Origin of the sequence: Cupriavidus basilensis, from assembly GCF_008801925.2 — a bacterium.
Classification (GTDB): Bacteria; Pseudomonadota; Gammaproteobacteria; order Burkholderiales; family Burkholderiaceae; genus Cupriavidus; species Cupriavidus basilensis.
Window position 1 is genome coordinate 227,977 of record NZ_CP062806.1, and the last position, 57,303, is coordinate 285,279.

Consider the following 57,303-nt stretch of genomic DNA (forward strand, 5'->3'; position numbering starts at 1 on the left):
GGCGGCATAGCGCAGGCTTTCGATGAACGCGGCATGCTGCAGGGCGATCGGAACCTGATTTCTGGCGCCGCCAAGCACAGCGAGCCTGCGTGTGCCCAACCGTTTGGTGGCCGCAATGGCTTCCGCAAGCTCATTTTCAATCCATCTCCTGGCGTCGGCGCTTGACGTTGCCCAGCTTGTGTTGCGAAGCTGGTCGAAGGCTGTGTACAGCATACAACCTGCATCAAGTCTGTGCCGCGCAAGCGCGTTACCGACACGCTCCTGTTCGGGCGCGCTTCGCATCCGGGCCGCCGCATAGAGAACTCCTGCGAACTGCCTCTCTGTCGCGAACGAGACATGATCGAAGGGGTCATCGCTCCCAACCGATGCCGTGAACAGCGGCTGGTAGGGAGGGCGGTAACCGAGATGCGGTGCGTAGCGTAGATTCCAGGTCATGGGCTGGTCAGGTTCCTGGCTGGCACGTTCAGGTACCGGCTATCGCGTTTCGCAGCATGTCGGCGACCTGGCGTTGGGCCACCGCGGCGGCATCGAGTTTGCCGCGCATGCTGTAGAACGTATGAAGCATTCCTTGGTAGCGTACGCATGTGGTGGGCACGCCCGCCTCAGCAAGTTTCATCGCGTAGGCCTCGCCGTCGTCGCGTACGGCATCGCATTCGGCGGTGACCACGAGTGCGGGCGGCAGTCCGGCATGGCTTGTGGCCAGCAGGGGCGAGAGTTTCCACTCCGACGGCGGCACGCCATGATCGAGCGCATACGTGCGGAATGCGTGCAGCACGTCTTCCTTGCGTTGCATGAATCCTTCCGCATAGCGCGACAAGGCGTCCGCTTGCAGGCGCGCATCGGTGGCCGGATAGACGAGTGCCTGAGCCAGCAGGGCGGGGCCCGCGTTGTCTCTGGCCAGCAGGCAGACGACGGCGGCAAGGTTTCCGCCCGCCGATTCGCCGAATACTGCCATGCGGGAGGTATTCAACCCGTGCTCATGACCGTGACGGGCGACCCAGTAGCTCGCCGCCCATGCATCGGCGATGGCGGCCGGAAACGGATGCTCCGGTGCAAGACGGTAGTCGACGCTGACAACCGCCAGGCCGGAGTCCCTGGCTAGGTTCCGGCAAACAGCATCGAAGCTGTCGAGGTTGCCCATCAGCCAGCCACCACCGTGGAATGCAACTGTTACGCCTGGCGCGTCTTTGGGGATGTACAGCCGCAATGGAATGTCGCCGCCAGGGCCCGGGATCGAAAGATCAAGGACCGTGTCGATATGCGGGCCTGGCAGACGTGCGGCGGTACGCGCGGCCATTTCGGCGCGTGATTCGTGGTGACTAAGCTGGGCCATGCCAGGCTTCATCGACGCCGCGGCCGCCAGTGGCCGCAGCGAAGGATGGATCTGATCGCTGGGAGAGGAGATCATCGCACTCTAGATCAAGGCGTTGGGGTTGTTGATGGGCCGAATGTGACCTTCGGGAACTTGGCCATGACACCGACACCGCCATCCACCTCGATGATTTCACCGGCCATGTGGGAGCTCAGATCCGAAGCGAGGAACAGAAGTGGGCCGGCGATCTCCGCTGGCGTTGCTGGCCGCCCGAGCGGAATGACATCACTGATGGTTTGCCAGGCTGATTCGTCGAGTCGTTGGTTCAGCCGTGGTGTTCTCACGAATCCGGGTGATACGGCATTGATGCGCACATTGTAGGGTGCGTATTCGACGCCAGCGCATCGCACCAGGTGATGCAAGGCAGCTTTGGACGTGGCGTAGACGACTTCATTGGGCACGGCGCGATTGCCGGCCAGCGAGCCAACGAACACGAGGCTGCCGCCCCCGTCGGCCTTCATCATCTCCCCGCCGATCTGGATGGCCAGGTATGCGTGGCGAACGACGATGTCGAACTGGCGGTCCCACGCTTCGTCATCGAATTCCGCGAGCGGCTTGATGCCTGCAACACCGATGATGTCGATCACACCGTGAACACGTCCAAACTGCTTGCGTGCGGTATCGAAGACGCGTTGAACGTCTGATCGCTGCGTGGCGTCCGCTACGCACGGGATACCTCCCACCTTGTCGGCGATTGCATGGGCAAGCTGCTCGTCGCGGTCGACGCACAGCACTTTGGCACCCGCCTGTGCGAGTGCGTGAACGGTTTGCTCGCCGATTCCCTGCCCGGCGCCGAGCACGATGTATCCGCGGCCGTCGAGGCGCAAAAGAGAGAGGTAATCTGGGGTGGCATGAATGCTGTTTTCTATTGTCATGATTGTTTCCGCTACGCTACCGGGGTTTCACGATGGGATGGCAGCAGCTCTTGCCATCTGGAGCCTTCCTCGAGTTCCGAATCGCAGGCGCCTACGCCGCGCAAATCGAGACCGAGCGCGCGAAGCGGCCCACCTTCGCCGGCGCGTTTTACCGCTTCCAGCAATATACGGCGGACGCGCGTCACGGCCTGGTCAGCGGGCACAAGGTGTTCGCGCGAGCGGTCATAGAGTGGCCCTTGCGACAGCCCGATTGCGGCGTCTTCCACCTCCACGCCGCGCAATCCGGTCCAGTTCTCCTTCATCAGCGCCCGGTCCTGGCCGAACGAGTCCGCCCAACTGGCAGTGAAGGTGCAGGATTGCCGGTTGTAGTAGTTCGGGTTGTCGAGGCCAAGCAGTTCGATGATGCGGTCCTCATTCACGGGCTCGTTCCCATGGATAACGAGGAAGGTGCTGGTATGAGTATCGTCCGCAGGAACCTCCAGAACAGTGAACTGGAACGCTGGCGCGGGAATGATGCGGCCATACGGGACGATGAACGGGACCACGCGGGCGTTCTGGACCCGTGGCGTGTTGGTCTTGCGGAGCGCGACATAGTGGAAGCCGAACGCCGTATCCTCGATCTTCAGCGTCGGCTCCAGATCGTTGGACGCAAGTGCTGCCGGGTTGGTTACATCAGGATTTCGTGTAAACGAGTCGTCCTTCCACCCCGGGCGCGCCATGTTGGTGTGCAGCACACCCACGTGCGAGCTGTCTTCACCACCTTCGACGAGTTGCAGGTAGTTGCAGCCCACGTTGATGCGGAGGACAACACGGTGGCTCGGCTCCACATCCATGAACGCATAGCGGGAGAACGCCGGTTCCAGGTGCTTGGGGCCGACGTAGGCCCAGACGACCCCGCCTTCTTCGCGGACCGGGAATGCAGGCGCTTTCAGGCGTGCAGCGTACTTTGTATCGGCGTGGTTCGGTGTCTCTAGTACAGCGCCGGCAGCGCTGAATTTCCAGCCATGATAGAGACAGCGAATGCCGCCCTCCTCTACGCGTCCCAGCGCCAGCGATGCGCCGCGGTGCATGCACAGTTCCTCCAGGAAGCCGACCTGGCCACTCGAGTCCCGGAAGGCGACATAGTTCTCGCCCAGGAGCCGGACGCGAAGGGGGGGGCAATCTGGCTCCGGCAACTGGGCTGAGGTGCACGCCGGGTGCCAGAAGCGTCTCATCATCTCTCCACCCGGCGTACCTGGGCCGACGCGGCAAAGCAGTTCATTGTCTTCGTGATTCAACATGCGGTACTCCTTTGTTCTAGAAATCTGTGCTTATTGGGCACGCCCCGCACGCGTGCGGGGCGAGGATGTGATTCGGTGGTGCGGCACCAGCCCGCGCCAGTCTTCATCGGGGCCAATCTCGCCTGACACGCCGACGGCTTGATCGATCTGTGCCCGCAGCGCGGGAATATCCTGTTGATCGCGTACGGCGCGCGCCGCTCCCAGCAGACATCGATGCAGGCGACCAATCGCGACGTCGGCGCTGCACAGCAGTTCCTGCGAGCGGTCTCGGATCTTGCCGCTGGAGACGCTGCATGCCGCATCCTCTTGCGTGATGCTGTCGAAGCCGGTGAAGTGCCCATCGCGCTGACACTGGCGATCCTGGCCGAATCCGTTGGCCAGGGACATCGCGTTTGGCGTGTCCCAGGTGTCGTCGGTCATGCCGTACTTGCGCAGCGTCGGTTCGTCGAGGCCGACGAACTTCAGTTGCTCGGAGCGTAGCGGTTCTTCTCCGATGGGCTTTTCGGCATCCCACCAGATATGGAAGAAGCTGCAACGCTCGTCGTTGATCGGTACGATAACCAGCAACAGGTCGCCATTGGCGTTGGCGATGAAGCAGGGCGTGATGAACGAAGTCACGCGCGCAATGCGATGTGCTTCGCCTTGGCGGATCGCCACATAGTGGAAGCCGAAATCGGTCTCGTCCGCTTCGATAATCGGCGCCGAGTCGAACTGCATGTGCGTAGTCTTCTTGGCGTAGTCGAGATCCGAGTCATTGGTCTTGGCCAACGCGGAGCTGTGCAGTACCGTGAGGTGCGAGGAGTCCACGAGGCCCTCGATGACCTGAACGTAGTTGCAGTTGACGATCGCGCGAGCATTGATGCGGTTGGTGTCCGGCAGATCCATGAACGGCCAATGGGGGAAAGGCGGCTCTTCTTCCTTGGGGCCCAGATACGCCCAGACGACGCCGCCAGCTTCACGTACCGGATAGGTCCTGCCCTTGATGCGGTCCTTGAATTTCGGGTCCGCGACGTTTGGCGTTTCCAGTACCGTTCCATCGACCGCGAACTTCCAGCCGTGATAGATGCAGCGCAGGCCGTCGCCATCGGCGCGAGCGAGCTGCATCGACGCGCCGCGATGCAGGCAACCCTCCGCATACATGCCAGCGCGACCGTTCTGGTCGCGCCAGACGACGAACCGCTCGCCCAGAACTTCAATGGTTTGCGGGTCGCCGTTCGGTGCCGGCATATCGGACGATTGTGCAACCGGCAGCCAGAATCGACGCATGGCGTTGCCCATCGCGGTATCCGGCCCGGTCCGGCAGATCAGCTCGTTATCTTGCCTGGTCAACATATTGAGTTCCTCTTCTTTAGTAGTAATTGCGCGTGGACTCAAAGGTCCAGCAGAAGTCGTGGCGACTTTGCGCGCGAGCAGCAAGGCATGAAGCAGTCATTGCGTTCGTGTTCGTCACTCGTGAGGTACAGATCGCGATGGTCGGGGGTGCCGGACAAGACCCGCGTCATGCAGGTGCCGCAGACACCCTGCTCGCACGAAAGCTGCAGATCGAACCCGGCATCGAGCAACGCGTGGGCGGCACTCTCGTCTGCTGCAACCTTGATGATTTGCCCGCTGCTTTTGATCTCTATCTCGAAAGGAGAATCGCCGGAGTTGTCAACGGGTTCGGCGGCGAAGTACTCGCGGTGTAGGTGTGGCTCATCCCATCCTAGTCCTCTCGCCGTGTCCAGGATGTGGTTCATGAAACCGGAGGGGCCGCACACATAGAGATGCCTGTCAGGACCTGGTGCACCAATCGCAGCGGCTGCGTCGAGTTGCTGGTCGAGAGGGCCATCGTCCACATGCACGTGGACACGGTCGCTGAAGCGCTCCACCTGCAGACGGTCGACGAACGCCATCCGGGCCGGCGTTCGTCCGCAGTAGTGCATCTCGAAGGCGCGTCCGTCATGCTCAAGTTGCTGCGCCATGCAGAGGATCGGGGTGATGCCGATACCGCCAGCGAAGAGAAGGGACGTTGCGTCGTCGCTGTGCAGTGCGAAATGATTGCGCGGTGCGCTGATCGAAAGCACATCGCCTTCAGATAGCGTGTCGACGAGCATGGCGGAGCCGCCGCGCGAATCCGGTTCTCGCAGCACGCCAATCCGGTATCGCGACTCCGCGGAGGGCAGGTCATACAGCGAATACTGCCTGATCAGGCCGCCCGGCAAATGCACTTCGATATGCGAGCCCGCCTCGAATTCCGGCAGTCCGGCTTCTGTTGTAGGGGTGAACTCGAGGCCGGCGATTCCTTCGGCAAGGAGAGTCTTCGCGGCAACCTTGACTTTGATTAACGTATCCATCGCAATTCCAAATATCTTCCATGGAAGATTAAAGGGCAAAAAAAATTAGCTGGCAGCAGTAGGGCGGCGCTGCAGGACGACCGGAGAACCGCCGAGCTGCTGCTGGATCAGCCAGCGCGCCAGCCCTTGATCCATGACGCGAACATGCTCGGGAAACCAGTCTGCCAACGCATGGGCAAACGATCGCACCACGTGGGTCTTTCCTGATTTCAGGATTGCGCGCACTTCCAACGCCGAATTGAGAACGGCGGTGTGCTCGTCGATATGGCATCCGGACGACCCGTAGGCCGACTCGCGCATCGCATCATCTTCTTCACCAAAGTGGCGACGCGCGTGTTCGATGAAGCTGTACAGTGCTTGCTCCAGTTCGGCGTCGTCAACTGTCAGCAGGGCGTGTACACAGTCGACGAACTCCCGATGCGTCTGGTCCATCGAGTGATGGTCGAGCGAAAAGTCGTCATGCCACTTAAATCCGGGGGACTGATTCATATGCTTCCTCGATCACTGCTGCATCCGGGCCAGGGTGCGTCACTGTCTGCGCCGCAGATGCGATACGACATACATCAATGCTGAGTGGCCTTCCACGAATGACGTCGCGTGCAGTCGCGCATGATGCTTCGTGAGAATGGCTTCCACGGAAGAATACAAAGCAATACTTTGTATGTCGAGGTAGGGGAAACGCGGAGAAATCCATGCCGATAGATCGATATGGTCTCGATGACTAACATTCTTCCATGGAAGGTGTAGTTGGCGTGAGACAGATCAGGGAAACTATCTAACGATGGTCGATTGACTTTCTTCACTCCGTAAATCAATCTTCCGCGGAAGACAAAAGATTACCCACAAACGGAGGAGACGAGGAAATGAAACGAGAGTCGAACCGGCTCGTTGGTCGGATTCAACGATGGGCCGCTCGCTGTGGATGGGCGCTTGCGGCGGCAGTCGCCAGCAGTGCTGCACATGCCTACGATGGATCGGGGGCGCTGGCGCCCGGTCTCTTGCTGTATGGCCTCATCGATACAGGCATCGAATATGTGAACAATGTGGGGCCCCAGAAGTCGAGCGTCGTGCGCGTCCCTTCGCTGACCGGCTCGTACCCGTCACGCTGGGGGCTGCGCGGGATCGAGGATCTGGGCGCAGGGTACAAGTCAATCTTTGTGCTCGAATCCGGATTCGCGCCAGATACAGGCGGCTCGAACCAGAGTGGACGACTGTTCGGCAGGCAGGCTTACGTAGGGCTGCTCGGGCCTTGGGGCGCTGTTTCGGTGGGTCGCCTGTACTCGCAGATCTACTGGTCGATGATCGGTGACACGATGGGGCCGAATATCTTCGCGGCAGGGCTGCTCGATACCTATCTGGCGCAGGCGCGCGTCGACAACGCCATCGACTACACATTGACGATCGGCGGTTTCACGGCGGCGGCCACCTATTCCCTAGGACGTGATTCGGTAGCGCCGGCAGTGGCAGGTGGCTGTGCAGGAGAATCTCCTACCGACTACCGCGCTTGCAAGGCAATCTCGGCGATGCTCAAGTACGATGCGCAAACCTGGGGAGTGGCCGGTGCTTACGATCGGAACTACGGGGGTGCCGGCACGGGTTCCCCGCTGCCAAGCAGTTCGCAGACCGATACGCGCGAGCTTATCAACGGTTACGTGAAGTATGGCACTGCCACTATCGGCGCAGGCTACCTTCATCGGATCAATCACGGGCTCGTCGCGCCCGGTGTCGTCAGCAAGACCAGCGACTATTGGTGGATCGGCGGCACCTATCTGCCCACCGTACATATTTCGCTCGATTTGCAGTATGGACACCTGTCGGTCAGTGGCACCCAGCTTGGCGCATCCGTCATCGCTGCACGCGCGCAGTACCTGTTCTCCCAACGCTCTGCCTTGTACATCACGGCCGGTCGGGTGTTCAACCAGCGTGATTCGACCATTACGGTGGACGGTGGCGCGCTTCCTGGGTCTTCGAATCCCTTGCCCGGGGTGGATCAGAGCGGCGTCATGATCGGCATTCGACACAAGTTCTGACCTGAACATCAATCGCCCGCATTTCCATATGAGAAGTGCTGAACCTGGAGAAAACATGCTCACACAACCTGTCAATCGATGGTGGAACGTGGTTGCCGGAGCGCTCTGTGCTGCTGTGGGTGCGGGCGTCGTTGGTGTCTACATGTTTGGCGTGTTTGCCAAATCGATTGGCGCCGAATTTGGGTGGTCGCGAGTATCGGTATCTTTGGGATTAACCGCCTTTGCGTTGGCGTCTGGCGTTGGATCCCTGACACTGGGGCTTGCCATCGACCGGTTCGGCCTGCGCAAGGTGACGTCGATCTACGTCCTTCTCTTCGGGGGATCCATAGCGCTGGTCCCGCTGTTGCCCGCGCGGCTCGACTACTTCGTGATGGCATTCGCCGTGATGGGCTTCTTTGGCTCGGCCGCCACGGTGCTGCCCTATGCGGCGGCAATCTGCAACTGGTTCGACCGCGAGCGTGGCCTGGCACTGGGGCTGGTGAATGCCGGAACCGGTATCGGCGCGGCACTGATGCCGCTATACGCCAACTTTCTGCTGTCGCGATATGGATGGCGCGGCGGTTACTGGGGCGTAGCGGTGGTGGTCACCCTTATTCCAATCGTGGCCCTTGCGCTTTGGGTGCGACTCCCAACCGCACAGCGCGGCGCACGTAACCCGAAAGGCGACACCGTTCCGTTGTCGGCGATCGTGAAATCGAGCAGGGCCTTCTGGCTGATTGCGATTGCCATCTTTACCGTTTCGGTTGCAACGTTCGGAATCATCTCCCAGCTCGTGCCGATTGCGACGGATCGTGGCAATTCACCGCTGGTGGCGGCGAGAATCCTTTCGACGGTGGGGATCGGATCACTGTTCGGCAGATTGGCAGCAGGCTATGTCATGGACAGGGTCTTTGCCCCCTACGTGGCGGCCGGCGTTTTCGTCCTGGCCATGATTGGCATGGGTATCCTGACTGCCGCAAACTCGGTGTTCGTGATGACGATCGCAGCAGTCATGGTTGGTGTCGCCGCGGGAGCGGAGGGCGACATCCTGACGTTTCTGGTCAGCCGCTATTTCCCGATGAACGCTTTCGGCAGCGTCACTGGGGCAATTTGGGTGACGTGGGCGTGGGGCGGGGCGCTGGGAACCTATCTGCTGGGATTCTCGTATGACGCGACGCATTCCTACGGCATCGCCATTGCTGGATTTATTGCTGCATTGGCGCTGGGCACCGCGGCGATCCTGAGTGTTGGTCCCTATGCCTTCGCGCTGCCTCGTACTGTAGCTGGCGAAGCAGAATCCGACGCAAAGGTGACCGCTTCGGTCCAGGATGCGTCGGTGTCGTGAATCGCTTTTGGATTGAACCGGACGGAGGTGGCCCACGCTGCGTATGCAGCGCGACTGCCATCACATATCGTGCGTCCTCAGCCAGTCGGCATACTCGGCAATGGATTGCTCGATCGAGTATCTGGGCACGTAGCCAAGTTCGTCGCCGATGCGCGAAATGTCCATGTGGAAGTTGCCCATGTTGACTTCACGTCCAGGGCTTGTCGCTTGCGTGGCATGTGTGGCGGAGCGCAACTCGACCTTGAAGCCGGGAATGGCTTTTTCCACTGCGCGCGCAATCTCGCCGTAGGTTGTCGAGCGCCCGCTCCCAAGGTTGTAGACGCTGTGGTTCAGTTTCGGCGCGCGTACCACGAGCCCCATGCCGTGTGCGATGTCTTTGACATAGGTCTGGTCATAACCATCGTCCGCCGAAGGTACGCCGCCCTTTGAAAAATCGGGCGCCGTTCCTGCCAACCCGGCGCGGATGAGCCGGCTGGGAAGGTTCAGGAACGTGCGATAGCCGGGGCCGAACATGCCGCTGCATCGGACCGTGACGATGTTCAGGCCTTCCTGGCGGCGGTACAGGTTGGCGACGATCTCAAGCGTCTTCTTGGCCCACGACTGCACAATGAAGTTGTCGTCGTCCTCCTGCAGAGGAACGGGCATGTCCTCTCTCAGCGGCAGGAATTCTGGCCCAAGCCCCCAGTACGCGTCCGACGAGCTGGTCAGCACGACGCGGTCGACGCCATATAGCTTGGCCGCCTCGAGCAGGTTCAACTGTGCCGTCACCCGTGCCCGCACTTCCGCGGCAGGTCGCAGAAGCTTCGGGGCGTAACCGGCGGTGTCAATTATGACATCCGGTTTGTACCTGGCCACGAGACCCATGACAGCATGAGGGTCTGTCAGGTCGAGGTACTCGACGAAGACCTGATTGCGCCTGATGGCGTCTGTCAACAAGGACGGCGTCTGCCGGCGCACACCGGTTACGACAACGGTCTGACCCTTGTCGACCAGTTCACGGGCGGTATGCTGTCCAAGCATGCCCGTACCGCCGAAGATGATGATCATGGCTGTATTCCCAAATGGTTAGGCGGAGACGCCGAGCAGGCGGTCGATCAGCGGTTGATTGCCGAGCAGTGCATGGCTTGGCCCACTATGTACTACGCTGCCATGGTCGATCACGACGCAGCGATCGGAATGGGCAAGGGCCAGGTCGTACTTCTGTTCGACGAGGATGATCGTCATGTCGCTGTTTCGCCGCATGCGATCGATGGCATAGAGCATTTCCTGCACGATCAGTGGCGCAAGTCCTTCAATGGGCTCGTCAAGCAGAAGCAGGGAAGGGTTGGTCATTAGTGCCCTGCAGAGTGCGAGCATCTGCTGCTCGCCGCCTGATAGCTGGTCCGCGTAGTTGCGACGCCGCTCCTTCAGACGCGGAAACAGGCCATAGGCGCGCTCGACGTCCCATGGCCCCGGACGGCGTACCACGTCAAGATTCTCCTCGACGCTCAGCGATGGAAAGATTTCGCGCTCCTGAGGTACCCACGCAACGCCAAGCCGATTGCGCTGGTACGCGCGCAGGGTGTCGATGCGCTTGCCGTCGAACCAGATCTCTCCGGCGTGATGGCTCGTCAGTCCGATGATGGTTTCGATCAGGGTTGTCTTGCCGACACCATTCCGGCCGATCACGACGAGAGTTTCCCCGCGTTGCACCGACAGCGTCAGATCATGCAGGACACGAGCGGACTTGTAGCCCGCACAGAGTCCGCGTATGTCTAGGAGCGTGCGGGTCGACGCTGAAGCCGCACGCGATTCGATGGATTGCGGGCTCATGCCGCCATTTGTCACGGCGAGCGGAGGTTCCGCCTCAAGCTTGGCTTCCAAGGTATGCCTTCCTCACGTGCTCGTTGGAACGGACTTCATCAGGCGTGCCTTGAGCGATGACGTCGCCGCCTGCGAATACAGAGACCCGGTCTGCATAGCGAAAGACAAGGTGCATGTCATGTTCGATAAAGAGCACCGATGTTTCGCCGGCCAGATTCGACAACTGCTCGAACAGCGCCACGCCCTGGGCGGTGGACAGGCCGGCGGCGGGCTCATCGAGGAGCAGGATGCGCGGGCGCATGGCGAGTGCGAGCACCACCTCCAGCACACGTTGCTCGCCGTACGGCAGTTTGTGAGTGGGAAGTCGAGCGGCACCAAGGAGACCAAAGCGTTCAAGCAGGTCGGTTGCCTCGTCGATCTGCCTCGTCATGCGGCGCACTGCTCGCCATGTAGGGCGCGTCAGGCCATCGCGTTCGCACAGCGCCAGAACCACGGACTCCAGCGGGTTAAGTGTGGGAAACAGCGTATTGGTCTGGAAGGTACGCACCAGGCCATGGCGCACGCGTTGCTGAGGCGTGGACGCCGTTATGTCGCGACCATCGACCAGCAGTCGGCCGCCAGTAGGTTTGAGCAGGCCCGTCACAAGGTTCACGAAAGTGCTCTTGCCCGCGCCATTCGGGCCGATGATCGCGTGCCGTTCGCCGCAGCGCAGCGAGAAATTGAGCCGCTCGAAAATCTGGAGGCCGCCAAATGACATCCTGAGTTCGCTGGTTTGCAGTACGAGGTCCGTGTTCATGCACGCATCTCCTTCCATGCGTTCAGACGTTCGAGCAGGGTTGGCAGGATTCCCTTGCGGAAAGTCGCCACGATGAGTACTAGCAGGAGGCCAATCCAGAAGTACCAGTAGATTGGATTGAACGTCGAGAGAAGGTCGCGGAGCAGGATAAATACGGCGGCACCGATGAATCCTCCGTACAGCACGCCCGTACCTCCAATTACTAGCATCACGAGTACGTCCGCCGAGCGCGTGAATGCCAACGCTTCGGGCGACACGAACTCGGTGGTCTGCGTGAGCAGGGCGCCCGCAATACCCGCCAGCGCGGCGGACATTCCGAAGACGACGGTGAGATCACGGTCCAGGGGCGCGCCCAGCATGATCATGCGCCGAGGGTTGTCCCGTGCCCCAAGCATCGACAGCCCGAACGACGATTTGACCAGTGCACGCACCGCCAGAAAGCAGACCAGGACGACAACGAACGTGTAGACGTAGGCGGTCCGCCCGGCCATGTCGAAGCGGAATTGGCCAAGGAGGGGCGCGATCTCGATGCCTGGCAGCCCGTCGTCGCCGCCAGTGACGTCAGTTGCGCGGTGAACGGCATCGAAGAGGATCATGTTGAGGCCGAGAGTGACCATCAGCAGACCGACGCCATGCATGTTGCGCAAAATGCGCCCGGCGACCAGGCCGGCGAGACCCGCCAGCGCGCCTGCCATCAGCAGGCCGCTGATGGGCTCCGTCCAGCCGTACTTGCCGAGGAATGCGGCCGCGTAGGCACCGATGCCGAAGAACGCCGCATGGCCGAGCGAAGGGATACCGCGATATCCGAGCAGCAGGTCCAGGGACAGCGCGAACAGGCCCCAGATCATGATTTGGGATACGAGTACAAGATCGCTGCCCGGGCAGAAGAACAGGCCCAGCAACGTCGCCCAGAAGAGGAGCTCCAGGCGCCCGATGCGGGCCAGGGATCGAAAATGTTCGACAAAATTGGGACGAGTCATGTCAGACCTTCCTGCCTGTCAGGCCCTGCGGTCGCCACATCATGATGAGCACCGTCAAGGCGTAGATGAACAGTCCACCGGCCTCTGGCAGGTAGTACTTGCCTACCACGTCAGCCACGCCGATCAGGGCAGCCGCGAGCAGGGTTCCGGGAATGTTGCCCATCCCGCCGACCGAGACGACGATCAGTACATAGACGAGATAACGCAACGGGAAGTTGGGATCCAGGCTCAGCAGGTTGGCCGACAACGCACCGCCAAGCCCAGCCATTCCGCCGCCGAGCGCAAAGGTCCATGCGAAGATGGCGCCGGTATTCATGCCGCTGCCCGATGCGGCGCGACGGTTGTCGACGCACGCGCGTACCATGGCGCCAAACCGCGTGTACTCGATGCCCAGTGTCAGGGCGGCGCAAAGTAGCCCGCCAGCGACGAGCACGAAGATGCGGTAGCACTCGAGGTCTAGCCCGAGCACCGAAACCTGGCCGCTGAGCCAGGCAGGGACCGAGACCGGGCGAAATGCGGGGCCCCAGATATAGGCGACCGACGAGATGGACATGAAGACCAGGCCCAATGTCAACAATACGTGGGTCAGTTCGTCGGCTTCATAGAAGTGACGGAGCACCAGGCGTTCCAGTGCCAGCGCCAGCGCGCCCGCGGCGATGAACGCGAGCGGCAGGCTAGCCAGGAATGGAATACCCGTGGCATCCATCGCGCTGACCATGACATAGCCGCCCAGCATGGAGAAGCTGACCTGCGCGAGGTTGACAAAGCGCATCATCCCCATGGAGATGGACAGGCCAACGGCGATGATGAACAACAGCACGCCGTAGGACAGGCCATTGAACAGAAGCGTTGCGATCGTAGTAAGAGTGGTCATGACTGTGCCCGCCCCCGGATTACTTGGCGAGTACCGCCTTGAAGGTCTCGAACTCGATGTTCTGCAACACCCCGTCACGCCGCTCCACGCGGCGGATGTAGACGTTCTGGGTCACATCGCCAGTGTTCTTGTCGATGGCCAGCGGCCCGCGTGGGCTTTCAAAGGAACGGCCCTTGGCGAAGGCCATGAACTTGTCCGGGTCAAACCGGCCCTGCCCCTGGGCAGCTAGGCCGTCGTAGATCAGCCGCATCGCATCCCACACGGCAATGCCTCCTGCCGCAACCCGAGGGGTCTTGCCGTACTGCGCGGCGTAGTCGGCGACGAACTGCTTGTTGAGTGCTGAATCGTGGGCGGAAGAGTAGACCCCCGCCGTTACGATCCCGAGGGCGGCGTCGCCTGCCGCGTCGATAAGGCTCTCGTCACTCATATCGCCAGTGCCGATGAGCCTGATCTTCCCGTTGTTGAGGCCCGCATCGGTGTAGGCCTTCAGGAATTGCGGTACCAGCTCGCCAATCGGAAAGAACGCGAATACCGCGTCGGGCTGCGTATCCTTGATGCGCTGCATGTAGCTCGAGAACTCGGGGCTGCGCACCGGCACCCGCGCCGTTCCAGCCACCTTGCCGCCCAGGTCCGAGAAGGTCTTGATAAAGGTGGCCTCAGTGTCGTGACCGGGCGCGAAGTCCGCAACTACGACGAACGGCTTCTTCATCCCGTTCTTGTACGCCCATTCCGCTAGCGGACGCACCGGCTGCGGGACAGAAAAGAACGTGCGTGCGTAGTACGGCGACCTCGCAACGATGCCCTGTGTGGCGGCTCCTGTGATGATCGTGGGGACTTTGGCTTCGGTGACGAGCGGCGCAATCGCCAGCACATTCGGCGTGAAATCGGGCCCGACAAGGATGCTGACCTTTTCACGCACGATCAATTCCTGCGCCAGCCGCTTGACCAGTTCCGGGTTGGGGCCAGTGGTGTCGCGCTTGACGAACTCGATTCTCCTGCCGGCGACCGTGTTGCCGTTCTTCAGTTGGAAAAGCTTGATGACGTTGTCGGATATCCCGAGATCGACAGGCTGATGCACGTGCATCACGCGGGAAACTCCTCCGGTATTGCAGACGGCGCTTCCGCGCTGTTGATAGGGGGGCGCCTGGCCGCCGAGCAGATGGACACGGCGCCCCGGGCAAGAATCCGGGCGATCGCGCAAGTAGGGATCGAGCCGTGCCTGATGCTGACGGGTCCCGTCGAAGCGAGTCGACGTGCCCTGGCCCGATGCGGGCTCGGACTCCAGGACGTTGATCTGTTTGAAGTCAACGAAGCCTTTGCATCCGTTGTCCTCTACTTCAACCGTCACGCCGGCGTTGATCCGGAGAAGGTCAATGTGAATGGCGGTGCCATCGCACTGGGCCATCCAATCGGCGCCACCGGGGGCATCCTGATCGGAACGCTGCTTGACGAACTTGAGCGCCGCAACGAACGCATCGGCGTTGCCACCATGTGCACGGGATTGGGCATGGCTGTCGCAACTGTGATTGAAAGAATCTGAGCATAGAGGCCGTCATGATCATTACTTCAACCGATTCGACCACCGGTATCGCGACGCTGACCTGGGACGTCCCGGGTTCACCGGTGAATGTCAAGAATAGGGCCGCAATCTTTTCTTTCATCGAAGCTGTAAATGATGTCGTTTCGGATTCGACAGTGAAAGGCATCATCGTCACTTCCGCAAAGCGCGACTTCATCTCTGGCGGCGATCTGTACGAACTGCGCGCCGCACGCACGCCGGAGGCAGCCGGCGCGCTGGTCGCCGATATCGGCGCATGCCTGAGGCGGCTGGAGACGTCAGGCAAGCCTGTGGTTGCCGCGATCAATGGTTCGGCAATTGGCGGCGGTCTCGAGGTTGCGCTCGCCTGTCATCACCGCATCGCGACGGATGACAATGCCACCCGAATCGGCATGCCGGAGGTGACATTGGGGCTGATGCCTGGATCTGGCGGCACGCAGCGGCTACCGCGCCTGATCGGAATCCCACGCGCGGCATCGCTGCTTCTGGATGGCAAGCTCCTGCCGGTGAAAGAAGCGCATGCGCTTGGAATCGTAGACAAGATCGTTCCCGCCGCGGAGCTTCTTGATGCGGCGCGCGCCTGGTTGCTCGATGGCCTTGTCGCGAGCCAACCTTGGGATCGCGAAGGATACGCCCTGCCTGGCGATGATCCGCAATCGATGAAAGGGCGCATGTTCTTCATGGGCGCTTGGCCGAAGGTGCGTCGCAAGACGTCACCGGAGGATCCCGCGGCGGCTGCGATTCTGCAAGCACTCCACCACGGCCTGGAGCGAGGCATCGATGCAGGTCTGAAGATCGAAGCACGATTGTTCGCAGGCGTTGCCAGCTCGGATGCCCCTGCTTGAAATCGTGCGTGGCGAAGCGACCTCCGATGAAGCCGTGGCGAAGGCGCTCGATCTGGCAAGGGTTCTTGGCAAGACGCCGATCGTCGTGCGTGACGGGCGCGGCTTCTATACCAGCCGGGTGGTCGGCGCGTACACGCGGGAGGCACTGCTGCTTCTCGCCGAAGGCGTCCCGCCGCAGATCGTCGACAACGCAGCCATCAATGCTGGCATGCCGATCGGCCCGCTGGCGATGGCGGACCAGACATCGCTCGATCTTCTCTTCGATATTCTCGGCAGCCTGGCAGGGGAGGGTAAGGAGCAGGAACCATTCACTCGGGCCCTTGCCGTGCTGAATCGCATGGCGTTGCAACTGGGGCGGCCCGGTCGCAAGGCGGGAAAAGGCATCTACGACTACGAAGAGAACGGCGACAAGACCGCCTGGAGTGGACTGTCATCGGAGTTTCCGCGTACGGCGCCGCTGCCGAGCCCTCAAGACATCGAAAGGCGCCTGATGCACATTCAGGCACTCGAAACGATTCGGGCGTTGGACGAGCACGTTATCAATGACCCAATGGCCGCTGACGTCGCATCGGTGCTGGGATGGTCGTTCCCGGCCTTCAAGGGCGGTGTTCTCTCTTACGTCGATGGTATCGGTGCCATCGAGTTTGTCAGCCAGTGCAAGGTTCTGGAAGAACGCTACGGAGAGCGGTTCGCCCCCCCCGAGAGCTTGTGCCGGATGGCCGTCGAGGCACGTACGTTTCGGGATCTTGCGGGGGAAAGTCATGTTTGAGCTTTCCTGTGCAGACCTGCAGGCAATATGCCGGCAAGTATTTCCACCGTTGGTTCAGTCCCTGGAGCTCGAGGTAACAAGCGCCAACGGCGGGGTTGTAGAGGTTCGGATGCCGATCACGAAGTATACCGCCAGGCCAGACGGGGTCATGTCCGGACAGGCGCTGTGCTCGCTGGCCGATACAGCGATGGTGCTCGCGCTGACCAGTGCAATTGGAGAATTCCGGCCGATCGCCACCGTTGATCTCCGCGTGACGTTCATGGGTGCGGTGCGTGACACGGATGCGATTGCGACAGCCACGGTGGAGCGAGTCGGCGCCAGCCTGGCCTTTGTTTCCATGGTCGTGACATCGCAGGAGGGACGCGTCGCGGTACGCGCCAGTGCCACGTTTGCAATGCCGCGCGAGAGCGGTGCCAAGGAGAAAGCAGCATGAGTACGCGTCCGATCAAGGTGGTAGTGGCAGGTGCGGGGATTGGAGGGCTCGCTGCTGCGATCGCCCTCCGTCAGCAGGGATGCGAGGTGGTAGTGGTGGAGCAAGCGGCGGAGCTTGGCGAAGTTGGCGCAGGCGTGCAAATGAGCCCCAACGCTGTCAAGGTACTGCGGGCGCTGGCCGTCGAGCCACTGGTTCGCGAAACCGCATGCGAGCCATTGGCGTTTACGGGGCGCGACTGGAAAAGTGGTCGTGTCCTGTACCGGACCCCAATAAAGGGTACGTTCGAGCGCTTGTACGGCGCGCACTATTACCACGTGCACCGGGCCGATTTGCATCATGCACTGTGCGAGCGGCTGGGCGACGCGGAACTGCGAGTTGGCCAGCGCGTGCTGGGCGTCGAACAGCATGGCGAGGTGGCAAGTCTGAAACTGGCCGATGGCAGTGCCGTGGAGGCGGATGTGGTCATCGGCGCGGATGGTATTCATTCGGCCGTGCGCCGCAGCATCGTGGGCGATGACAAGCCCCGCTTCACTGGCAACATCTGTTGGCGAGGGATGGTTCCAGTGGCGGCGCTGCCGAAGGGCCACGTGGAGCTTGCGTCGTCGAACTGGCTTGGTCCGAAGGGGCACGTCGTTCACTACTACGTCCGGGGCGGAGCCATGGTCAACTTCGTGGCGGTGTACGAGACTGACGAATGGAAGGAGGAATCGTGGTCCACGCCAAGCTCGGTCGATGAGCTACTTCAGACGTATTCGGGGTGGAACGAGGAGTTGTTGCGGACTTTCCGTGCGACGGAGCGCTGTTTCAAGTGGGCGCTCTATGACAGGGATCCTCTCCCGCACTGGTCCGAAGGGCGAGTGACGCTGCTCGGTGATGCCGCGCATCCGATGTTGCCATTCCTGGCGCAGGGCGCTGCCATGGCGATCGAGGATGGCTACGAGTTGGCGACGACGCTTGGCAAATTGCGCGACGGTGTGGGTGTCGAGGCGGCTCTGATCGCCTACGAGCAACGGCGCATTCCCCGAACGAGTCGAGTACAGCTCGGTGCGCGCGCTCGAGGCACGACGATGCATCTACGATCGCCGTGGGCCCGAATGAAGCGAAATCTCGGATTCATGCTCCGGAGTTTTCGGAAGCCCGAAACGACCACGCATCGTGCCGAGTGGATCTACGGCTATGACGCCACGCAGGCCTAGGCAATGCAAGCGGATCATGAGTTCGCTCGCCATGAAGCTTTGTGAGTTGCGAACGAGGGAGAAAGAATGAAAGCAGTCGCGTACTGCATGAAGGGTGGTGTCGAAGTGCTGACCGACATCGATTTGTACGATCCTGTTCCAGGAGCACGCGATCTGCTGGTAAGCGTTCGGGCGATCTCTGTCAATCCCGTGGACGTGAAGCGACGACATCGGGACGAACCTTCCGACGGCACATACCGCGTCCTCGGCTATGACGCGGCGGGCATCGTAAAGGCCGTCGGAAGTGATGTGACACGATTCAAGCCTGGCGATGCTGTTTACTACGCTGGCGCCAGGGACCGGCCCGGCACAAATGCGGAACTCCACCTCGTCGACGAACGGATCGTGGGCTGCAAGCCGAAATCAATCTCGTTTGCCGAGGCTGCCGCGTTGGCACTGACGTCAATCACGGCGTGGGAGATTCTCTTTGATCGCATGAAGTTGCCCTATGGACGTCGCGGTCCGGCGGGAACGTTGCTCGTGTTGAATGGTGCCGGCGGTGTGGGCTCGATGGTGATCCAGCTCGCCAGGCGGCTGACCGGATTGACTGTCGTCGCATCTGCGTCACGTGCGGAATCCGCCGCGTGGGTGCGCAGTCTTGGGGCGCACCACGTCGTGAATCACAATCGACCGATCGATGAAGAAATCAGGGCGATCGGCCTGACGGGCGTCGATTATATGGCCGCACTTACCACGACAGCCGGCTGCGGTCCTAGTCTCGCGCGTGCTATCAATCCCCAGGGCCAAATTACCCTGGTAGATGACTTCAATGAAAGCATTGCGCCATTCAAGCAAAAGAGCGTCACGATATCGTGGGAAATGATGTTCACGCGATCGATGTTCGAAACCCCAGACATCGCGGCGCAACATGAAGTACTCAACGAGATCTCGGCGCTAGTAGATGCGGGAGTGCTGAGGACGACCCTTGCGCAAACGCTTGGCCCCATCAATGCGGAGTCCCTTCGCAAAGCTCATGATATCGTCGGGTCGGTCCGTACGATGGGCAAAATAGTGCTGGAGGGCTTTCAGGGTAGTTGACCGCGGGACGGACGTTCCCAGGAATAGCCCGGGGTCGCCACGGGTAATCATCTTCCGGATACTGGATACCGGAATTGGGGAAGGCGAGTGCTCCTCTAGTTCAACGAGAAGATATCAACCCGAGCCTCTAAAAATCGCTGCCTTACGACGCCAGCAAGCCCATTGTGCCGGTGATGGAGGCGGTCACGACACCGCTCTTCATGGCAGTCAACGCATCGCTTCCCATTTCATTCAATAGTGGAACTGATTGCGTATGCGAAAACGCGCTCACTCTCGTATGGCAGCACGGGCATCGGGAGCGTGCCACCCAAGCGTCGAGTCCTTGGCTCAGCAGACCGGGATGAAGCTGACGCACATTCCTTACAAGGAGGCATCACTTGCTGCTGTTGCGGTGGCCGCAAATGAGGTCAACCTGGCGGCTGGATCTCTTTCGTCACTACGCCCTTATCTGGAGAACGGAAAGATTCGGCTGATCGCGGTGACAACGCGGAGTCGATCGCCAGTTGTACCAAACGTGCCCAGCGTGGCGGAATCAGGTGTCGCAGGATTTGATGCGGCGGTCGGCATTGGATTTGCGTTGCCGCCTGGCGCGTCACAGGACGTCGCTAGTCGCCTGCATGAGAGCCTCACAGAGGCCATGGCGGCTCCTGGTGGGTTCGCAGCAGCAATACGAGCAACAAATCAGGAGTGACACAGCGAAATACCGAAGGGTGATCGATACAGCCGGATTGCATGTTGATTGAGCAGGTGCATTGCTGACGGGACACAACCCTGGCATCGTTTGGCGCGACCTTGACAGCCTCGCGCTCGGCGCGTCCAACAGCGGTGCTTGCCATGGCACTGACCGCCACGCCGTGGCGGCCTTCACGCAACGTATTGGCCACGGGGCGTAGCTCACTGCCGGTCTTGCCCTGGCTTATTGGATGCTTAGTCGGGCGTAGATGGAGTTTTTTCGGGGCGTGCCGCCGGCGAATGGATCGAAAGTGCGATGACCCCGAAGCCAGGACGGCCTGACCAAGGGGATTGCTGCCCACCGGAACGGTCACCTGCGACTTCAGTTTGACCTGTTCCAGCAGGTTTCATCGTTGGATATTGCCGTCAGATCCTGACGAGGTTGACGCCGGCGAGCGAACCGAACGGCAGCCCGGACAGTGACCCGCCAACAGCCAGCGGACCCAGGTCCACCGGAAAGTAGCCGACCGCCTCGATCAGCTTGCGAACCTCGGCTTTTGCATCGACGTCGTCGCCGGAATAGAACAGCACGCGCTGTCCGCCGGACGCGGTCGGTTCAGGCAGGACTCGGACGTCGAGATGATTGAATGCCTTGACGACACGCGCGCCAGGCACCGCCTCACCGACCACCTGGCTGGAATGCTTGCCGGCGAGATCGATGGCCTTGATGCCATAGGCAGCCAGTGGATTGTTCGGGTCCTTCGCGTCGGGCGAGTCCGCATCGAGAAACGCGACCGGATTCGTGCCATCGATAACGATGCGCCGGTTCCAGGCGGGCAAGCCATTCAGCGCCTTTTCGATGTCGACCCAACGAACCGCCACCACAACGATGTCGGCGCTAGCCGCTTCTTGGACCGTGCCCGCCTTGATCAAGGGCTGGAGCTCTTCCGTGAGCGCTTTCAGCGACGCGGGGCCGCGGCTGTTTGCAATGGTCGCGGATAGTCCGTGCTTCGCAAGCAGTCGCGCAATATTTGAGCCGAGGGCGCCGGCGCCGATGATACCTATGGTCATTCTTTACTCCTCTTTGGTGATCTGGGGCAGAAACAGGTCCAGAGCCCCAACGCCCCAGTCGCTGGAAGTCCGGTTACTAATCATATGTGTGTCAGTGACATAGTTACATATATATTCAAATAAAAAGCTCACCACGCAGATGGGAGCGAAAACTTCCCGAGGCGTGCCACTTCTTCGGCGATATCGGCAATGGTGACCTTCGCCAGTTCTTCCTCAAGCGCTTTGCGCGCGAGTGCCAGCGCGGGTTGCATCGCGGCTACGATATTGCCGCCCACGGGACAGGTCTCGCTGGGCGGTGTCCGGTGCAGCGTAAAAAGCTCGGTGTCCTCGACAGCCTCGTAGACGTCCAGCAACCGAATCTTGTTCGCGGGCTTTGCGAGCAGGGCACCGCCGCCTGCGCCGAGCATCGACCGGGTCAAGCCAGCGTCATTCAGCCGCGACAGCAACCCCCGTATCACGACAGCGCTGGTATTGACGGAGTGCGCAAGGTCCTCGGATCGCAACGGCTTGCCGTCGCTGACGGCGATCGCAGCCAGCGCATGAATGGCAACGGCAAAGCGTGTACTGGTCGGCATGGCAATCTTAATGACTAAGTGTCACCAACACTATTACATATGGCACTCCATGTCAAGGTATGTTTGCCTGGGGCAGGGCGCAACGCGCTAGCGCGTCCGATTCAACGCTTCGAAGCCTGCGACGAGCGCATCGAGCAAATGACGAACAGCCGGAACCATGCCCCGCCGGGAGGGGAAGATTGCGTGTATGAGCCCCGGGGTCGTGGACAGGTCGGGCAGCAGATGCAGTAGCCGGCCTTCGTGGATATCGGCGACCACGAGTTCCCGGGGGAGTACCGCTACACCAATGCCTTGTAGCGCGGCCACCCGCAGACTTGCAAGGTCGTCTGTTGCCAGTCGCGGCTGATGCGCCAACGATGCCTCCTGCCCATCGGCGTTTACGAGGTTCCAGGCGAACTTCTCGTTTCTGCCCGCCATGGAAAGCGTTGGCCATGCTTTCAATGATTCGAGCGACGTCGGTGTTGGATAGCGCGCCGCCAACGCAGGACTGGCAACCAGGATCTGTGTCGACAGGCCCAGTTGGCGCAGCGCGAGGTCGGTATTTTCCAGAGGCGGGAACCGGACCCGGATCGCAAAGTCGAGTCCTTCCTCGACCACGTCCACGCGGCGATTGGTTGCGTCGACCAGCACTTGAACCTGCGGGTTGTCCGCCACGTAACGCGCAATGATTTCGGAGACGCCAGAGCCCAGCAGTCCCACCGGGCAACTGATTCGCACGGTGCCCTGCGGCTGGATCCGCGTCTGATCGACGATGTCCTTGGCGGCCCTGGACTCGGCCACAAGGGCAGCGCAGTGCTGATGGAATCGCCGGCCGGTCTCGGTCAGCGACAGGCTTCGGCTCGTTCGATTGAGCAGCCGAACGCCTAACTCCTCCTCCAACGCGCGCACGCGCCGGCTGAGCCTTGACGTCTGGGCGCCGAGGCTGCGTGCAGCCGCCGTGAAACTCCCATGCTCGACCACTTCTGCGAAGAGCCGAAGGTCGTTGAGATCGGTGATCTGCTTCATCGGTGCGCTTCCGTTGAGTTTTATCGTTCTACCAGAGGCAATGATAGTTCCTGAGAACGGATATATGCGCATCATCGTTGTTCGCCTAGCATGTTTCCGTGGCTGGGCACTTGGCCGACATCGCAGACGTGCCGGCCTGGCAGACGGCCCGCTTTCCGGGCAGCGGAGACAAGGACACAAACCATGCTGGCTCATCGGCGTTGGAACTCACTGGACGAAGCGAATGCGGGCTGGCTGCAGGCGAAATACCACTTCGCGGTCAGTGCCGACGGTAATCCCGAGCATGCGGCTCTGGGCCCCCTGATCGTCTGGAACGATGACGAGATTGCGGTCGGCAGCGGTTTCCCGATGCACGGGCACCGCGACATGGAGATCGTCACCTACGTGCGCCAGGGCGTTCTTGGGCACCGGGACACGTTGGGCTCCGAAGGAACGATGCGCGCCGGCGACGTGCAGGTTATGAGCGCCGGCACAGGCATCCGCCATGCCGAGTTCAACAAGGCAGATGTTCCGCTCAAGGTCTATCAGATCTGGCTGCAGCCGCGCGAAGCCGGCGGCGAGCCGCGTTGGGATACGAAACCGTTCCCCAAGAGCGATCGCTCCGGCCGCTTCGTCGTGCTAGCCAGTGGCTATGCGGGCGATGAAGGCGCGTTGCCGATTCGCGCCGATGCGCGACTGCTTGGCGCGACGCTCAAGGCGGGCGATTCCATACACCAGATGTTGGGCGTGGCACAGCACGCGTATCTCGTCGTTGCGTCGGGACGCATTGAAGTTAACGGTGAGCGCATGGATGCACTAGATGGTGTTGCGATCACGAACGTGGCGGCGGCGGAGATCGTCGCCGTCGAGGATTCTGAGCTGGTGATGGTGGACATCGGCTGAGGACTTTCATTGCGTAGTCCACCTAACCACATGTTTCAGGAGATCGTCATGGATCGCTATAAATTTCTTCCGTTGCTGGGCCGCATTCTGATTGGTGCGCCGTTCCTTATGAGTGGCCTGAACAAGCTGGCCGCATACTCCGCCACCGTTGGCTACATCTCGGCCGTTGGACTGCCGGCGCCATCGCTTGCGTACATCGTCGCGGTAGTGGTCGAGACGGGCGGTGGTCTGCTGCTGATGCTTGGCTACCGGGCCCACCTGGTGGCGCTGGCCATGGCGCTGTTCAGCCTGGCGACGGCGGTGTTCTTCCACCACAACTTTGCAGACCAGAACCAGATGATTCACTTCCTGAAGAACGTGATGATGGCCGGCGGCCTGTTGCAGATCACTTATTTTGGTGCCGGCGCGTTCAGCCTTGACGCGCGTGCCAGGCGCGTTGGCTCGCGCACAGCGCCTGCGAGCGCAAGCTGAGTTGAGCGTTGACTTGGATTCACATCCTTCGATACACAGCCGCGACGGCTGCGTGGCTACATAGGTGGCCATCGGCCGCGAACTGACATGGAAATGATGACGAACACTGTTTCTGCCAATGGCGCCCGTATCCCGTCGCTCGGGCTAGGCACTTACGGCATGCGCGGCGCCTCGCTTTCCGGCATCGTGGCTGGTGCCTTGCGCGCGGGCTTCCGCCATATTGATACCGCGCAGAGCTACGCCAACGAAGCCGACGTTGGGGTAGGCGTGTCCGAGTCCGGTGTGCCGCGCTCGAACATCTTCATCACCACCAAGGTCTGGGTCAGCAACTACGCGCCGGAGCAGTTCGCTACGTCGGTCGACGAGAGCCTGCGTAAGCTGCGAACCGACTACATCGACCTGCTGTTGCTGCACTGGCCCAGCAGTGCGGTACCGCTGGCTGACCAGATTGGCGCGCTCAATGCGTTAGTGCGCGCGGGCAAGGTGCGGCATATCGGGGTCAGCAACTTCAATCGGGCCCTGATGGCGCAGGCGATCGCGCTTTCCGAGCATCGCCTTGTCACAAACCAGTTCGAGTACCACCCTTATCTCGACCAACGGCGGCTGGTTTCTGCAACGCGCGACGCTGGTCTTGCCATTACTGCGTACTGCGGCATGGCGGTGGGGCGGGTGTTTTCCAGTCCGCTGCTCCAGGCGATTGCGAGTCGTCACCAGCGCGGCGTTGCGCAGATTGTGCTTCGCTGGCTCGTTCAACAAGATGGCGTAGTTGCATTGTCTCGGACGACAAATCCCGAACGGCTGCGCGAGAACGCGGCGATCTTTGATTTCGAGCTCTCGTACGACGAGATGCACGCCATCTTTGCGCTGGAGTTGCCTGGCAGTCGCATCGTCGATCCGCCTGGTCTGGCACCGGTCTGGGACTGACCTGCGAGAAGCGATGCCCGTAGACAACCATCAAGGAGAATGCCAATGAACGACCGTCTCCATAAACTGCTCTATCGCAACCTTCAGGAGGTCTTTGGCGAAGGTGACGCAGAGCGGCGCGGCCATCAAGGAACTCTATACCGAAGACTACGTGCTCTACGTACCTATGGGTACGTTCGTCGGGCACGACGCGCTCGATAAATTTGCAGGAGATCTTCGAGCGACGCACCCGCATTTTGCATATGCGCCGCACAAGCAAGCCCAGGCCCTCCACAATGCGGGTCGCCTGGCATGGGGTTCCGGTCCGCGTGGCGAAGCGCCCGAGTATACAGGCGTGGACATCATCATCGTTCGCGACGAGCGGATCGAAGCGCTTTACGTGTTTCTGGATGCGATGCCGTCATAGCTCAGTCATCACCTTTCTGGCTTTCCAGATCCTTCAGCATGGCAACCTGCCTCCAGTCCGGAAGGTCGCCTCCCCCCTGGAAGCCCGTGCGAATAGCGGCGAGGACACGGCGCGCATCGTCTGTCCTGCCTTGTCGCGTCCATAGGCCGGCCAGGCTCAGCGTGCCTTGCAGTTCCAGCGCTCTTGCTCGCTGCGCATGGGCTACCGCAATTGCCCTGTGAAAACACGCCTCGGCATCGCCTTGGGTCTGCGTGGACGAGCCGTCCTTCGATTGCTGCAACATCAGTTCGCCCTGCAAGCGATGCAATCGCGCCTTGTCGACCTGCTCGCCGGATTCGTCTGCGATCGAGAGTCCATCGGCGACGTGCTCGAGCGCGGCTTCGGTTCGTCCGGCCTGCCCATAGGCTTCGGCCAGCAAGCCGAGCAGACCCGGCCTTCCGAGCGCAGCGCCCGTCATCTCGCATGCATGGAGGCCGTGGAGTATCCGGGCAATCCCGTCCTCGTGACGGCCCGTGTGAGCCAGGGCCCAGCCTTGCAGGATGGCGCCGAGTCCGAGAAAGAAAGGCAGCCCTTGCTCGTCCGAGACCGCAATGGCCGCCTCGGCATAGTCGCGGGTCAGGTCGTACTCGCCCCTGCATTGATGGACCTCGGCCGCAAAGACCAGGCAGAGCGCAAGGTTGTACGCGTCAGGGCGTGCGCGGGCAAGTGCGACGGCATCATGGGTGTATGACCGCGCCTGATCCGGCATGCCGAGGTACCACAGCGTCCATCCCAGCGCTGCCGTGGCGTGCACGGCCGGGTCGCGCCCGTAGCCGAGAAGATAGTCGTACGCCGTTTCGGCCGGGCGCTGCAGGGCGAGCACTTCCGCCATATGTGTGCGGGCTTCGTCGAGCAGGCCAAGGCGGAACGCGGTAGCACCCAGCGTGCGATGGGCTTCCGCGAGATGCCCGGGCTTGCCGCTCTTCGACGCCAGATCTAGCAGGCGCTTGCCCAGCGATTGGGCTGTCTCGTACCGGGCGCGCAACTGATAGAACGTCCACAGGCCCACCAGGGCAGGGAAGACGTATTGGGTTTGCCCTTCCGCTTCACAGAGCGCCAGCGCGCACTTGTAATTCGATTCCACTTCCGGAGAGGCCTGACCGCGGGCCGACGTGAGGGCCGGGCCGAGCGTCAGCCGCAAGGTCAGTTCCTCGCGTGCGCTTTCCGGCGTGATGGACCCTTGCTTCTGCAATTCGATGGCGCTGGAGAGTTGGTGGATCGCTTCGGTCAGCGCGGAACGCTGCAGCGCTTGCTGGCCGGCGCAATGCAGATACTCCACGGCCTTCGGAAGGTTGCCGCTCTTGCTGTAATGATGGGCAAGCTGGCTGCAATAGTCTTTCAGGCGGCTCTGGAACAGCGTCTCGATTGCCTGGGCCGTGCGTTCGTGCAGCGCGCTGCGTTGCTCCGAGAGCAGGGAGTTGCCGGCGACTTCCTGCGTCAAGGCGTGCTTGAACGCATATTCGATGTCGGGATAGGCGAGGCGCTCGTAGATGAAGTCCGCTGCCTGCAGGTCGGCCAGAAGCGGGCGCAGCTTGTCTTCCGGGAGGGCCGTGACCTGCTGCACCAGTGTCAGCGGAAATTCCTTGCCGATGATGGCCAGTACCTGCAACAACTCCTTGTGGCCGAAGGCGAGCCGGTCGATACGGGCGGCCAGTACGCCCTGCACGGTCGTCGGTATGTGCAGGAGAGAAGGGGCCTTCCCGATACGGTAATTGCCGGGGTGACCGAGCAGCGCCCCTTCCTCGACAAGGGTCTGGATGACCTCCTCCATGAAAAAGGGATTGCCTTCGGTTTTCTCCAGGACGAGCCGCTTCAGGGACACGAGGCTGCCGTCATCGCCGAGCAACGCGGTAAGCAGGCCCTGGGCCTCGCCCGGCCCCAGTGGCTCCAGCCGAAGTTGGGTGTAGTAGGCCAGGGTGCTCCAGTCATGGCCATGCTCGGGCCGATAGTTGACCAGCAGGACGATCCTCGCCCCTGCAACGTAATCGAGAAAGAGATCGAGGAAGGCCCTGGTTTCGATATCCAGCCATTGCAGGTCCTCGAAGATCAGCAGCAGCGGCTGGTTGTCGCTCTCGCGAACGAGCAGGCTGGCGATGGCGTCGAACGTTCGCTTGCGCCGGACCGCGGTGTCCATGTTCGACAGCACGGAGTCGGATTCCGCGGTGCCGATCAGGTAGAGCAAATAGGGGAGATGGCTCTCCAGCGAACGGTCCAGTGCAAGCAGCTTCCCCATGACCTTTTCACGGCAGGCGCGGTCGCTGTCCTCGGGCGTAATCTGGAAATAGTTTTTCAGGAGTTCGATCAACGGCAGGTAGGCGTAGGCCTTGCCGTGGGAGACCGAGAACGTCTCCAGCAAGAGCCAACCCTGGCTGGAGCGGGCTTTGAACTCGTGGAACAGCCGGGACTTCCCGACCCCGGCTTCTCCCTGGACGCCGACGACCTGCCCATGTCCTTCCCCGGCGACTGCCAGTGCGGCCTGCAGTCGCTGCATCTCCTCCTGCCGGCCGACAAATCGTGCCAGTCCACGGTGTGCCGCGACCTGAAGGCGTGTTCGTAACGTGCCAAGGCCCTGTACCTCATACACATCGAACGGCTCGCGAACGCCCTTCACCTGCGTGGTGCCCAGGGCCCGGAACGCGAAGTATCCCTGCGCCAGCCTGTACGAAGAGGCACTCACGAGGATGGAGCCGGGGCGGGCCATGCTCTCCATCCGCGATGCAATGTGGATGGTGTGCCCCACAGGATCGTAGTCGGTGTGCAGGTCGTCCTTGCGAATGGAGCGCACCACGACTTCGCCGGAGTGAATGCCAACGCGGATCTCCAGCGGAACGCCATGGTCCAGCCGGACGATGTCGCTGTGACGGCGCATCGTTTCCTGCATGCGCAGGGCCGAGTAAAGCGCACGCAGCGCGTGGTCCTCGTGTGCAATCGGGGCGCCGAACAAGGCCAGGATGCCGTCTCCCAGCAACTTCACGACGTAGCCCTCGTAGTGGTGCACTGCGTCCATCATCAGCGTCACCACCGGGTCGATCAGGCGCCGTGCTTCCTCGGGATCGAGATCCTGGATCAAGGCCGTAGAACCGGCCATATCGGCAAACAGCGCGGTGATCGTCTTGCGTTCGCCGAACGTCCCGTCGCGGGCTTCCGTGGCGGTCCATTCCGCCAGGATGCGCTCCGCGAGATGGGGCGGCGTGTAGTGGACAGGAGACAGCGGCCTGGCGATGGAGGCACCGGATGTTCCGGGTGTTCCGGGTATTCCGGACACGCGATCGGTTAGTGGAATGCCACAGGCCTGGCAATACTTTGCGGACGGGCCGACCTCTTCGCCGCAGGCTGCGCACCGTCGCACGAGCCTGGACCCGCACCCCTCGCAGAAGACGGCATGTGCAGGATTCTCGAAACCACAGTTTGCGCAGAGCATGTCGCCCCCTCGCCGTATGTCGCACGCCCTGAACCATTAGAGACGTGTTCGGCCATTGGGGCAAGCAGGGTGGCAGCGGTGCAGGTGAGGAGGACCCGCATTTCGGGCGGGTCCCGCGAAGCGCGAGGTGGCAGCGGTCAGCCGCGCGCTGCGCGCTTGATCGGCTTGCCGGCTTGCTGGGACGGCTGGCGGGCAGGTGCCGGTTCCGTTACGGCCGGTACTCGGGGAACCGCGCGCAACGTGCCGTGCCCGGCCCCAAAAATCAGATCCTCGACCGTATTCCAGTAGGCGCCGACGACCGCCGGGTCGGATGCTGAGAGTTTGCTGGTCGCCATCATCTCCGCACCAAAGGTCGACAGTGCCGAAGTCAGGCTGATCATCAGATAGTGCAGGATGGCCGGTTCGACGCGAGGCAGGGCCCCGTCGTCCTGGGCTTGCCGGATCAGCGGCAACAGCCTGTCGATCATCGGCTTGAGTATCGTATCCGCCAGCCATTGAAGGCGTGGGCTGTACTCGAGAAACTCCTGAAGCATGAACCGGTGGAATGCCGGGAAATCGACCGTGAATTTGAACAGGGCACGATACAGCAGCCTGATTCCCTCCATTGCATTGGTGGGTGGTTCCACGGCCAGGTACCCCTCCCAATCATCGCGAATCTGATTGAACACATGTTCGGCAACCGCTTCCCACAGGATGTCCTTAGTCCGGTAGTGGTAAGTGATCAATGGATGCTGCAATCCAATCCGCTCGGCAATCCTGCGGATGCTTGCCGCCTCGAAACCCTTCGAAGCGAATTCGGCAAGCGCCGCATTCAGAATGGCGGTCCGGGTCTCCTGGGCACGCTGCTGTTCAGCGCGCTGGAGCTCGGGCGGCCGCCGGCCCCGTCTGGTCTCGGTCTGGCTGGAATCCGTCTTCTTCACCATCGGTCCTCCCGCGTTGTTAGTAGTCTGGCCACCTTTGGCCGGTCACTTTACGGTCGTATTATATAAGACCGATGGGAGAGGGCGCTCGCACGGCTGGCCACCTCCTGACACGGATGTAATTCCCTGCTTTCAGCCGCTGTCGGCCCTGCGCTAGTTAAGCGCTTACAGACAACCCTCGTCGGCTTTATGCCATTCCCAAGTGCACAAAACGCCCCTAGGGAATCTCCTACTGCCGACAAACTTTACGCTCGGAAAATTTAATACTACTCTGATTGCAGGTTTCGTGAATCCGGTCGCAAGGGAGGGGCAATGGGAAAAACAGACGTTCGGGTCGATATGCGGGAATTTCTCAACCGCATGCCGATGGGCAAGCAGCAATGGGCGGTGTTTTTCGTCTGCTTCGCTGCCACCGCGATCGAGGGTTTCGACACGATCGTGATCGGCTTCATCGCACCGGCCATCAGCCAGTCCTGGAAGCTATCGAGCGCTGCGGTCTCGCCACTGGTTGCGCTGGGACTGTTCGGCTTGTTGATCGGCTCGATCGTCGGCGGCACGCTGGCCGACCGTGTGGGACGCAAGGCGGTGAGCGTGGTGGCGATCGCATGGTTCGGCATAGCCGCCATCGCGTCGTGCGAGTCTCAATCGATTTCCCAGCTTATCGCCTGGCGCTTTGTGACTGGCCTGGGCATCGGGGCAGCGATGCCCGCCACATCGGCGCTAGTTGCGGAATTCACACCCGAACGCTCGCGCGCCGCCATGCTGGCCTCGATGTATTGCGGATTCCTGTTCGGAGCCGCCGCGGCCGGCTTCGTCACGTCGGTCGCCATCGGGCCGCTGGGCTGGAGAGGCATGCTTCTGTTGAGCGGCGCTTTGCCACTCGGCGTGGTCATCCTGCTGGTTTGGCAGGTGCCGGAGTCCCCGCTCTACCTGGTGGCAAAGAACAAGGCAGATGCCGCTGTGAAGCGGGTGATTGCAAGGCTCTTTCCCAGGGCTGAATTGTCTGGCGCGCGGTTCTTTCTTTCGATGCCCGCCACAAAGCAGTCCGGCCTACGCGCACTGCTGGGAACGGACTATCGATTCGGCACGCTCCTGACATGGTTCGCCGAGTTCGCCGGATACCTCGTCTTCTTCCTAATCGGCAGTTGGTTGCCGACGCATCTGAAAGTGATTGGACTATCGATGCACGACGCCTCGAAACTGGCCTCGATGTTCCAGTTCGGCGCGCTTGGCGGAGCCATTCTCTTTGCCATCCTGGTTCGCCGCTTCAACGTTGCCGCCGTGATATCGGCCGCATTCGGCGCGGGGTCGTTGCTAATCGTTGCGCTGGGGATGTCGGAGACCGCGCCGTGGTATGCGGGGGCGGTGTTCCTTGCGGGGCTCGCCATCGGCGGCCCGCTGATCTGCGTCAACACCATACCGGGAATCTTCTATCCCACCGCGTTTCGCGCGGCCGGTGGCGGCTGGACCGTCTCGATCGGCCGGCTGGGCTCGATCATCGGCTCCGCACTGATTGGCTGGATTGTCGTCTCGAACCTTCCCTACTTCGCCGTGTGCGTTGCACTGTCGGTGCCACTGCTGCTGGCTTGCGCAAGCATGGTCGCCATGGCCCGAGTGCTGGCGGGAAGGCACGGTGCGTCCGTCGAATCCATCAAAAGTATCCGCCCGGAGTCGTCAATCGCGGCCGACTGAAACCCTGATCCTATCCCCCGGTATTCCAAGGAAATCGACATGTCAACGAAGAAGATAGATACGCACCAACACTTTCTGCCCAAGCTGTATGTCGACGCCGTGGGGCTCGATATATTGCGCGCAGCGATGCCAGGTGGCGTCGCCCCAAGCTGGTCAGCCGAGGCTGCAATCGCCATGATGGACGAAAACGGCATTGACGAAGGCATCCTGTCAATTTCCTCGGGGCCAGCCATTCCGGACGCCGCCACGTTGCTGAGGAAGTGCAACGACCACGCCGCGGAACTCCGCAGCCGGTACAAGGGACGGTTTGGTTCGTTCGCCAGCCTGCCGCTCCCCGATGTCGACGCTTCATTGAAGGAGGTCAGTTATTGCCTGGACCAGTTGAAAGTAGATGGCTTCATTCTCTTTACCAACTACGGCGGAAAGTACCTGGGCGACGAGCATTTCGTTCCGTTGTTGGAGGAGTTCGACCGGCGCGGCACTGTGGTGTTCGTCCACCCGAACCAGCCGCCGCATGACGTACCGTCCGTCGCGCCCGCGTCGGTGCTCGAGTACCCGTTCGAAACGACGCGTACCGCCACGAGCCTGGTCATGTCGGGTGCGATGAGCCGTTACAGGAATGTGCGATTCATTCTGTCGCACGCGGGCGGCACATTGCCGTTTCTCGTGCCGCGACTCGCGTTGTCCATTTCCATGATGCCCGAAGTAGCCGAGCGCGTAGGCGACACATACGCGGCGATCCGGTCCTTCTACTTCGATATGGCGCTTTCGGGCGGTACTCCGCCGTTGGCCGCGCTTGCGCAGGTTGCGGACCCCGACCGCATCCTCTTCGGCACGGATTTCCCGTTCGCGCCGACATTCGCCATCCGAAATTTCGGATCGGCACTGGATGAAATCGACATTCCCGGGGTCGAGATGACAAAGGTGTACGGCCAGAACGCCTCACGCCTCCTTGCACGCTAGCTGTACGCAGGCGGGGAGGAAGGCCTGCGATAGAAGCCGCGAAGTCTGGAGCAACGCGGTGGAACGAAAAGCATTGGACGCCAATGAGCGCCGATCCAAGGTCTCGGTATAACAATTCAAGGGAGACGAAAGTGAAAAAATCAGTAATGCTGTTCGGACTGCTGGGCACAGTTGCTTCTGCCCAAGCACAGTCTAGCGTTACGCTATATGGCGTAGTCGATGCCGGCCTGGAGTTCGCAAACCATGTCGCGCCGTTATCTACAGCCGGCTTCGGCCCAAATCCTGGCCCCGGCAACAACGTCTTCCGCCTGAACTCGGGCGGTTTTTCCGCGTCGCGTTGGGGGATTCGCGGCACGGAAGATCTGGGCGGGGGTCTGAAGAGCATCTTCGTGCTGGAAAGCGGCTTCAGCGTCGACAACGGGACCTCACTGCAGGGCGGCCGCCTGTTTGGTCGCCAGGCGTTCGTTGGCGTAACACATAGCACCTTCGGGCAAATTACGTTCGGCCGTCAGTACACATCGCTGCTCACGGCCTTGGTGAACTTCCTGCCGATGGCGGCCGCTATACAGTACGAGCCGACACCATTGGCGGCCGGCAACAACTACCGTGAGGACAACATGGTGGCCTACACCGGCGTGTTCGGCCCGGTGACTGCATTGGCCCATTTCTCGTTCGGGACCGGTCTGCCGAACCTGCCGGCTGGCACGATTTCATTTGGCGGGAATGGTGAAGTTCCAGGTGCGTTCCGCCGCGACAGTGCCTTTGGCGCTGGTGGAATCTATTCGGCGGGTCCGATCGGCGTTGCCATTGCGTATGACCAGTGGAATCCGTCGATCAACAACGCCGCGGGTGTATTTCAGGGGGCCACGGCAACGCTCAAGAAGGCATCGGTCGCCGCCAGCTACTCCTTCGGGCCGGACGTCAAGATCATGGGTGGCTATCGCTGGGGAAGGGCCGACAACAATGGTACTGGCAGCCAGTTTGAGCGCGACGACTACTACTGGATCGGCGCTGACTACCAGGTGACGTCTGCCGTGCAACTGATGCTTGAGTATTCCTACGACAACCTCAAGCGGGACTACTTCAACAACACCCACGCCCCGAACCCGTGGCAAATCGCATTTCTCGTAGACTATAGCTTCTCCAAGCGAACCGACGTGTACTTCAGTACTGCCTATGCCAAAAACGCGGGCTTGACGCTGGACGGCGCCAACACGACCCAGCTTGCAACCACGTTCGCCTCCGGCAATAGTTACATCCTGGGTACTGGCCAAAGCAACATGCTGGGTGTGAGCGTGGGAATTCGTCACAAGTTCTGAGTGCGCAGGGAGACAGGCAAGGAAGACCCGCGGTGATCGTATGCGGGCGACGCTTAGGCAAAACAAGGAAGAACTACGGCGGCGCATGCACGAACCGATCCCTGCACAAGGGCAATGGCTAAGGCAGGTGGCGTGCGGATACTTCGCGTACCCTCAGTACCTGCGAACTCGCGAGCACTCGGTGCGTTCCAATACCACGTCGTTGACCTGCGGCGCCGCAGTCAAAAGGATCGCATGACGCGGACGCGAGTCGAGATGATCGCGGATGCCTGGCACCCGCAGTCTCGAATCCTTCATCCATGGCTCGAACGGCGTTTTGCCGTCAAACACCCAAGGTAGGACTCCGGTGCCCGAATCGGGCACGCCGAGATTTGTGCGCGGGGCAGTAATGGGCTTCCTACCGCGATATCCCATCCGGGTTCCCCTTGCGCTGGACTCAGCCAGCCCCCCCATTCCCCTTTGCCTTGGCCAGCGCATTCCTCCTGGGCGTAGCGGGTCCCCAGCTTCGACATAGCCCTGAAGACTCGGCGAACCGAAGGCATCGTCACGGCACAACGACTCAAACGCGTCGCCGAAGTTTACCTTGAAAACTTTACGTTTGTGAAATATAGTGGTTTCGACAACGGCAGACACCGGCGCGCCGCCGAAAGCAAGGCACCGGCTTCCCTGTCGGTGGAAGGCAGACATGAAAACGAATATGGAGCGAGACATGGTTGAGGAGCGCGACGTCACGGTCACGATGCGGGATGGCACTCGTCTGGCGGTCGACATCTATCGGCCGGATGGCGATGGCAGGTATCCGGTGCTATACGCCTCGGCGCTGCACAACAAGGACCTTCAAGGGCCCGACATTGCCGACGTGCTGCCCCCGCAGCCGGCCCATGCACCGCTCTGGTTCGGGCCGATCGAGGCGGGAGACACGCGCCGCTTCATCGCCAACGGCTACGTGCACGTCATCGCGCAGCCGCGCGGATCCGCCAAGTCGGAAGGGCACTACGGCGAGGAGAACACCGACCACTACGACATGATCGAATGGATCACGAAGCAGCCATGGTCGGACGGCAATGTCGGCATGGTGGGGATCTCAGGCTTCGCCGGAGAACAATGGCGCGCCGCTGCGCAGGGTCATCCCGCCCTGAAGGCCATCTTTCCATACGACGCGTGCAGCGCCTATGGCGGCATGTTCGGGTTTCGTGATTTCAATCCCGGCGGCGTGATTCACACGTTCCCGTACCTGCTAGACGTCTTCAGTACCGTGCATGAATCACGCAGCATGCCGGGCAAGCTTCCGGAGGAACAGGAAGTGCTCTGGCGTGCGGCGATGACGAATCCCGACTACAAGATGTACATCAATCTGTACAACATCCTGACCCAGAAGGGCCAGCGTACATGGGTGATGTATCACATCATGACGAACCCCTGGGAGGCCGAGGGTACGCTCCAACGCGCCGAGGAAACCTTCAGGTCGATCAAGATTCCCTTTTACACGGGATCGGGCGCTTACGCGTACACGTACAAGCTGCATTGGCTCGGCGCCCAGCATTACTTCAAGAATGTCGACCAGCCCCGCAAGCTGATCTTCACCGGGCCAGCCCACCTGGAGCGTCCATTCCACCAGTACCACGATGAGGTGATTCGCTGGTACGACTATTGGTTGAAGGGCATCGACACCGGCATCATGGATGAAGCGCCGGTCCGGTATTGGGTCATGGGCGCCAACGAATGGCGCACCGGTAGCGACTGGCCGCTACCTGAGACGCGATGGACTAAGTATCACCTGTCGAGTTGGGAAAAGCTCACTACTGACGCGCCCCGGCCCAGGGCCGATGTCGGCAATGCACAGCGCGAGCCAGATGTGTTCACGCAGATGCCGCTCAAGATGACCATGAAGGTCGAGCGACTGCGATACATGACGGACCCGTTGCCGCGCGACGTCCTGGTTGCCGGCCCGATTTCCCTCACGCTCTATGCGGAGATCGACCAGGCCGACACGAACTGGATCGTGGTGCTGAAGGATGTGGGGCCCGATGTATCGGTCGTCACGGCGCGCGTCGGCGAACGCAATGTGCCAGACACGCTGCCAGAACGCGAACTGACGCGGGGCTGGCTGAAGGCGTCATATCGCGAAACCGACCCTGACCGCTCCACGCCGGGCGAACCGTTTCACAAGCTCACGAAGGACGCGATCAAGCCGGTAACGCCGGGCGAGATCGTCAAATACGAAATCCAGATACTGGCGACGGCCAACCAGTTCAAGGCCGGCCATCGCATCTGCCTCGAGATCTGCAGCCTCGACGTACCGACCGGGACCGGCGCCATGACGGACGTCGAGTACATCCCCTACCACGTCTGTAGCAGCAACACCGTCACCCACAAGGTCTACCGGGACGCGGACCATCCGTCCCACTTGCTCCTGCCGTTGATTCCGCTGACGGCGCAGGCCTCCTGAATTGGCATTCGGCGGAATACGTGCATACCAAAGGACAAGATCATGAAAACCATTCGATTTGAACGCAAGGGGGCCGTCGGCATTATCGTACTGGCGAACCCGCCCTACAACCGCCTCGACACACGCTTCGCGGAATGCCTCGACGAGGCGGTCGTCGAAGCCAGCCAATCCGATATCCGGGTGCTGGTCGTCCGCGCCGAAGGTCCGAACTTCAGTCTGGGCGGCGAGGTTCGCGAATGGCCAGGAAAGGACCTTAACTGGTTCCGGACGTTCGTTGCACACGTGAACCGGTCCTATCGCGCGATCGAGGGGCTGAGCGTGCCCACTGTGGCGATCGTGCAGGGCGCCGCATTCGGTGGCGGATTCGAGCTGGCACTGAGTTGCGACTTCATCGTGGCGGCGAGCGACGCGCGCTTCCAGTGCGTCGAGGTCACCACGGCCATGCTGCCGATCGCGGGCGCGCTGCAACGGCTCGCCGAACGTGTGGGACGCAGCCGCGCTTCACGCTTCGCCATGCTCGGCGAACCCATCCCGGGGAACGTGGCGGGCGAACTTGGGATTGCGACTCACGTGGCGGAACCCGATTCGCTCGATCGAGTTGCGAACGAACTGGTTGCGCGCCTGGCCGATGGGCCGACGCTTTCCTACGCGGCAACCCGGACGCTGCTGAAGGCGTGGTCGAGCGGCGGCGCCGCCGCCGCCGATGTGGTCATGCTGGACGTGACCATGGGCCTATACAAGACCGAGGACGCCATTCGCGGTTTCGCCAACACCGCAAAGGCATTCGATGCCGACGAGGTGCCGCCGGATATGGTGTTTTACGGCAAGTGAATGCAAACGTTGCGGCCCGGCTTGTAGATGCAGCCCCGCAGGTCTTGCTCCGCGCAGCACATAGCGCAATGGACTCCTTCATATGTGCTGTGTCTTTTTCGTTTCAGGCCATAGGGGATCCGATTTCTGATGGCCGCCGAATCAGGTATTTCGCTGTCCGCTAGTCAGTGTGCGACGGCGCTTGGATGGTAGGAGATGAGTCATGCCCGAAATCAAGACAGATGTGCTGATCGTTGGAACCGGTCCTGCGGGTTCGGCGTGTGCCGCACTCCTTTCGACCTACGGGATCGAGAATCTGGTCGTCAACAATTATCGCTGGCTGGCCAATACGCCGCGCGCGCACATCACGAATCTGCGCACGATGGAGGTGCTGCGCGATCTGGGAAAGGAAGTGGAACAGGAGGCATATCTCCACGCGACCAATGAGGACCTGATGGGAGGGACCGTCTTCTGCGAGAGTCTCGTCGGCGAGGAGATCGGACGCGTCCCGAGTTGGGGGTCCCATCCGCGGTCGAGGGCCGAGCGCAGGCTGTCAAGTCCCTCAAAGATGAACGATCTTCCGCAAACGTTCATGGAACCGATTCTGTTCAAGACGGCTTGCGCGCGCGGCACGCAGGCCCGGATGAGCACGGAGTACCTGTCGCATACACAGACCGACGATGGGGTGGTTACGCAATGCCGCGACAAGCTGACGGGGGAGGAATTCACCGTCAGCTCCAAATATCTGGTCGGCGCCGATGGCGGAAACTCACGGGTCGCAAAGAACGCGGGCCTGCCGTTCGAAGGGCAGATGGCCGTGCGAGGTTCCATGAACATCTGGTTCCGGGCGGATCTTACCGAGCTGGTCGCGCATCGCCCTGCGGTCCTGTATCCGATCATGCAGCCGGGTGCAGAAGTTGGCGGAATCGGGATGGGCCTGATCCGCATGGTCCGGCCCTGGCACGAGTGGCTGATCGTCTGGGGCTATGACATCAACGAGCCGACACCGGTGGTTGACGAGGCAAGGGCGACCGAGATCGCACGCCAGTTGGTGGGAAAGCCGGACCTCGAGATCGAACTGCTCGGCGCGAATACCTGGACGGTAAACAATATGTACGCCACGCGCATGCAGGATGGACGCGTGTTCTGCATGGGCGATGCAACCCACCGGCACCCGCCATCGGGCGGACTTGGATCGAATACCTCGATCCAGGATGCCTTCAATCTGGCCTGGAAGCTGGCGGCAGTCATCAAGGGTCAGGCTGGCGAGGATCTGCTGCAGACGTACTCGGTGGAACGCGCGCCGATCGCGAAGCAGATAGTGACGCGCGCCAACCAGTCGATCGCCGAGTTTGCGCCGCTTTACGAGGCGCTCGGCATCGCGGAAACGACGGCTGCGGAAGTCATGCAGGCCAATATGCACGCCCGCAGCCAGGCGACCAAAGCGGCCGAGACGCAGCGCGCGGCCATTCGGGAAGCGCTGGCATTCAAGCGCTATGAACTGGATGCGCACGGCGTAGAGATGAACCAGCGCTACAAGTCCAGCGCCGTGGCCACCGATGGCAGCGACGAGCCGGCCTTCGAGCGAGATCCGGAACTGTATTACCAGGCGACGACATACCCGGGTGCGCGAATTCCGCATGCGTGGGTCTTCGATGCAAAGGGCCGCCAATTTTCCACGTTGGACCTGACGGGGCATGGCCGTTTCACCGTCCTGACCGGGGTGGGTGGCGAAGCCTGGCGCGAAGCCGCCGAAAAAGTCGGCAAGAAGCTCGGCCTGCAGATCGATGTACGGATCATCGGCCCGCGCCACCAGTATGCGGACCATACCGGCGACTGGGCGCGCGCCCGGGAGATCGGCGACACAGGATGCGTGCTGACGCGGCCGGACCATCACGTTGCCTGGCGCAGCTTTGCCCTGCCGGCGGACCCGGCCGCTGACCTGCTGCAGGTCATGTCGGGCTTGCTTTCACGGCAGTAAGGGAGAAACGTTCCGACACACAGCGATGAGTCGCGGGCTGGGCTCATCGTTCTGTGGTTCGGAGGGCAGGAATTATGCGAAACATCGACGAAGACACCATTACGCCGGCGGTACTCGCGGCGATGGCGAAGTGTGGGAACGACAGGCTACTGACCGTGATGAACAGTCTGGTCCGGCATTTGCACGCCTTTGCACGGGATGTCAGGCTAACCGAAGAGGAATGGCACCAGGCGATCGGCTTCCTCACCGACGTGGGCCATATCACCGACGATCGGCGGCAGGAGTTTGTGCTGCTGTCCGATGTGCTCGGACTCTCGATGCTCGTGACGGCGCAGAACAACCGCAAGCCGGCGACATGTACGGAGGCCACGGTGCTGGGGCCGTTCTTCGTCAACGGATCACCGGGGTATGAGAACGGCGAGGACCTGTCCAACGGCGCCAAGGGACGGCCGTGCCTTGTCTCGGGGCGGGTGATCGGCCTGCAAGGCGAACCCGTGGCGGGCGCGGAACTTGAAGTCTGGCAATCGGATGAAGATGGCTTCTACGACGTTCAGTATGGCGACCCACAGGAAGCGGGCTCCGGGCATCAGGCGCGTGGGCATCTGCGCACGCTGCCGGACGGACGCTTTCATTTCCGGTCCATTCTTCCGGAGGCGTATCCGATCCCGCATGACGGTCCGGTAGGGCGCCTGCTCGATGCTCTCGGGCGGCACCCGTGGCGGCCCGCGCACCTGCATTTCTGGATCAAGGCCCCTGGGTACGAACCACTGATCACGCATCTGTTCCGCAACGAGGACCAGTACTTGGACTCAGATGCCGTGTTTGGCGTGCGCTCGTCGCTTGTCGTGGACTGGGTCGAGCATCCTCCGGGGATCGCGCCGGATGGCACGGAAATGACCTCGGTGTTCCATACGCTCGACTACGAATTTGTTCTCAACCCAGTGAGGCAGGGCCAATAACCCGGTCGCGTCGAGACAGTGTCGATTTCTGAATTCATCTATAACGGCCGCGGCACCCGCGTCGTGTTTGGAAGCGGGGCGCTCGCCCATGTCGGGCGCGAGATGCGCGAGTTGAACGTGCGCCGCGCGTTGATCCTTTCCGGGCGGGACCAGGCCACGCTTGTCGAATCGGTGACGGCGGAATTGGGCGCGGCGGCCGCCGGCGTCTTCGATCGCGCCACCATGCACGTGCCGGCAGCCGTCGTCGCGGAAGCGTGCTCTACGGCGCCTGGTTCTGTGGTGCGGTGCTCGGCAGCGTCGGGATGGCGCCGCATCACAAGCTGTGCCACACGCTTGGCGGAAGCTTCAATCTTCCCCACGCCGAGACCCACACGGTGGTCCTGTCGCACGCGCTGGCGTACAACGCCGATGCCGCACCCGTCGCCATGCAGCGCATTGCGAAGGCAATGAATCACGAAAGCGCTGCCCAAGGCTTGTATGCGCTGGCGCGGGATAGCGGCGCGCCAGTGGCATTGAAAGCGTTGGGCATGGACGAAAGCCGACTCGATAGTGCAGCCGACCTTGCCTGCACCAACGTCTACTGGAATCCCCGGCCACTAGAGCGGCAAGCTATCCGTGCGTTGTCGCAGGATGCCTTCGAAGGAAGGGCGCCGACCCGCTAGAGCGGGCGCAGCCCATAAGCCACCTCACTGCAGTCTGGAGACACGTATGAAGAAGCAATTCGAGGCGCTCCGGCATGAGGCCGACGCGATCCTGCCCATCAATGGGTTTTCCCATGTAAAGGGCGACACCACCGTGCCGCTCAGCGAACAGACCATACCGGCTTTGCTGTCGGAAACGGTCCGGCAGCACGGCGAGCGTCCGGCTGTCGTTTTCCGCGAGCAGGGTATTCGCTGGAGTTGGCGGGAGTTCGCCGACGAGGTGGACGCCATGGCTGAAGGTCTTCATGCGCTCGGCCTGCGCCGAGGTGACCGCGTCGGTATCTGGTCGCCGAATCGCGTCGAGTGGACGTTGACGCAGTTCGCCACGGCGCGCCTGGGACTGGTGCTGGTCAATATCAATCCGGCCTATCGACTGGCTGAACTCGAGTATGCGCTGAACAAGGTCGGCTGCAAGGCGATCGTCGCCCCGGAGTCCTTCAAGATGTCCCGCTATCTGGAGATGCTGCAGACCATCGCACCGGAACTGCAGCGCTGCGAGCCGGGCGCATTGCACGCGGAAAGGGTGCCGGCGCTGCGCTGGGTAATCCGCATGGAAGACGTTGCCACGCCCGGCATGCTGACCTTCAGGGACGTGATTGCCCGGGGCAAAGGTGTCGGTATCGCCGAACTGGATGCCATCTCCGCAACGCTTGACTCGCACGATCCCATCAACGTCCAGTTCACAAGCGGCACGACCGGCGCGCCGAAGGGTGCGACGCTGACTCACCGGAACATCATCAACAATGCCCTCTTCGTAGGCGGGGCGATGAAACTGGCCGAGGAAGACCGGTTGTGCATCCCGGTACCGCTCTATCACTGCTTCGGCATGGTGATGTCCGTGCTGGTATGCACGATGACGGGTGCCTGCATGGTCTTTCCCGGAGAAGCGTTCGATCCCGCTGCAACGATGGCTGCCGTTAGCGACGAGCATTGCACAGCGCTGCACGGGGTGCCCACCATGTTCATCGCTCAGCTCGATCACCCGGACTTCGCACGGTACGACTTTTCGAGCCTGCGCACGGGCATTATGGCGGGCGCCCCCTGTCCCATCGAGATCATGAAGCGCGTGGTCGCGGACATGCATATGACGGAGATCACCATCGCATACGGCATGACGGAAACCAGCCCGGTCTCGTTCCAGAGCGCTACTGACGAGCCGCTCGACAAGCGCGTCTCCACGGTGGGCCGCGTGCTGCCGCATCTGGAGTGCAAGGTGGTGGATACGGATGGCCAGATCGTGCCAGTGGGCGCTACGGGCGAGCTGTGTACGCGGGGCTATTCGGTGATGCTTGGCTATTGGGACGACGACGCGCGCACGAATGAATCGATCCGTGATGGCTGGATGCACACCGGAGACCTCGCCACGATCGATGAGGACGGATACTGCAATATCGTCGGCCGGGTCAAGGACATGCTGATCCGCGGCGGTGAGAACGTCTACCCTCGCGAAATCGAGGAATTCTTGTTCCGGCACCCGAAAGTGCAGTCGGTGCAGGTGTTCGGCGTGCCTGACGCCCGGTATGGCGAGGAAATCTGTGCGTGGATCGTCCCCCGGAAGGGGCAGGGCGCTACCGAGGACGAGATCCGCGACTTCTGCCGGGGCCAGATCGCCCATTACAAGATCCCGCGCTATATCCGGTTCGTCGAGGAGATGCCGATGACGGTCACGGGCAAGGTACAGAAGTTCGCCATGCGCGAGACCATGATCCGTGAACTCAACCTCGCGGAAAGCAGGACGGCGTGATGCCGGCGGGTCGAAGGGCGCCGCGATGCCGATCGCCGAACGGCGGCATGGCAGCCGCCGGGAGAGCACCATGACAGGTAGCGCAAGTGCACCAGTGATCTCGACGATCGAAGATGGCGTGGGCATCGTCACACTGAACCGACCCGATAACCGCAATGCCATCGACCGCGATCTGGCGTCGGGATGGGCCCGCGAGATCGGTCGAGTGGTCGAGCATGCCGGTGTTCGCGCCATCGTGCTGCGCGCAGCAGGCCCGGCCTTCAGTGTGGGCGGCGATCTCGCGTTTTTCGGCGAGCACCTGGGCCCGGCCCTGGCGCCACTGCTGGGCGAAGTCATCGATCTCCTGAATGTGGCCGTCCAGCAATTGCGAGACTCGGAAAAACCGGTGATCAGTGCGGTGCAGGGTGCGCTGGCCGGCGGTGGTATCGGCATGGCGCTCTGTGCCGACGTGGTGATCGCGAGCAGCAGCCTCAAGCTTCGCGGTAGCTATGCCGCCATCGGCCTGTCACCGGATGCGGGGGCGTCATGCTTTCTGGCCGAGCGTGTCGGGGATGCGCAGACGTGTGCATTGTTCATGACCAATCGTACAGTGGGCGCAGACGAATGTGCGGCATTGGGCATCGTCGACCGCCTCGTTCCGACCGATGCCCTTCACCGCGAAGCACATGACCTTGCGCAGCAGCTCGCGCAAATGTCGGGCTCCTCCATCCGCACCATCAAGTCGCTCTGCAAGCCGCTACGCGGCTTTGCCCTTGCAGCCAGATTGCAAGCGGAGCGAGATGGAATGCTGCGTAGCGCCAGGCATGAAGACGCCGCAGAAGGGATCGGCGCATTCATGACGAAACGCAAGCCGGTCTTCGGCAAGACGTCATGACTGCTTGGGCCGGAAGCGCTTGGCGGGTCGTCCTCCCAATACACGAAAATCACACGCTCGTAGCCAACCGATGTATGTCCGTCGGCGTCAGGATGGCTCTCGGCGGCACACCACGACGCACGGTGTTGAGCATGGCGTCGCCGACGATTCCAGTGGTCAGCACACTGGCCGGTGAAATGCGGCGCGCTAGCACGAGAAGCGGCTTGAAGACCATGTACATCCAGCGATAGCTGGCGGTACGCGACTGGATGCCGTCCTCGGGAATAATCGCAGTGGGCCGGAAGATGGTCACCTGGCGGAACGCCAGGCGCTGCAAAGCGTTCTCGGTCTGTCCGCGGACCCGCGCCCACATGGTCTTGCCCTGTTCGCTGCTATCGGCGCCGGCTCCGGAGACGTACACCATGGTCATGTCGGGACTGCGTCGAAGCAGTTGCTCGGCAACGTGGAGCGTGAGGTCATGGGTCACTGCACGGTAGGCGGCCTCGGTCATGCCAAAAGACGAAACACCCGCGCAAAAAAAGCACGCATCGGCACTGGAGAACACGTCGTCTGCCGCTTCGAAGCCTGCGAGATCCGGCACGATGAAGAACTTGAGCCGCGGGTCAGCGTATCCGGGCAGCGCGCGCCGCCCGATCACGATGATTTCGGTGACATCATCAGCTTTCAGGCAGGCACGCAAGACACCCTGGCCAATCATGCCGGTCGCTCCGATCAGGACGATGCGCATGAGCATACTCCGATGGTGATTCTCATTGAACCTGCCCCGACGCCACCATCAAGGTCTTGGGCTCCAGGTACGCACCGATGCCCCATTTCCCCATCTCGCGCCCAAGGCCAGAATACTTGAAGCCACCAAATGGCGCACGCGGCTCGTGGGCGAGCGTGTTGACCAGCACGCGGCCTGCATCGATCTGCCGGGCCACGCGTTCGCAGCGCTTGATGTCCTTGCCGAGCACGATCGCACTCAGCCCGTAGTTCGTGTCGTTGGCGATGGCAATGGCCTCGGCGTCGTCGCTGTACGGAATGATGGTGAGAACAGGCCCAAAGATCTCTTCGCGCGCAATGCGCATCCGGTTATTTGCGTTGGTGAAAATGGTGGGCTTGACGAACCAGCCAGCTTGCAGTCCATCGGGCCTTCCTTCGCCACCGGCCAGCAGCGCGGCGCCTTCTTCGATGCCGATGCGGATGTAGTTCTGCACGCGCTCCCATTGCCTGTGGCTCACCATCGGGCCGATGTCGGTGTCGGCTTCGCGCGGATCGCCGGATTTGACGTGCGCAACCGCTTCCCTTGCAATCTGCTCGAACTCCGCAAGCCGATGGCGCGGCACCAGAATGCGGGTGCCGGCGATACAGGCCTGGCCGCTGTTGAGGAAGCCCGCGCCAAGCACGAGCGGCATGACGGCGCCAAAGTCCGCGTCATCGAGCACCACTGTAGGAGATTTGCCGCCCAGTTCCAGCGTCACACGCTTCATGGTGGCGGACCCCGCGCTCAGCAGATGCTGGCCCACTGCGGAAGAGCCTGTGAACGAGATCTTGGCAATTCCGGGGTTGCGCGCGATCTCTTCGCCGACCATGTCGCCACGGCCATTGACGATGTTGAACACGCCCGGGGGCAGGCCGGCCTCGTGCAGTGCCTCGGCCACGATCTGTGTCTGCATCGCGCTCATCTCGCTGGGCTTGATGACTGCGGTGCATCCTGCGGCCAGCGCCGTTGCCAACTTGTTGCAAATAAAGCCTGCGTTGCTATTCCAGGGCGTGATCAGGCCCGCGACGCCAACGGGCGTCATCACGACATGTGCGGCGCCTGCGCGCTCTTCGAACTCGAACGAATCCAACGCATCGATGGCCTGTGCAATAGTCTGGGCCGGATACTCCGTCATCCAGCGTGAGCGCACGGACGGCGCGCCATATTCGGTCACAATGGCCTCCATCAGGTCATCCTCACGCGCAACGATGGCCCGGTGCATGCGCCGGAGCGCCTCGATCCGTTCCTCGCGCGTGGTGCGTGACCAGGCAGGGAACACTGCCTGGGCCGCTGCGATGGCGCGCCGTGCATCCTGCTCATCGCCAAGGCGCACCTGGCCAATCACTGCTTCGGTGCTCGGGTTGTACAGATCAAACCATTCCTGGCCATGCGGCGTGACGAATTCGCCGTTGATATAGATGTGTTCAATGCGTTGCATGTCTATCCCTTTGGTATGACGGGTGGGGCGCAGGCGGAGCGGCAACTTCGTCTTGCGTTCCGGCTGCAATGCAGTTTAGGAATAGGTTATTGTTTTGATAAGTCGTCTTATTGAAGATGACGTATCCAGGAAATCAGGACAATCTATGCACCGCACAGGAATGACCGAGCTTGAAGTAGTTCTGGCCGTTGCGCGCCGCAGCAGTTTTCGTGGCGCGGCGTTGGAGCTTGGAATGTCGGCCACGGCGGTGAGCAGCGCCGTCGCTAGCCTGGAGGCACGGCTCAAGGTGCGCCTCTTCAACCGCTCGACACGTAGCGTTGCCCTGACCGATGCCGGCCAGCGCTACGTGGAACGCATCGCACCGGCACTTGCGGAAATCCAGCGGGCCAACGAGGAGGCTGCCACCGAGCCTGACGCGCCCAGCGGCACGCTGCGCATCAACGCACCGCAGGGGGTGGCCTCCTTGTTGCTGGAGCCGATTTTTCATCAGTACGCACTGCGTTACCCTCAGGTACGCATCGACATCGTCAGCGAGTCACGTCTGATCGATATCGTCGCCGAGGGCTTCGATGCGGGGATCCGTCTCGCCGAATCCGTACCGCAGGACATGATTGCCGTGCCGCTCTCCCGTGACCTCCGCATGCTAGTCGTGGCAACGCCCGATTACCTGAAGTGCAACGGCACGCCCAGGCATCCGCGCGATCTGCTCAAGCATCAGAGCATCGGCATGCGCATGTCGCACGGCGGCATCTATCACTGGGAACTGGAGCATAAGGGGCAGAAGGTGCGGATGGACCTGCCCGTGCGCATGACCCTCAACGAGATGCTGGCCATCAAGCAGGCAGTGCTGCTCGGGCTCGGCATCGGCTTCATCTCGGAATGGTTCGTTGAAGAAGAAGTCAAGTCTGGGGCGTTGGTACCTGTGCTCACTCCCTGGTGCCAACCGTTTGGCGGCCTCAGGCTTTACTACTCAGGCCACAGGTTCGTGCCCACGCGATTGCGCGCACTGGTCGAATTGGTTCGTGAGCTAGCGCTGGGGGAAGGCCACTTCGCCGGGATTCAAACGGGATAGTCGGTCAACCTGGCTTACTGTACGGCTGCCGGAATGCGCTCGGCGAGGAAATCAATGAAGGCACGAGCCGACTGCCGTCCCCGGAAGCGCCAAGGGCGCGCAGATTGCAGCAATGTTGGTCGTCAGCGGCTAGCTGACAACCGGCGGCTTCGGCCGATAAGGAGCCGATCGCCGACAAGGTGGCGGACGGTTCTTCCCAGCTGTGGGTTCAACCTGTCGGGCTGTGTGAGCGGGGGGCAAGCGCCGATGAGCAACGGCCTCCTTACGATGAGGCCTTTCGGGCATTCACGAAGATCCGCAGCCCCAAAACTGCAAAGCTAGCGGAGCAAGGTCAGGTCTTTGCACGCGGGCTGCTCGCCACCGATCCTGAAACCTGCCGCATGCGCAACGAGCGGGCCAAGGCGTCCGATCCTGTGCATGACGTGCAGGTCTTGGCCGCCGGATGGGGACAGGGCCTGCCAATGCCAAGCTGCACCGACAGCACGCCAGCGCAAGGGGGGGCTTCGGCAGCCTGTACCGTATTGAATGTGAAGGACGTGCGCTAGATGTCCTTCATCGGGCTTTATGCAAACGTTTCTTTCCATCCATCCAGTCAGCTCCCATGCAGGCATCTGCCGGTAAGCGCTGCATAGCAAACATTGGTCATTGGAACTCGAACGGCGGCAACGGGTCGGAAAGGCGTCTCCGGCCATTGGCTAACCCAGCGGCTGCTACGGGTCCGGTATCGACACAACCCGACGTTCTAATCACAGCACACCCACGATCGATCGGGCGTCGGCAAATTGACAACTTAGAGCACTCGCAGGGGATTCCGCCAATTCGTAGCGGCACGGTAGTCGCGCGGCCTGACGCCCACTTGGCGGCGAAACACTGTCGCGAAGTGGCTATGGCTGCTGAAGCCACATTGCAGGGCAATATCCACCAGCGGTGCCGACGTATCTCGCAGTAAGCTCTTGGCCCGCTCGATGCGCGCTCGCAGCACGAACTGGTGCGGTGGCACACCGAACGTGCGCTTGAAGCGGCGCGCAAAACCGTGCACATCCAGTTGTACCAGCCGCGCGAGGTCAGCCAGCCGCAAGTCCTCATCTAACTGGTCCAGCAGGTACGTGCGCACGCGTTCCTGCTCGATTTCTGACAGGCCTTCAGCGCGCGCTGGCGCGGCCGAGCGCGTCGCATAGTGGCGTGCCAGGTGCGCGTTGAGCGCCGCTTCGATGGCCTCGCCATACATGGGGCCAGCCGGATAGTTGTCGCGGACATCCTGCGCCAGCACTCTTGCCACGCTCGCGATGAATGGATCGTCCACTGAAAATTGCGGCACCAGTTCCACCTCTGCCTGCCCCGGCGACATCGTACGCAAGCTTTCGGGTGCCACAGCCATTACCAGGCCACGAAAGTACCCACGCCCATCCGCATCGTACGGTAGCCGCTCGGGATTGATCATCGTGGTCCCGGTACGGTAGAGCCCAGACAGCCGTCGCCGGCCGCTCCATCGCACCGTCGTGTGCGTCGTTTCGCCGATATTGACGATCACGCCGTGACGCGGCAGCACGACATCATTTACCTCGCCCGCGTTGCCCTCCCATTGCTCCAACCGCAACCCGGACCAGCGATTGTGGTCCTGCAACGTGACGGCATCTGGAGTGAATGCCGCGCTCTGTCCCGTACGGGCATCCACGTACTCGTAGGCAGTCTGCATCACACGCGATCTCCTCGTTGGCCCGCACGTTCCTGCAGTTTTCTGCAAGCCTGCGCTTTTATGGAAGCGTGCCAGCGTGGGAGTGCCTAGCATGCGTCCTGCGGCCCTCGAAGGCCGCCTGAAAAGCATAACAGGAGACAGAATGAACCGGATACTCGGGATTTGCACCACCGCTCTGCTTGCGGCCATGGCCCTTGGTGCCGCCGCGCTGGTTGCCGCATGCGGTGGTTCAGATGGCGATAGCGCCAACGCCAAGCCACAAGCGGCTAACGATCTGGTCGTCCAGACACTTTCTTCGCCTCCGAACTTCGTCACGGCCGGCGCGGCCCTGGTTCAGATCGGCTTGCCTACTGGCATTACGGCTGGCAGCGCGACGAGCGTCAGCGTCAATGGCAAGCCAATTGACGCGACGCTGGTGTCGGGCCCGCGTCCGAACACCCTGATCGGCGTGGTCCAGGGTCTGCCCGATGGCACCAGCACCGTGGCCGTGAGCACCACCGACGCGCAGGGCGGGACTCACACGGGCAGCCTGTCGGTCAGCAACACCACGCGCACCAGCGGCGTGCTGGTGCCACCGGTCACGCCACTGATCTGTCGTACCGCCGAACTGGGCCTTGGTGCGCCGGTCGACGCTGACTGCAACGCGCCAGTCAGCTATTCCTACCTGTACCGCTCAACGGACCCGGTCAAGACCGTCCTGCAGCCCTATGACCCCGCGCATCCGCCATCCGACATGGCGCAAACCACCACCGACGCCGGCGTCACTGTACCCTTCATCGTTCGTAACGAGCGAGGCGTGATCGGCCGCTGGGTCTACGACATAGCGATCCTGTTCAACCCTGCCAAACCATGGAGCGCCACAGCGCCGCAAGCAGCATGGAATCACAAGGTGTTCTGGCGCTTTGGCGGTGGTTGCACCCCGGGCCATGTCCAATCCGCGAACTCCGCACAGGCTGTGGACAACAGCTATAACGCGCTCGGGCGCGGATTCGCGGTGGCCACCTCAGGCGCGAGCGTGCTCGGCAACCACTGTGACACGAACCTTTCCGCAGAGGCGGTACTGACCGTTAAGGCTCATCTCGCGGTCAACTATGGCTATATCCGCTACACGTTCAGCGACGGCAGCTCCGGCGGTTCCATTCAGCAGCACGCGTTGGCCAACAACTACCCCGGCCTGCTGAACGGCATCATCATGTCCGGCACATCGTTTCCCGACGGTCTGTCGATCGGTGGTGAGTTTGCCGACTGTCACCTGTTGCGCAACTACTTCAACAACACGGCGGTGGCGTTGTGGACTGACACTGCACAGCAAGCCGCCGTCATGGGCAAGCCGGATCTGTCGACCTGCATTTCGGTCGACACCAACTTCTTTGGTCTCGGGGCCGCATTCTCGAGCCTGGTGTACGACCCGACTGTCGGTTGCCTTCTCCCGGACAATGCCTCTCCGCCCACCTTCAGCGGTACAATGCCCGCCCCTGGGATCTACGATCCGGTCAGCAACCGCCAAGGCGTGCGCTGCACCTTCCAGGACGGCCTCGTGGCGATCTTCGGCAAGCGCGCCGACGGCTTCGCCAACCGGCCATTTGACAGCGTCGGGGTCCAGTATGGATTAGCCGCCCTAAGATCTGGAGCGATTACGCCAGCGCAGTTCATCGATCTCAATCAGCGCATTGGCGGATTGGACGTCGATGGCGGATATCAGTCAGCACGCTCTGCCGCCGACACCGATGCGCTGCCGGCCGCCTATCTGAGCGGACAGGTCGTTGACGGAAAATCCCTAGGCAACGTGCCCATCATTGCCTGGCAGAGCTATAACAACCAGATATTTCATGACAGCTTCTACAACTGGCAGGTCCGTGCCCGCCTGACGGCCGCTAACGGCAATGCCGACAACCAGGTCATCTGGACTTTCCAGGGCAATCCCGGCAGCTTTCCGCAGGACGCGTTCAGCCAGATGGATCAGTGGCTCGGCAAGCTGGAAGCCGATACCTCGTCCGACAGCCAGTCCGTCAAGGTGATGCGCGCCCGTCCCGCCGCGACTGTGGACGCCTGTCTGATCGGCGGAACGAAAGTCACTGACGCGGCAATGTGCTTGAGCACCTACCCCAACTTCAGCGATCCACGCATCGTCGCGGGCGCGGATCTGGCCAATCTGGCGCTCAAGTGTCAGCTCAAGCCGGTCGACCTGGCCGACTACGCCGGCAAGCTCTCCGCCACAGACGTGGACACAGTACGCGCCCTGTTCCCACAAGGGGTATGTGACTACAGCAAGCCCGGCGTCGGCCAACAGCCGGTGCGCACGTGGTCCACGTGGATAGTTGCCGCGTAGATTGCCGGTCAGGCACGTGGCGCGGAGACACGGAAGCAAAACCCCAACTTGACTCACTGGGACACCCATCGAATATGCCGCATACGAAGACCAGATTTATAGGGAAGACCTAGCAATGACGCAACACACAATCGATCCGGAAAGCCAACGACGCCGCGTTGTACTCATCACCGGAGCATCGGGAGGCCTCGGCAAGGCGACAGTAGACCAATTCGAGTCGAGGGGCTGGTCCGTCGCGGCAACGGCGCGCGATCCACACAATCTGAATCAGTGGAAGGGTGCCAGCAACATTCTCGGCGTCCATCTTGACCTCTCCGACCACGCATCGATCGATAACGCCGTCGCCGACGTGGAGGAGCGATTCGGCCGCATCGATGTCCTGGTCAACAACGCAGGAAGCGGACTGGCCGGCTCGCTGGAAGCGATGAGCCTCCCGGCTTTACAGAAGCACTTTGAAGCAAACGTTGTCGGCACGCTTGCCGTGACGAAGGCGGTATTACCCGGGATGCGGCGCAGACGCGCTGGGGCGATTGTCAACGTCACGTCGATTGCCGGTCGGCTCGGACTCCCATTCATGGCCCCATATGTGATGGCGAAGTTCGCCTTGGAAGGCATGGCGGAATCCCTTCGCTACGAGCTCGCGCCGTTCGGCATCAAAGTCAGGCTCGTTGAGCCCTCCGGCATCAGGACCAATTTCGGGCACGCGTGGATTTCGAATGCCCCCTATGAACATGAGATTGCCGCGCTCCAACAGCACATGGCTCATGGCATGAACAAGGCCATGCCACCCGAAAAAGTCGCCCGCGTCGTCTATCGCGCGTCGGTCAGCACAGGCCCGGCATTCCGGTTTCCCACGCACGATGCGAGGGCGTTACTGCTGATCAAGGCGTTGCTGCCTGACCCGATCATGCAGTCATTGATGCGCGCGTCGCTGTTGAAGGCACGTCCTTCCTGACATGATCATCGCGCATTGAACGCAGGATGGATTTGCCAGCACCCCATGGTTTGTTGTCGTCCTTCAGTCAATCACTTTCCGGAGTAAGAAATGAAGCTCTCCTCGCAATTCTGCCGGTTTGCCGCAGTGGCAGCCTTGTCCGTCACCGTCCTCTGCGCACATGCCGCGGATGCCGCGCCAATCAAGAACATCGTCCTGGTTCATGGATTCTTTGCAGACGGCTCCGGATGGCAAGCGGTGGCGAAAGTCCTGACACGCCATGGCTATAAGGTTTCCGTGGTACAGGAACCGGAAACGTCCTTCGAGGACGACGTGAAGGCGACCACCCGTGTCATTGAAGCGCAGGACGGTCCATCCATTCTCGTTGGCCACAGCTATGGCGGCGCCGTGATCACTGAGGCAGGCAACCACGACAACGTCGCCGGGCTCGTCTATGTCGCGGCGTTCCAGCCCGATACGGGAGAAAGCCCCCTTGAACTGACAAAGAAGATGCCTCCCGCGACCAAGGCCATCAAGGCGACCCAGGATGGCTACCTGTACTTCGACGAAACCTTGTTTCACGCAGATTTCGCTGCAGATGTGCCTGCCGCACAAGCGAGCTTCATGGCGATCTCCCAGGTAACGCCAGCGGCCAAGTCCTTCGGCGTTCCGATCTCACAGGCCGCGTGGAGAACAAAACCCAGTTGGGCAATCGTTGCCACCGCTGACCGTGCCATCAATCCTGACCTGGAACGCTTCATGACCAAGCGCGCGGGAAGCAAGACAACCGAGATCCACTCCAGCCATGTTGCCTACATATCACACCCAGAAACAGTCGCGAAGCTTATCGAACGGGCCGCAACACAGTCTGGCAAATCGCAATAGATCATGTGTCGCCGCCGCGGTCCATAGTTCGCCGAGGCGGCATGGCTTTGTTTTGCCGAAGGAGTCAAGTCAGGCGCGAAACGACCGTTTCCGGCCCTGATACCGACAATGGGCCTTCGGTCTGATGACTGGTCGCTCAGGGTCGGTAAGAGGCGGAGGGCAGCCGGGTGGTAGGGCACGATAACGAGCAATTCGCAGAGGGGGCAACGTCGAGGTTTTACTCGGGGGCGTCACCGAAGACCCGGATGGCCAGGTCGTGCTCGAATTTGGTCGACCAAGAATCACGAGACCCTGCTGCATAGTGCATCAGAGTGCCTGTCTCTGGTCTCAGTACGCTGACCAGGCGAACCTGTTTCTCGGTCATGTCCCAGACGCTGAAGTCAGCCGCGATCAATCCGTATCGACGGCAAGCGCTGGTAAAGGCATCGCGCTCCGCGGTAGGAAACGCCTCAAGGGTTGCCATGACAAATTCTCCAATCGACTAGCCAGCCAGCTTGCGGATGGCCGTACCAATTTGTTGCACCTTTCTAGTATCGGCGTACTCCGCCCACGGATCGACGTAGCCGGCGGCGTCTACGCGCTGCAGGGCGGTCCGGATCGTCCAATGATCGCCCGCTGTCAGTTCCTCCAGTTCCTGCCAGGATACCGGCACGGAAACCCCGAGACCTGGCCGTGCGCGCGCAGAGAATGCGGACACCGTCGTCGCACCTTGGCCGTTGCGCAGGTAGTCGATGTAGACCTTACCCGCCAACAACCGATAGCCGTCGAACTTGATCTCATAGACCCATAGTTTGGCGCTGCGCGGCACCGTTGAAGCGAGCGTTGCCGCGCTCTCAAGTTACGAGCGATGCGTCACGCTTGCACCGGACTTTGCTGATGCTCACTTCAACGCAGCCAGAATTTACTGAACGCTTGAACTACAACTATAACTACGATTGCAATTCCCCCCTGCGGGAGGGGGCACTCGTTATGCCGTGGTGCGGGACAAGACCATTGGCTTCGCTTTCAGTTGCTCCTAGCCAAATCGCCCCTTTCCCCATGTGTGGAGAGGGAGCGACAGCCATCGTCATGTCAAACGGCTTTGGCGCATCCTGTCGGCTTCGACCGATGCTGATGGTTTGCCCCGCTCCCGTGCAGCGGATGAGGGCCAGGGGAGAGGGCAGTCGTTCGCCAGGAACGATACGCCACGGCCGACCCGACCCTCTTCCTCAAAACCCATAGCTAACCGAAGCAATCACCCGATTCTCCTGGTGCACGCCATACCGGTTATAACCGCCGATGATCCACTGCACCCCGGCACTAAGGGGAGTCCCCGGGATCGGCGCGGCCAGCGCCAGGGTCAAATGCCGGAAAGCGCCGCTAGAGGGCGTGTTGCCTGCAAAGCAGCCATTGACCACAAAAGCGCTATGCGGCCCGCATGAAGTCCCGGTCAGCGTATCCGTGGTGCCCAGGTATTTGCCCTCCTTCTTGTACGTATAAGCCCCGACCGTCCCGGTAAAGGTAATGCCGTACGGCAGGGTCGTGCTATAGACCAAGGTCCAGTACGTGTCCCCCTTGTTGCCCCATACCACGTCGTTGAGCAGCGTCTGCGCGTTGAGGCTGAACGGACCGTAGCTCAAGCCGAGCTTTGTCTCCAGCGCGTTGGCGTGCGAACCATTGATGTAGTAGTAGCCGGTCAGTCCTGCCGTGTAGCCAAGGTCGCCGATGATCTTGCCGCTGTAGGCGCCATAGAAATCGTTCTCGACCGACTTGGCGCTCTGGAAGCTCGTGATCGAGCGGTCGCTGTAGGAGTTGCCGAGCTGCTGGTACGAGTAGTTGATCATCGACGCCCAATAGCCGATGCTCCAGCCGCTCTCGTGCGCCAAGTCCACGCCCCACTGCAAGGCAGGTATCGAGGATTCCGGCGCGTCGCCGCCGGCGTTGCCCAACGGAGCGCCGTTGCCGTAGGTGGTGGTCGCGCCGCGCAGCACGTAGCGCGATACCGCATCGAGATGGCCGGTGAACGTGTAGGGGCTGGCCGGCTCGGCGGGCTTGGTGGCGCCGGCATCGGCCGGCTGGCCGCTGTCCTGCGCGTGGGCTTGCGTGGCGCAGGCAATCAGCGCGCAGGCGGCGAAGCAAGCCGGCACGGCGCGCCGCAACAATGGACGAAGCGGACGACGGGGAGGCATGCCAGTAGTAGGGGCGAACATGGTCGAACTCACGGTCAACAACGATGGGTGGGAGGTAAAGCAAACGGAAATCGGGGCGGGCGATGCGCCCGCCTGAGCCTGCAAGCGCGGCTAAGGCTCAGTGGGGATCGCGGCCTGCTGAGCCCGCCACGCGCGCCAGCCGCCAAAGGCGGTGATGTCGGTGGCGCCCGCGATGCCGCCGGGCTCGCAGATAAAGCCGGGCACACTGCTGCCATCGGCAAGCACCGTGCGGCCAATGCCCAGCGGCGCGGGAATGCCCGCGACAAAGCTGCCGAAGCGGGCTTCGGGCATCTCCCACACCTCGACCTCGATGGCGGCGCCTTCGCCTTCGTGCACGCGCACCAGCCCGGGCCGCTGCACGCCGGGGCCTGCCAGCGCGTAGAGGCGATAGCAGGGCGCCGTGCTGGTGCGCGCCACCAGGCGCGCGCCGCGTTCGGCGAGTTGATGGTGCAAGGGCTGGCCTTCCAGGTGGGCGCCGCAAACCGCAACCCGTAGCTGGCCGCTGCGCACAGCGGGCGGCACGATGCCGCTTTGCGCAACAAGGCGGTTTCCCGTCGCGCCGACCGTCGCCGCCTTGCCTTCCAGCGCCTGCTGCCAGCGCCGTGCCAGATGCAGCAGTGGCACGTCCTGATGCGCCGGCGCCGCCAGCGTGATACCGAAGGGCAGGCCATCTGCGAGGAACCCCGCCGGCACCGCCACGCCGGCGCAATCCAGCAAATTCAAGAAGTTGGTGTAAAGGCCGAGCTCGCTGTTGCGCGCAATCGGTTCCGCCAGCATGCCGGCGACGGTCGGGTGCGAGGGCACGGTCGGCAGCAACAACGCGTCCGCCTGCGACCAGGCGGCCTCGCCCTGGCGCTGGAGCGCGCGCAACCGGTACATGGCCGCGAACGCATCGGCGGCCAGCGGCGTGGCGCCGCCCAGCGTGATCTGCCGTGTCACCGGGAACAGAGCGTCTGCGTTGCCATCGATAAACGCGCGGATCGCCTGGTAGCGCTCGGCCACCCAAGGGCCTTCATAGAGCATCCGGGCCGCTTCCAGGAACGGCGCGAAGTCGATCTCCACCAGCACCGCGCCCAGCGTGCGGGCATGGGCGCACGCTTGCTCGAAGGCTTCGGCATAGCCGGGCTGGAAGAACCGCATTTGCCCCGGCGCGGGCACGCCCAGGCGGAACATCGCGGCCTGCCCGAAGTCGAAGCCGTGCGGTTGCGCTGCGCGCGAGTAGGGATCGTCCGCATCGAACCCCTGTGCCACCGCGAACACGCGGTGCGCGTCATCGGCGGTCAGCGCAAAGACCGATGGCGTATCCAGCGAGCGGCATGCCGGTACCACGCCGCTGGTCGACAACAGCCCGCAGCTCGGCTTGAGGCCAACCAGGTGATTGAACGCGGCGGGCACGCGGCCCGAGCCCGCCGTGTCGGTGCCCAGCGCAAAGCTCACCTGCCCAAGTGCGACCGCCACGGCCGAGCCCGAGCTGGAACCGCCGGATATTCGCGCCGGATCGAAGGCGTTTCGGCAAACGCCATAGGGCGAGCGCGTGCCGTTGAGCCCGGTGGCAAACTGGTCGAGGTTGGTCTTGCCCACGGCAATGGCGCCGGCATCCAGCAGCCGTTGCACCACGAAAGCGCTGCCGGCCGGCGTATAGGCGTAGTCCGGGCAGGCGGCCGTGGTCGGCACGCCGGCCAGGTCGATGTTGTCCTTGATCGCGAACGGAATGCCATACAGCGGCAGGCCGGCCGGCCCGTTCTGTTCCAGCTCCCGTGCGCGGGCACGCAAGGCCGTGGCGTGGAGGCGATGGATCCACGCGTGATGCGGGTCGTGCTCCGTCGCGGCAATCACCGATTCGATGACCTCGGTGGGCGTGCGTTTGCCGCTTTGGTAAGCCGCTTGCAGCGAGCCGATATCGAGCGAGAAGCGGGCCGTCATGCTGCCTCCTTCGTTGCCACGCTTTGCGGCGCTACGATGACGACTTCCTGCCCGGCGTTGACAGGGGCGCCTTCCCGGCAGGCCACGCGCCAGGCGTAGCCGGCGCAAGGCGCCGTGATGGCAAACTCCATCTTCATCGATTCCACGATGGCCAGTGTGTCGCCCTCGGCCACCGCGTCGCCTTCCTGCACCAGCACGCGCCATACGCTGCCGGGTACCTGGCTGCACACCACATGGGCTTGTTCCGGGAGTTCGCCGGCGTTCGTCGCAGCGGCGGCGGGCGCCTGCGCTTCGTCCACGTACTCGGCTTGCCCGAGCGTGCGCCAGCGTTCCCGCTCCGCGCCGAACGCGGCTTGCTGGCCTTGCCTGAACGCGGCGATATCCGTTGCATGTTTGTCCAGGAAGCGACGGTAGTCGCGCATGCCAAAGGTGCCTTGCTCGATGCGCAGCGGATAGCGGCCCGCGGGAAAGTCGCGCCGGATCCTGGTGAGATCGTCTTCGCTGACAGGATAGAAGCGGATCCGGTCGAAGAAGCGCAGCAGCCACGGCTTGCCCGCCTCGAAGTCCGCGGCGCCGTTGTGCGCGTCGCGCCAGCGGTTCCACATCTGCAGCGTGCGGCCAACGAACTGGTAGCCGCCGGGCCCCTCCATGCCGTAGACGCACATATAG

Annotated in this window: 51 protein-coding genes and 4 pseudogenes (2 of these 55 cut by a window edge); 29 read left to right on the forward strand and 26 right to left on the reverse strand. The window is 61.8% G+C overall.

Features of this window, described 5'->3' with window-relative positions:
* The 7 genes in view from F7R26_RS38625 to F7R26_RS38655 are tightly spaced (at most 45 nt apart) and all read right to left on the reverse strand, a layout consistent with a single transcriptional unit that may run on beyond the window.
* Window positions 1–435, reverse strand: the 5' portion of a protein-coding gene (locus F7R26_RS38625; RefSeq protein ID WP_150984789.1) for an apurinic/apyrimidinic endonuclease family protein. It extends 45 nt beyond the left edge of the window; 435 of the gene's 480 nt are visible here — the first part of the coding sequence; it begins with the start codon at window positions 433–435; its stop codon lies off the left edge, out of view.
* A gap of 28 nt (window positions 436–463) precedes the next feature.
* Window positions 464–1,408 (reverse strand): alpha/beta hydrolase, encoded by a 945-nt coding sequence (locus F7R26_RS38630; RefSeq protein WP_241754827.1) that lies wholly within the window; start codon window positions 1,406–1,408, stop codon window positions 464–466.
* An 11-nt stretch (window positions 1,409–1,419) separates the two neighbouring features.
* Window positions 1,420–2,247, reverse strand: a complete 828-nt coding sequence (locus F7R26_RS38635; RefSeq protein WP_150984790.1) for an SDR family NAD(P)-dependent oxidoreductase — start codon at window positions 2,245–2,247, stop codon at window positions 1,420–1,422.
* A gap of 11 nt (window positions 2,248–2,258) precedes the next feature.
* A complete protein-coding gene (locus tag F7R26_RS38640) occupies window positions 2,259–3,527 on the reverse strand; it encodes a Rieske 2Fe-2S domain-containing protein (RefSeq protein ID WP_150984791.1) in 1,269 nt (422 codons plus the stop codon).
* 30 nt (window positions 3,528–3,557) lie between these two features.
* Window positions 3,558–4,859, reverse strand: coding sequence for a Rieske 2Fe-2S domain-containing protein (locus tag F7R26_RS38645; RefSeq protein ID WP_150984792.1), 1,302 nt, complete (start codon window positions 4,857–4,859; stop codon window positions 3,558–3,560).
* A 38-nt stretch (window positions 4,860–4,897) separates the two neighbouring features.
* On the reverse strand, window positions 4,898–5,860 hold the full coding sequence (locus F7R26_RS38650; RefSeq protein ID WP_150984793.1) for a PDR/VanB family oxidoreductase: 963 nt from the start codon (window positions 5,858–5,860) through the stop codon (window positions 4,898–4,900).
* A 45-nt stretch (window positions 5,861–5,905) separates the two neighbouring features.
* Window positions 5,906–6,349 carry a bacteriohemerythrin gene (locus F7R26_RS38655; protein WP_150984794.1) on the reverse strand — a complete coding sequence of 148 codons (444 nt, stop codon included), beginning with the start codon at window positions 6,347–6,349 and terminating at the stop codon, window positions 5,906–5,908.
* 374 nt (window positions 6,350–6,723) lie between these two features.
* Here F7R26_RS38655 and F7R26_RS38660 point away from each other — a divergent pair, with 374 nt between their 5' ends.
* Entirely contained in the window at window positions 6,724–7,890 is a 1,167-nt protein-coding gene (locus tag F7R26_RS38660; protein ID WP_150984795.1) for a porin, read from the forward strand.
* A 55-nt stretch (window positions 7,891–7,945) separates the two neighbouring features.
* Window positions 7,946–9,214, forward strand: coding sequence for an MFS transporter (locus tag F7R26_RS38665; protein ID WP_170301788.1), 1,269 nt, complete (start codon window positions 7,946–7,948; stop codon window positions 9,212–9,214).
* A gap of 60 nt (window positions 9,215–9,274) precedes the next feature.
* On the opposite strand, the gene F7R26_RS38670 is transcribed toward F7R26_RS38665, so the two are convergent.
* Genes F7R26_RS38670 through F7R26_RS38695 form a run of 6 tightly spaced genes read right to left on the reverse strand, consistent with a single transcriptional unit; the run spans window position 9,275 to window position 14,751 of the window.
* Entirely contained in the window at window positions 9,275–10,261 is a 987-nt protein-coding gene (locus F7R26_RS38670; protein ID WP_150984797.1) for an NAD-dependent epimerase/dehydratase family protein, read from the reverse strand.
* 18 nt (window positions 10,262–10,279) lie between these two features.
* The gene (locus F7R26_RS38675; RefSeq protein ID WP_241754828.1) at window positions 10,280–11,077 is read right to left on the reverse strand and encodes an ABC transporter ATP-binding protein; all 798 of its coding nucleotides are present in this window, start codon (window positions 11,075–11,077) and stop codon (window positions 10,280–10,282) included.
* The gene (locus F7R26_RS38680) at window positions 11,061–11,813 is read right to left on the reverse strand and encodes an ABC transporter ATP-binding protein (RefSeq protein ID WP_150984798.1); all 753 of its coding nucleotides are present in this window, start codon (window positions 11,811–11,813) and stop codon (window positions 11,061–11,063) included. The genes F7R26_RS38675 and F7R26_RS38680 overlap by 17 nt, the downstream gene beginning before the upstream one ends.
* On the reverse strand, window positions 11,810–12,793 hold the full coding sequence (locus tag F7R26_RS38685) for a branched-chain amino acid ABC transporter permease (protein ID WP_150984799.1): 984 nt from the start codon (window positions 12,791–12,793) through the stop codon (window positions 11,810–11,812). The genes F7R26_RS38680 and F7R26_RS38685 overlap by 4 nt, the downstream gene beginning before the upstream one ends.
* 1 nt (window position 12,794) lies before the next feature.
* Window positions 12,795–13,667, reverse strand: coding sequence for a branched-chain amino acid ABC transporter permease (locus tag F7R26_RS38690; protein ID WP_150984800.1), 873 nt, complete (start codon window positions 13,665–13,667; stop codon window positions 12,795–12,797).
* 19 nt (window positions 13,668–13,686) lie between these two features.
* Window positions 13,687–14,751, reverse strand: coding sequence for an ABC transporter substrate-binding protein (locus F7R26_RS38695; protein WP_241754859.1), 1,065 nt, complete (start codon window positions 14,749–14,751; stop codon window positions 13,687–13,689).
* Here F7R26_RS38695 and F7R26_RS38700 point away from each other — a divergent pair.
* The 7 genes from F7R26_RS38700 to F7R26_RS38730 all read left to right on the forward strand — a co-directional run bounded on the left by F7R26_RS38700 (window position 14,740) and on the right by F7R26_RS38730 (window position 20,236).
* A complete protein-coding gene (locus tag F7R26_RS38700) occupies window positions 14,740–15,207 on the forward strand; it encodes a hypothetical protein (RefSeq protein WP_150984802.1) in 468 nt (155 codons plus the stop codon). The genes F7R26_RS38695 and F7R26_RS38700 overlap by 12 nt on opposite strands.
* Window positions 15,208–15,221: 14 nt before the next feature.
* Window positions 15,222–16,070 (forward strand): enoyl-CoA hydratase-related protein, encoded by an 849-nt coding sequence (locus F7R26_RS38705; RefSeq protein WP_150984803.1) that lies wholly within the window; start codon window positions 15,222–15,224, stop codon window positions 16,068–16,070.
* Entirely contained in the window at window positions 16,057–16,839 is a 783-nt protein-coding gene (locus F7R26_RS38710) for a 3-hydroxyacyl-CoA dehydrogenase family protein (RefSeq protein WP_150984903.1), read from the forward strand. Before F7R26_RS38705 ends, F7R26_RS38710 begins: the two co-directional genes overlap by 14 nt.
* Window positions 16,832–17,272 carry a PaaI family thioesterase gene (locus F7R26_RS38715; RefSeq protein WP_170301789.1) on the forward strand — a complete coding sequence of 147 codons (441 nt, stop codon included), beginning with the start codon at window positions 16,832–16,834 and terminating at the stop codon, window positions 17,270–17,272. Before F7R26_RS38710 ends, F7R26_RS38715 begins: the two co-directional genes overlap by 8 nt.
* Window positions 17,269–18,468: an FAD-dependent monooxygenase gene (locus tag F7R26_RS38720; protein ID WP_150984805.1), complete on the forward strand. Its 1,200-nt coding sequence runs from the start codon at window positions 17,269–17,271 to the stop codon at window positions 18,466–18,468. The genes F7R26_RS38715 and F7R26_RS38720 overlap by 4 nt, the downstream gene beginning before the upstream one ends.
* A gap of 66 nt (window positions 18,469–18,534) precedes the next feature.
* Entirely contained in the window at window positions 18,535–19,545 is a 1,011-nt protein-coding gene (locus F7R26_RS38725; protein WP_150984806.1) for a zinc-binding alcohol dehydrogenase family protein, read from the forward strand.
* Between the two features lie 277 nt (window positions 19,546–19,822).
* A complete protein-coding gene (locus tag F7R26_RS38730; RefSeq protein ID WP_277820385.1) occupies window positions 19,823–20,236 on the forward strand; it encodes a tripartite tricarboxylate transporter substrate-binding protein in 414 nt (137 codons plus the stop codon).
* 407 nt (window positions 20,237–20,643) lie between these two features.
* On the opposite strand, the gene F7R26_RS38735 is transcribed toward F7R26_RS38730, so the two are convergent.
* From F7R26_RS38735 to F7R26_RS38745, 3 genes are all read right to left on the reverse strand, one after another.
* Window positions 20,644–21,288 carry an NADPH-dependent F420 reductase gene (locus tag F7R26_RS38735; RefSeq protein WP_150984808.1) on the reverse strand — a complete coding sequence of 215 codons (645 nt, stop codon included), beginning with the start codon at window positions 21,286–21,288 and terminating at the stop codon, window positions 20,644–20,646.
* Between the two features lie 128 nt (window positions 21,289–21,416).
* Complete coding sequence (locus F7R26_RS38740; RefSeq protein WP_150984809.1) at window positions 21,417–21,863, reverse strand: Rrf2 family transcriptional regulator; 447 nt, start codon at window positions 21,861–21,863, stop codon at window positions 21,417–21,419.
* A gap of 87 nt (window positions 21,864–21,950) precedes the next feature.
* The gene (locus tag F7R26_RS38745; protein ID WP_150984810.1) at window positions 21,951–22,868 is read right to left on the reverse strand and encodes a LysR substrate-binding domain-containing protein; all 918 of its coding nucleotides are present in this window, start codon (window positions 22,866–22,868) and stop codon (window positions 21,951–21,953) included.
* Between the two features lie 183 nt (window positions 22,869–23,051).
* On the opposite strand from F7R26_RS38745, the gene F7R26_RS38750 reads away from it, so the two are divergent.
* From F7R26_RS38750 to F7R26_RS38765, 4 genes and pseudogenes are all read left to right on the forward strand, one after another.
* A complete protein-coding gene (locus F7R26_RS38750) occupies window positions 23,052–23,750 on the forward strand; it encodes a pirin family protein (RefSeq protein WP_150984811.1) in 699 nt (232 codons plus the stop codon).
* Window positions 23,751–23,798: 48 nt separating this feature from the next.
* Entirely contained in the window at window positions 23,799–24,221 is a 423-nt protein-coding gene (locus tag F7R26_RS38755) for a DoxX family protein (protein ID WP_150984812.1), read from the forward strand.
* A gap of 87 nt (window positions 24,222–24,308) precedes the next feature.
* Complete coding sequence (locus F7R26_RS38760) at window positions 24,309–25,145, forward strand: aldo/keto reductase (RefSeq protein WP_416351389.1); 837 nt, start codon at window positions 24,309–24,311, stop codon at window positions 25,143–25,145.
* A gap of 45 nt (window positions 25,146–25,190) precedes the next feature.
* Window positions 25,191–25,551, forward strand: a pseudogene (locus tag F7R26_RS38765) (nuclear transport factor 2 family protein).
* Window position 25,552: 1 nt separating this feature from the next.
* Here the strand turns inward: F7R26_RS38765 and F7R26_RS38770 are convergent.
* Together F7R26_RS38770 and F7R26_RS38775 are read right to left on the reverse strand one after the other, a co-directional pair.
* Window positions 25,553–29,011 (reverse strand): adenylate/guanylate cyclase domain-containing protein, encoded by a 3,459-nt coding sequence (locus F7R26_RS38770; protein ID WP_150984813.1) that lies wholly within the window; start codon window positions 29,009–29,011, stop codon window positions 25,553–25,555.
* A 137-nt stretch (window positions 29,012–29,148) separates the two neighbouring features.
* Window positions 29,149–29,934, reverse strand: a complete 786-nt coding sequence (locus F7R26_RS38775) for a TetR/AcrR family transcriptional regulator (protein ID WP_150984814.1) — start codon at window positions 29,932–29,934, stop codon at window positions 29,149–29,151.
* Window positions 29,935–30,243: 309 nt separating this feature from the next.
* Between F7R26_RS38775 and F7R26_RS38780 the strand changes: the two genes are divergently transcribed.
* The 11 genes and pseudogenes from F7R26_RS38780 (at window position 30,244) to F7R26_RS38825 (ending at window position 43,423) form a co-directional block, all read left to right on the forward strand.
* On the forward strand, window positions 30,244–31,623 hold the full coding sequence (locus tag F7R26_RS38780) for an MFS transporter (protein WP_150984815.1): 1,380 nt from the start codon (window positions 30,244–30,246) through the stop codon (window positions 31,621–31,623).
* Between the two features lie 39 nt (window positions 31,624–31,662).
* Window positions 31,663–32,586, forward strand: coding sequence for an amidohydrolase family protein (locus F7R26_RS38785; protein WP_150984816.1), 924 nt, complete (start codon window positions 31,663–31,665; stop codon window positions 32,584–32,586).
* Between the two features lie 146 nt (window positions 32,587–32,732).
* The gene (locus tag F7R26_RS38790) at window positions 32,733–33,905 is read left to right on the forward strand and encodes a porin (protein WP_150984905.1); all 1,173 of its coding nucleotides are present in this window, start codon (window positions 32,733–32,735) and stop codon (window positions 33,903–33,905) included.
* A 709-nt stretch (window positions 33,906–34,614) separates the two neighbouring features.
* Window positions 34,615–36,354 carry a CocE/NonD family hydrolase gene (locus F7R26_RS38795; RefSeq protein WP_170301791.1) on the forward strand — a complete coding sequence of 580 codons (1,740 nt, stop codon included), beginning with the start codon at window positions 34,615–34,617 and terminating at the stop codon, window positions 36,352–36,354.
* 42 nt (window positions 36,355–36,396) lie between these two features.
* Complete coding sequence (locus F7R26_RS38800; RefSeq protein ID WP_150984818.1) at window positions 36,397–37,185, forward strand: enoyl-CoA hydratase/isomerase family protein; 789 nt, start codon at window positions 36,397–36,399, stop codon at window positions 37,183–37,185.
* 202 nt (window positions 37,186–37,387) lie between these two features.
* A complete protein-coding gene (locus F7R26_RS38805) occupies window positions 37,388–39,145 on the forward strand; it encodes an FAD-dependent oxidoreductase (RefSeq protein ID WP_150984819.1) in 1,758 nt (585 codons plus the stop codon).
* 74 nt (window positions 39,146–39,219) lie between these two features.
* Complete coding sequence (locus F7R26_RS38810; protein ID WP_150984820.1) at window positions 39,220–40,104, forward strand: intradiol ring-cleavage dioxygenase; 885 nt, start codon at window positions 39,220–39,222, stop codon at window positions 40,102–40,104.
* Window positions 40,105–40,206: 102 nt separating this feature from the next.
* A pseudogene (locus F7R26_RS41915) lies at window positions 40,207–40,311 on the forward strand (hypothetical protein); the annotation flags it as partial.
* Window positions 40,312–40,349: 38 nt separating this feature from the next.
* Window positions 40,350–40,766 (forward strand): annotated as a pseudogene (locus F7R26_RS38815) (dehydroquinate synthase/iron-containing alcohol dehydrogenase family protein); the annotation flags it as partial.
* Window positions 40,767–40,812: 46 nt separating this feature from the next.
* A complete protein-coding gene (locus tag F7R26_RS38820; RefSeq protein WP_150984821.1) occupies window positions 40,813–42,549 on the forward strand; it encodes an AMP-binding protein in 1,737 nt (578 codons plus the stop codon).
* A 25-nt stretch (window positions 42,550–42,574) separates the two neighbouring features.
* The gene (locus F7R26_RS38825) at window positions 42,575–43,423 is read left to right on the forward strand and encodes an enoyl-CoA hydratase/isomerase family protein (RefSeq protein WP_150984822.1); all 849 of its coding nucleotides are present in this window, start codon (window positions 42,575–42,577) and stop codon (window positions 43,421–43,423) included.
* A 49-nt stretch (window positions 43,424–43,472) separates the two neighbouring features.
* Here the strand turns inward: F7R26_RS38825 and F7R26_RS38830 are convergent, their stop codons facing one another.
* Complete coding sequence (locus F7R26_RS38830) at window positions 43,473–44,150, reverse strand: NAD-dependent epimerase/dehydratase family protein (RefSeq protein WP_150984823.1); 678 nt, start codon at window positions 44,148–44,150, stop codon at window positions 43,473–43,475.
* A 22-nt stretch (window positions 44,151–44,172) separates the two neighbouring features.
* Window positions 44,173–45,606, reverse strand: coding sequence for an aldehyde dehydrogenase family protein (locus tag F7R26_RS38835; protein WP_150984824.1), 1,434 nt, complete (start codon window positions 45,604–45,606; stop codon window positions 44,173–44,175).
* A gap of 160 nt (window positions 45,607–45,766) precedes the next feature.
* Between F7R26_RS38835 and F7R26_RS38840 the strand changes: the two genes are divergently transcribed.
* Both F7R26_RS38840 and F7R26_RS41360 read left to right on the forward strand, forming a co-directional pair.
* Window positions 45,767–46,678, forward strand: a complete 912-nt coding sequence (locus F7R26_RS38840; protein ID WP_241754829.1) for a LysR family transcriptional regulator — start codon at window positions 45,767–45,769, stop codon at window positions 46,676–46,678.
* Between the two features lie 266 nt (window positions 46,679–46,944).
* Window positions 46,945–47,204: pseudogene (locus tag F7R26_RS41360) on the forward strand (monooxygenase); the annotation flags it as partial.
* Window positions 47,205–47,468: 264 nt separating this feature from the next.
* Here the strand turns inward: F7R26_RS41360 and F7R26_RS38845 are convergent.
* The gene (locus F7R26_RS38845) at window positions 47,469–48,374 is read right to left on the reverse strand and encodes an AraC family transcriptional regulator (protein WP_170301792.1); all 906 of its coding nucleotides are present in this window, start codon (window positions 48,372–48,374) and stop codon (window positions 47,469–47,471) included.
* A 142-nt stretch (window positions 48,375–48,516) separates the two neighbouring features.
* Here F7R26_RS38845 and F7R26_RS38850 point away from each other — a divergent pair, with 142 nt between their 5' ends.
* The 3 genes from F7R26_RS38850 to F7R26_RS38860 all read left to right on the forward strand — a co-directional run bounded on the left by F7R26_RS38850 (window position 48,517) and on the right by F7R26_RS38860 (window position 52,522).
* Window positions 48,517–50,703 (forward strand): DUF6351 family protein, encoded by a 2,187-nt coding sequence (locus F7R26_RS38850; protein ID WP_150984827.1) that lies wholly within the window; start codon window positions 48,517–48,519, stop codon window positions 50,701–50,703.
* A gap of 115 nt (window positions 50,704–50,818) precedes the next feature.
* A complete protein-coding gene (locus tag F7R26_RS38855) occupies window positions 50,819–51,658 on the forward strand; it encodes an SDR family oxidoreductase (RefSeq protein ID WP_150984828.1) in 840 nt (279 codons plus the stop codon).
* A gap of 90 nt (window positions 51,659–51,748) precedes the next feature.
* Entirely contained in the window at window positions 51,749–52,522 is a 774-nt protein-coding gene (locus F7R26_RS38860; protein WP_150984829.1) for an alpha/beta fold hydrolase, read from the forward strand.
* Window positions 52,523–52,739: 217 nt separating this feature from the next.
* Here F7R26_RS38860 and F7R26_RS38865 read toward each other — a convergent pair whose 3' ends face one another.
* The 5 genes from F7R26_RS38865 to uca all read right to left on the reverse strand — a co-directional run.
* Window positions 52,740–52,985, reverse strand: coding sequence for a hypothetical protein (locus F7R26_RS38865; RefSeq protein WP_150984830.1), 246 nt, complete (start codon window positions 52,983–52,985; stop codon window positions 52,740–52,742).
* A gap of 18 nt (window positions 52,986–53,003) precedes the next feature.
* Window positions 53,004–53,330 (reverse strand): non-homologous end-joining DNA ligase LigD, encoded by a 327-nt coding sequence (ligD, locus tag F7R26_RS38870; RefSeq protein ID WP_150984831.1) that lies wholly within the window; start codon window positions 53,328–53,330, stop codon window positions 53,004–53,006.
* Between the two features lie 400 nt (window positions 53,331–53,730).
* Window positions 53,731–54,711, reverse strand: a complete 981-nt coding sequence (locus F7R26_RS38875; RefSeq protein WP_241754830.1) for a TorF family putative porin — start codon at window positions 54,709–54,711, stop codon at window positions 53,731–53,733.
* Window positions 54,712–54,801: 90 nt separating this feature from the next.
* Window positions 54,802–56,634 carry an allophanate hydrolase gene (gene atzF / locus F7R26_RS38880; RefSeq protein ID WP_150984832.1) on the reverse strand — a complete coding sequence of 611 codons (1,833 nt, stop codon included), beginning with the start codon at window positions 56,632–56,634 and terminating at the stop codon, window positions 54,802–54,804.
* Window positions 56,631–57,303, reverse strand: the 3' end of a protein-coding gene (gene uca / locus F7R26_RS38885; protein ID WP_150984833.1) for an urea carboxylase. 2,996 nt of this gene lie beyond the right edge of the window; the window shows 673 of its 3,669 coding nt (coding positions 2,997–3,669); its start codon lies off the right edge, out of view; the stop codon is at window positions 56,631–56,633. The genes atzF and uca overlap by 4 nt, the downstream gene beginning before the upstream one ends.

Coding starts and splice junctions, on each gene's coding strand:
- F7R26_RS38705 (WP_150984803.1), top strand. CDS start 15,222: ATGATCATTACTTCAACCGATTCGACCACCGGTATCGCGACGCTGACC.
- F7R26_RS38745 (WP_150984810.1), bottom strand. CDS start 22,868: ATGAAGCAGATCACCGATCTCAACGACCTTCGGCTCTTCGCAGAAGTG.
- F7R26_RS38855 (WP_150984828.1), top strand. CDS start 50,819: ATGACGCAACACACAATCGATCCGGAAAGCCAACGACGCCGCGTTGTA.
- F7R26_RS38760 (WP_416351389.1), top strand. CDS start 24,309: ATGGAAATGATGACGAACACTGTTTCTGCCAATGGCGCCCGTATCCCG.
- F7R26_RS38840 (WP_241754829.1), top strand. CDS start 45,767: ATGACCGAGCTTGAAGTAGTTCTGGCCGTTGCGCGCCGCAGCAGTTTT.
- F7R26_RS38665 (WP_170301788.1), top strand. CDS start 7,946: ATGCTCACACAACCTGTCAATCGATGGTGGAACGTGGTTGCCGGAGCG.
- F7R26_RS38750 (WP_150984811.1), top strand. CDS start 23,052: ATGCTGGCTCATCGGCGTTGGAACTCACTGGACGAAGCGAATGCGGGC.
- F7R26_RS38795 (WP_170301791.1), top strand. CDS start 34,615: ATGGTTGAGGAGCGCGACGTCACGGTCACGATGCGGGATGGCACTCGT.
- F7R26_RS38830 (WP_150984823.1), bottom strand. CDS start 44,150: ATGCGCATCGTCCTGATCGGAGCGACCGGCATGATTGGCCAGGGTGTC.
- F7R26_RS38790 (WP_150984905.1), top strand. CDS start 32,733: ATGCTGTTCGGACTGCTGGGCACAGTTGCTTCTGCCCAAGCACAGTCT.
- F7R26_RS38825 (WP_150984822.1), top strand. CDS start 42,575: ATGCCGATCGCCGAACGGCGGCATGGCAGCCGCCGGGAGAGCACCATG.
- F7R26_RS38775 (WP_150984814.1), bottom strand. CDS start 29,934: ATGGTGAAGAAGACGGATTCCAGCCAGACCGAGACCAGACGGGGCCGG.
- F7R26_RS38700 (WP_150984802.1), top strand. CDS start 14,740: ATGCACGTGCATCACGCGGGAAACTCCTCCGGTATTGCAGACGGCGCT.
- F7R26_RS38730 (WP_277820385.1), top strand. CDS start 19,823: ATGGCAGCACGGGCATCGGGAGCGTGCCACCCAAGCGTCGAGTCCTTG.
- F7R26_RS38630 (WP_241754827.1), bottom strand. CDS start 1,408: ATGATCTCCTCTCCCAGCGATCAGATCCATCCTTCGCTGCGGCCACTG.
- atzF (WP_150984832.1), bottom strand. CDS start 56,634: ATGACGGCCCGCTTCTCGCTCGATATCGGCTCGCTGCAAGCGGCTTAC.
- F7R26_RS38755 (WP_150984812.1), top strand. CDS start 23,799: ATGGATCGCTATAAATTTCTTCCGTTGCTGGGCCGCATTCTGATTGGT.
- F7R26_RS38810 (WP_150984820.1), top strand. CDS start 39,220: ATGCGAAACATCGACGAAGACACCATTACGCCGGCGGTACTCGCGGCG.
- F7R26_RS38740 (WP_150984809.1), bottom strand. CDS start 21,863: ATGCCGACCAGTACACGCTTTGCCGTTGCCATTCATGCGCTGGCTGCG.
- F7R26_RS38655 (WP_150984794.1), bottom strand. CDS start 6,349: ATGAATCAGTCCCCCGGATTTAAGTGGCATGACGACTTTTCGCTCGAC.
- F7R26_RS38805 (WP_150984819.1), top strand. CDS start 37,388: ATGCCCGAAATCAAGACAGATGTGCTGATCGTTGGAACCGGTCCTGCG.
- F7R26_RS38820 (WP_150984821.1), top strand. CDS start 40,813: ATGAAGAAGCAATTCGAGGCGCTCCGGCATGAGGCCGACGCGATCCTG.
- F7R26_RS38865 (WP_150984830.1), bottom strand. CDS start 52,985: ATGGCAACCCTTGAGGCGTTTCCTACCGCGGAGCGCGATGCCTTTACC.
- F7R26_RS38695 (WP_241754859.1), bottom strand. CDS start 14,751: ATGCACGTGCATCAGCCTGTCGATCTCGGGATATCCGACAACGTCATC.
- F7R26_RS38640 (WP_150984791.1), bottom strand. CDS start 3,527: ATGTTGAATCACGAAGACAATGAACTGCTTTGCCGCGTCGGCCCAGGT.
- F7R26_RS38860 (WP_150984829.1), top strand. CDS start 51,749: ATGAAGCTCTCCTCGCAATTCTGCCGGTTTGCCGCAGTGGCAGCCTTG.
- F7R26_RS38875 (WP_241754830.1), bottom strand. CDS start 54,711: ATGTTCGCCCCTACTACTGGCATGCCTCCCCGTCGTCCGCTTCGTCCA.
- F7R26_RS38780 (WP_150984815.1), top strand. CDS start 30,244: ATGGGAAAAACAGACGTTCGGGTCGATATGCGGGAATTTCTCAACCGC.
- F7R26_RS38725 (WP_150984806.1), top strand. CDS start 18,535: ATGAAAGCAGTCGCGTACTGCATGAAGGGTGGTGTCGAAGTGCTGACC.
- F7R26_RS38685 (WP_150984799.1), bottom strand. CDS start 12,793: ATGACTCGTCCCAATTTTGTCGAACATTTTCGATCCCTGGCCCGCATC.
- F7R26_RS38680 (WP_150984798.1), bottom strand. CDS start 11,813: ATGAACACGGACCTCGTACTGCAAACCAGCGAACTCAGGATGTCATTT.
- F7R26_RS38645 (WP_150984792.1), bottom strand. CDS start 4,859: ATGTTGACCAGGCAAGATAACGAGCTGATCTGCCGGACCGGGCCGGAT.
- F7R26_RS38715 (WP_170301789.1), top strand. CDS start 16,832: ATGTTTGAGCTTTCCTGTGCAGACCTGCAGGCAATATGCCGGCAAGTA.
- F7R26_RS38845 (WP_170301792.1), bottom strand. CDS start 48,374: ATGCAGACTGCCTACGAGTACGTGGATGCCCGTACGGGACAGAGCGCG.
- F7R26_RS38785 (WP_150984816.1), top strand. CDS start 31,663: ATGTCAACGAAGAAGATAGATACGCACCAACACTTTCTGCCCAAGCTG.
- F7R26_RS38650 (WP_150984793.1), bottom strand. CDS start 5,860: ATGGATACGTTAATCAAAGTCAAGGTTGCCGCGAAGACTCTCCTTGCC.
- F7R26_RS38660 (WP_150984795.1), top strand. CDS start 6,724: ATGAAACGAGAGTCGAACCGGCTCGTTGGTCGGATTCAACGATGGGCC.
- F7R26_RS38770 (WP_150984813.1), bottom strand. CDS start 29,011: ATGCTCTGCGCAAACTGTGGTTTCGAGAATCCTGCACATGCCGTCTTC.
- F7R26_RS38850 (WP_150984827.1), top strand. CDS start 48,517: ATGAACCGGATACTCGGGATTTGCACCACCGCTCTGCTTGCGGCCATG.
- F7R26_RS38670 (WP_150984797.1), bottom strand. CDS start 10,261: ATGATCATCATCTTCGGCGGTACGGGCATGCTTGGACAGCATACCGCC.
- F7R26_RS38835 (WP_150984824.1), bottom strand. CDS start 45,606: ATGCAACGCATTGAACACATCTATATCAACGGCGAATTCGTCACGCCG.
- F7R26_RS38690 (WP_150984800.1), bottom strand. CDS start 13,667: ATGACCACTCTTACTACGATCGCAACGCTTCTGTTCAATGGCCTGTCC.
- F7R26_RS38720 (WP_150984805.1), top strand. CDS start 17,269: ATGAGTACGCGTCCGATCAAGGTGGTAGTGGCAGGTGCGGGGATTGGA.
- F7R26_RS38635 (WP_150984790.1), bottom strand. CDS start 2,247: ATGACAATAGAAAACAGCATTCATGCCACCCCAGATTACCTCTCTCTT.
- F7R26_RS38710 (WP_150984903.1), top strand. CDS start 16,057: ATGCCCCTGCTTGAAATCGTGCGTGGCGAAGCGACCTCCGATGAAGCC.
- F7R26_RS38735 (WP_150984808.1), bottom strand. CDS start 21,288: ATGACCATAGGTATCATCGGCGCCGGCGCCCTCGGCTCAAATATTGCG.
- F7R26_RS38800 (WP_150984818.1), top strand. CDS start 36,397: ATGAAAACCATTCGATTTGAACGCAAGGGGGCCGTCGGCATTATCGTA.